At 49.4% G+C, this 57,671-nt stretch carries 48 protein-coding genes, 8 tRNA genes and 1 pseudogene (1 of these 57 only partly in view); 29 read left to right on the forward strand and 28 right to left on the reverse strand.

Annotation, left to right across the window (positions count from 1 at the left end; translation table 11 throughout):
• The first annotated feature begins 64 nt into the window (after nucleotides 1-64).
• Nucleotides 65-649: a DUF924 family protein gene (locus tag V5J35_RS21325; protein ID WP_354009075.1), complete on the forward strand. Its 585-nt coding sequence runs from the start codon at nucleotides 65-67 to the stop codon at nucleotides 647-649.
• 3 nt (nucleotides 650-652) lie between these two features.
• Here the strand turns inward: V5J35_RS21325 and V5J35_RS21330 are convergent, their stop codons facing one another.
• Nucleotides 653-1,003, reverse strand: a complete 351-nt coding sequence (locus V5J35_RS21330; RefSeq protein WP_354009076.1) for a hypothetical protein — start codon at nucleotides 1,001-1,003, stop codon at nucleotides 653-655.
• Nucleotides 1,004-1,245: 242 nt separating this feature from the next.
• Here V5J35_RS21330 and V5J35_RS21335 point away from each other — a divergent pair.
• Together V5J35_RS21335 and V5J35_RS21340 are read left to right on the forward strand one after the other, a co-directional pair.
• Nucleotides 1,246-1,335, forward strand: a tRNA-Ser gene (locus tag V5J35_RS21335).
• 23 nt (nucleotides 1,336-1,358) lie between these two features.
• Nucleotides 1,359-1,435 (forward strand) — tRNA-Arg (locus V5J35_RS21340).
• Between the two features lie 15 nt (nucleotides 1,436-1,450).
• On the opposite strand, the gene V5J35_RS21345 is transcribed toward V5J35_RS21340, so the two are convergent.
• Nucleotides 1,451-2,149 carry a hypothetical protein gene (locus V5J35_RS21345; protein ID WP_354009077.1) on the reverse strand — a complete coding sequence of 233 codons (699 nt, stop codon included), beginning with the start codon at nucleotides 2,147-2,149 and terminating at the stop codon, nucleotides 1,451-1,453.
• A 465-nt stretch (nucleotides 2,150-2,614) separates the two neighbouring features.
• Between V5J35_RS21345 and V5J35_RS21350 the strand changes: the two genes are divergently transcribed.
• The 8 genes from V5J35_RS21350 to V5J35_RS21385 all read left to right on the forward strand — a co-directional run bounded on the left by V5J35_RS21350 (nucleotide 2,615) and on the right by V5J35_RS21385 (nucleotide 11,153).
• Nucleotides 2,615-7,054, forward strand: a complete 4,440-nt coding sequence (locus V5J35_RS21350; protein ID WP_354009078.1) for an autotransporter domain-containing protein — start codon at nucleotides 2,615-2,617, stop codon at nucleotides 7,052-7,054.
• Nucleotides 7,055-7,283: 229 nt separating this feature from the next.
• Nucleotides 7,284-7,360 (forward strand) — tRNA-Arg (locus V5J35_RS21355).
• Between the two features lie 38 nt (nucleotides 7,361-7,398).
• A tRNA-Arg gene (locus tag V5J35_RS21360) sits at nucleotides 7,399-7,475 on the forward strand.
• Nucleotides 7,476-7,547: 72 nt separating this feature from the next.
• A tRNA-Ser gene (locus V5J35_RS21365) sits at nucleotides 7,548-7,640 on the forward strand.
• Between the two features lie 23 nt (nucleotides 7,641-7,663).
• Nucleotides 7,664-7,740, forward strand: a tRNA-Arg gene (locus V5J35_RS21370).
• A gap of 24 nt (nucleotides 7,741-7,764) precedes the next feature.
• Nucleotides 7,765-7,857: transfer RNA gene (locus tag V5J35_RS21375), tRNA-Ser, on the forward strand.
• Between the two features lie 23 nt (nucleotides 7,858-7,880).
• Nucleotides 7,881-7,957 (forward strand) — tRNA-Arg (locus V5J35_RS21380).
• 268 nt (nucleotides 7,958-8,225) lie between these two features.
• Nucleotides 8,226-11,153, forward strand: a complete 2,928-nt coding sequence (locus V5J35_RS21385; RefSeq protein WP_354009079.1) for a hypothetical protein — start codon at nucleotides 8,226-8,228, stop codon at nucleotides 11,151-11,153.
• Nucleotides 11,154-11,173: 20 nt separating this feature from the next.
• Here the strand turns inward: V5J35_RS21385 and V5J35_RS21390 are convergent, their stop codons facing one another.
• From V5J35_RS21390 to recD2, 3 genes are all read right to left on the reverse strand, one after another.
• Nucleotides 11,174-11,575 (reverse strand): hypothetical protein, encoded by a 402-nt coding sequence (locus tag V5J35_RS21390; protein ID WP_354009080.1) that lies wholly within the window; start codon nucleotides 11,573-11,575, stop codon nucleotides 11,174-11,176.
• A gap of 577 nt (nucleotides 11,576-12,152) precedes the next feature.
• Nucleotides 12,153-13,712 (reverse strand): F-box/WD repeat-containing protein, encoded by a 1,560-nt coding sequence (locus V5J35_RS21395; protein ID WP_354009081.1) that lies wholly within the window; start codon nucleotides 13,710-13,712, stop codon nucleotides 12,153-12,155.
• A gap of 260 nt (nucleotides 13,713-13,972) precedes the next feature.
• A complete protein-coding gene (gene recD2, locus V5J35_RS21400) occupies nucleotides 13,973-16,204 on the reverse strand; it encodes an SF1B family DNA helicase RecD2 (protein WP_354009082.1) in 2,232 nt (743 codons plus the stop codon).
• A gap of 104 nt (nucleotides 16,205-16,308) precedes the next feature.
• Here recD2 and V5J35_RS21405 point away from each other — a divergent pair, with 104 nt between their 5' ends.
• On the forward strand, nucleotides 16,309-16,848 hold the full coding sequence (locus tag V5J35_RS21405; protein WP_354009083.1) for a hypothetical protein: 540 nt from the start codon (nucleotides 16,309-16,311) through the stop codon (nucleotides 16,846-16,848).
• Between the two features lie 89 nt (nucleotides 16,849-16,937).
• On the opposite strand, the gene V5J35_RS21410 is transcribed toward V5J35_RS21405, so the two are convergent.
• Both V5J35_RS21410 and V5J35_RS21415 read right to left on the reverse strand, forming a co-directional pair.
• Entirely contained in the window at nucleotides 16,938-17,084 is a 147-nt protein-coding gene (locus tag V5J35_RS21410; protein WP_472924772.1) for a hypothetical protein, read from the reverse strand.
• Nucleotides 17,084-17,869, reverse strand: coding sequence for a type IV toxin-antitoxin system AbiEi family antitoxin domain-containing protein (locus tag V5J35_RS21415; protein WP_354009084.1), 786 nt, complete (start codon nucleotides 17,867-17,869; stop codon nucleotides 17,084-17,086). Before V5J35_RS21415 ends, V5J35_RS21410 begins: the two co-directional genes overlap by 1 nt.
• Before the next feature lie 495 nt (nucleotides 17,870-18,364).
• Between V5J35_RS21415 and tnpA (V5J35_RS21420) the strand changes: the two genes are divergently transcribed.
• From tnpA (V5J35_RS21420) to V5J35_RS21435, 4 genes are all read left to right on the forward strand, one after another.
• The gene (gene tnpA / locus V5J35_RS21420; protein ID WP_354009085.1) at nucleotides 18,365-18,664 is read left to right on the forward strand and encodes an IS66 family insertion sequence element accessory protein TnpA; all 300 of its coding nucleotides are present in this window, start codon (nucleotides 18,365-18,367) and stop codon (nucleotides 18,662-18,664) included.
• Nucleotides 18,661-19,011, forward strand: coding sequence for an IS66 family insertion sequence element accessory protein TnpB (gene tnpB, locus V5J35_RS21425; protein ID WP_354009086.1), 351 nt, complete (start codon nucleotides 18,661-18,663; stop codon nucleotides 19,009-19,011). The genes tnpA (V5J35_RS21420) and tnpB (V5J35_RS21425) overlap by 4 nt, the downstream gene beginning before the upstream one ends.
• Nucleotides 19,012-19,039: 28 nt before the next feature.
• A complete protein-coding gene (locus V5J35_RS21430) occupies nucleotides 19,040-19,939 on the forward strand; it encodes a DMT family transporter (RefSeq protein ID WP_354009087.1) in 900 nt (299 codons plus the stop codon).
• 87 nt (nucleotides 19,940-20,026) lie between these two features.
• Nucleotides 20,027-21,532, forward strand: coding sequence for an AAA family ATPase (locus V5J35_RS21435; RefSeq protein WP_354009088.1), 1,506 nt, complete (start codon nucleotides 20,027-20,029; stop codon nucleotides 21,530-21,532).
• 91 nt (nucleotides 21,533-21,623) lie between these two features.
• On the opposite strand, the gene V5J35_RS21440 is transcribed toward V5J35_RS21435, so the two are convergent.
• From V5J35_RS21440 to V5J35_RS21505, 14 genes are all read right to left on the reverse strand, one after another.
• Nucleotides 21,624-22,151 (reverse strand): phosphorylase family protein, encoded by a 528-nt coding sequence (locus V5J35_RS21440; RefSeq protein ID WP_354009089.1) that lies wholly within the window; start codon nucleotides 22,149-22,151, stop codon nucleotides 21,624-21,626.
• Nucleotides 22,152-22,157: 6 nt separating this feature from the next.
• The gene (gene tnpC / locus V5J35_RS21445; protein WP_354008744.1) at nucleotides 22,158-23,672 is read right to left on the reverse strand and encodes an IS66 family transposase; all 1,515 of its coding nucleotides are present in this window, start codon (nucleotides 23,670-23,672) and stop codon (nucleotides 22,158-22,160) included.
• A gap of 41 nt (nucleotides 23,673-23,713) precedes the next feature.
• The gene (gene tnpB / locus V5J35_RS21450) at nucleotides 23,714-24,064 is read right to left on the reverse strand and encodes an IS66 family insertion sequence element accessory protein TnpB (protein ID WP_354008743.1); all 351 of its coding nucleotides are present in this window, start codon (nucleotides 24,062-24,064) and stop codon (nucleotides 23,714-23,716) included.
• Nucleotides 24,061-24,360 carry an IS66 family insertion sequence element accessory protein TnpA gene (gene tnpA, locus V5J35_RS21455; RefSeq protein ID WP_354007878.1) on the reverse strand — a complete coding sequence of 100 codons (300 nt, stop codon included), beginning with the start codon at nucleotides 24,358-24,360 and terminating at the stop codon, nucleotides 24,061-24,063. The genes tnpB (V5J35_RS21450) and tnpA (V5J35_RS21455) overlap by 4 nt, the downstream gene beginning before the upstream one ends.
• Before the next feature lie 347 nt (nucleotides 24,361-24,707).
• Complete coding sequence (gene cydX / locus V5J35_RS21460; RefSeq protein WP_354009090.1) at nucleotides 24,708-24,830, reverse strand: cytochrome bd-I oxidase subunit CydX; 123 nt, start codon at nucleotides 24,828-24,830, stop codon at nucleotides 24,708-24,710.
• Between the two features lie 12 nt (nucleotides 24,831-24,842).
• On the reverse strand, nucleotides 24,843-25,979 hold the full coding sequence (cydB, locus tag V5J35_RS21465; RefSeq protein WP_354009091.1) for a cytochrome d ubiquinol oxidase subunit II: 1,137 nt from the start codon (nucleotides 25,977-25,979) through the stop codon (nucleotides 24,843-24,845).
• A gap of 11 nt (nucleotides 25,980-25,990) precedes the next feature.
• The gene (locus V5J35_RS21470; protein ID WP_354009092.1) at nucleotides 25,991-27,580 is read right to left on the reverse strand and encodes a cytochrome ubiquinol oxidase subunit I; all 1,590 of its coding nucleotides are present in this window, start codon (nucleotides 27,578-27,580) and stop codon (nucleotides 25,991-25,993) included.
• Nucleotides 27,581-28,090: 510 nt separating this feature from the next.
• Nucleotides 28,091-30,127 carry a GGDEF domain-containing protein gene (locus tag V5J35_RS21475; RefSeq protein ID WP_354009093.1) on the reverse strand — a complete coding sequence of 679 codons (2,037 nt, stop codon included), beginning with the start codon at nucleotides 30,125-30,127 and terminating at the stop codon, nucleotides 28,091-28,093.
• Nucleotides 30,128-30,300: 173 nt separating this feature from the next.
• Nucleotides 30,301-31,272: an alpha-L-glutamate ligase-like protein gene (locus V5J35_RS21480; protein WP_354009094.1), complete on the reverse strand. Its 972-nt coding sequence runs from the start codon at nucleotides 31,270-31,272 to the stop codon at nucleotides 30,301-30,303.
• A gap of 6 nt (nucleotides 31,273-31,278) precedes the next feature.
• A complete protein-coding gene (locus V5J35_RS21485) occupies nucleotides 31,279-32,814 on the reverse strand; it encodes an inactive transglutaminase family protein (RefSeq protein ID WP_354009095.1) in 1,536 nt (511 codons plus the stop codon).
• A complete protein-coding gene (locus V5J35_RS21490) occupies nucleotides 32,811-33,968 on the reverse strand; it encodes an ATP-dependent zinc protease family protein (protein ID WP_354009096.1) in 1,158 nt (385 codons plus the stop codon). Before V5J35_RS21490 ends, V5J35_RS21485 begins: the two co-directional genes overlap by 4 nt.
• A 317-nt stretch (nucleotides 33,969-34,285) precedes the next feature.
• Entirely contained in the window at nucleotides 34,286-34,480 is a 195-nt protein-coding gene (locus tag V5J35_RS21495; RefSeq protein WP_354009097.1) for a hypothetical protein, read from the reverse strand.
• 176 nt (nucleotides 34,481-34,656) lie between these two features.
• Entirely contained in the window at nucleotides 34,657-35,991 is a 1,335-nt protein-coding gene (brnQ, locus tag V5J35_RS21500; RefSeq protein ID WP_354009098.1) for a branched-chain amino acid transport system II carrier protein, read from the reverse strand.
• A gap of 300 nt (nucleotides 35,992-36,291) precedes the next feature.
• On the reverse strand, nucleotides 36,292-36,798 hold the full coding sequence (locus V5J35_RS21505; RefSeq protein WP_354009099.1) for an aminoacyl-tRNA deacylase: 507 nt from the start codon (nucleotides 36,796-36,798) through the stop codon (nucleotides 36,292-36,294).
• A 255-nt stretch (nucleotides 36,799-37,053) separates the two neighbouring features.
• Here V5J35_RS21505 and V5J35_RS21510 point away from each other — a divergent pair, with 255 nt between their 5' ends.
• The gene (locus V5J35_RS21510) at nucleotides 37,054-38,079 is read left to right on the forward strand and encodes a hypothetical protein (RefSeq protein WP_354009100.1); all 1,026 of its coding nucleotides are present in this window, start codon (nucleotides 37,054-37,056) and stop codon (nucleotides 38,077-38,079) included.
• 85 nt (nucleotides 38,080-38,164) lie between these two features.
• Here the strand turns inward: V5J35_RS21510 and V5J35_RS21515 are convergent, their stop codons facing one another.
• Nucleotides 38,165-38,704 (reverse strand): thioredoxin domain-containing protein, encoded by a 540-nt coding sequence (locus V5J35_RS21515; RefSeq protein ID WP_354009101.1) that lies wholly within the window; start codon nucleotides 38,702-38,704, stop codon nucleotides 38,165-38,167.
• Nucleotides 38,705-38,809: 105 nt separating this feature from the next.
• Between V5J35_RS21515 and nfo the strand changes: the two genes are divergently transcribed.
• Together nfo and V5J35_RS21525 are read left to right on the forward strand one after the other, a co-directional pair.
• The gene (gene nfo, locus V5J35_RS21520; RefSeq protein WP_354009102.1) at nucleotides 38,810-39,652 is read left to right on the forward strand and encodes a deoxyribonuclease IV; all 843 of its coding nucleotides are present in this window, start codon (nucleotides 38,810-38,812) and stop codon (nucleotides 39,650-39,652) included.
• 265 nt (nucleotides 39,653-39,917) lie between these two features.
• Nucleotides 39,918-41,744 (forward strand): hypothetical protein, encoded by a 1,827-nt coding sequence (locus V5J35_RS21525; RefSeq protein ID WP_354009103.1) that lies wholly within the window; start codon nucleotides 39,918-39,920, stop codon nucleotides 41,742-41,744.
• A gap of 219 nt (nucleotides 41,745-41,963) precedes the next feature.
• Here the strand turns inward: V5J35_RS21525 and V5J35_RS21530 are convergent, their stop codons facing one another.
• The 5 genes from V5J35_RS21530 to map form a co-directional block, all read right to left on the reverse strand.
• Complete coding sequence (locus V5J35_RS21530) at nucleotides 41,964-42,245, reverse strand: hypothetical protein (RefSeq protein WP_354009104.1); 282 nt, start codon at nucleotides 42,243-42,245, stop codon at nucleotides 41,964-41,966.
• Nucleotides 42,246-42,504: 259 nt separating this feature from the next.
• Nucleotides 42,505-43,329 carry a DUF5718 family protein gene (locus V5J35_RS21535; protein ID WP_354009105.1) on the reverse strand — a complete coding sequence of 275 codons (825 nt, stop codon included), beginning with the start codon at nucleotides 43,327-43,329 and terminating at the stop codon, nucleotides 42,505-42,507.
• Nucleotides 43,330-43,564: 235 nt separating this feature from the next.
• Nucleotides 43,565-43,945, reverse strand: coding sequence for a hypothetical protein (locus tag V5J35_RS21540; RefSeq protein ID WP_354009106.1), 381 nt, complete (start codon nucleotides 43,943-43,945; stop codon nucleotides 43,565-43,567).
• 73 nt (nucleotides 43,946-44,018) lie between these two features.
• Nucleotides 44,019-46,736 carry a [protein-PII] uridylyltransferase gene (gene glnD, locus V5J35_RS21545; RefSeq protein ID WP_354009107.1) on the reverse strand — a complete coding sequence of 906 codons (2,718 nt, stop codon included), beginning with the start codon at nucleotides 46,734-46,736 and terminating at the stop codon, nucleotides 44,019-44,021.
• A gap of 130 nt (nucleotides 46,737-46,866) precedes the next feature.
• Complete coding sequence (map, locus tag V5J35_RS21550; protein ID WP_354011333.1) at nucleotides 46,867-47,664, reverse strand: type I methionyl aminopeptidase; 798 nt, start codon at nucleotides 47,662-47,664, stop codon at nucleotides 46,867-46,869.
• 359 nt (nucleotides 47,665-48,023) lie between these two features.
• On the opposite strand from map, the pseudogene V5J35_RS21555 reads away from it, so the two are divergent.
• Nucleotides 48,024-48,957 (forward strand): annotated as a pseudogene (locus tag V5J35_RS21555) (aldehyde dehydrogenase family protein); the annotation flags it as partial.
• Between the two features lie 21 nt (nucleotides 48,958-48,978).
• Here the strand turns inward: V5J35_RS21555 and V5J35_RS21560 are convergent.
• Nucleotides 48,979-50,478, reverse strand: coding sequence for a hypothetical protein (locus V5J35_RS21560; protein WP_354009108.1), 1,500 nt, complete (start codon nucleotides 50,476-50,478; stop codon nucleotides 48,979-48,981).
• A 349-nt stretch (nucleotides 50,479-50,827) separates the two neighbouring features.
• Here V5J35_RS21560 and rpsB point away from each other — a divergent pair, with 349 nt between their 5' ends.
• The 9 genes from rpsB to rseP all read left to right on the forward strand — a co-directional run.
• Nucleotides 50,828-51,604: a 30S ribosomal protein S2 gene (gene rpsB, locus V5J35_RS21565; protein ID WP_354009109.1), complete on the forward strand. Its 777-nt coding sequence runs from the start codon at nucleotides 50,828-50,830 to the stop codon at nucleotides 51,602-51,604.
• Between the two features lie 157 nt (nucleotides 51,605-51,761).
• Nucleotides 51,762-52,625 (forward strand): translation elongation factor Ts, encoded by an 864-nt coding sequence (gene tsf / locus V5J35_RS21570; protein ID WP_354009110.1) that lies wholly within the window; start codon nucleotides 51,762-51,764, stop codon nucleotides 52,623-52,625.
• A gap of 130 nt (nucleotides 52,626-52,755) precedes the next feature.
• On the forward strand, nucleotides 52,756-52,923 hold the full coding sequence (locus tag V5J35_RS21575) for a hypothetical protein (protein WP_354016494.1): 168 nt from the start codon (nucleotides 52,756-52,758) through the stop codon (nucleotides 52,921-52,923).
• Nucleotides 52,910-53,647: a UMP kinase gene (gene pyrH, locus V5J35_RS21580; RefSeq protein ID WP_354009111.1), complete on the forward strand. Its 738-nt coding sequence runs from the start codon at nucleotides 52,910-52,912 to the stop codon at nucleotides 53,645-53,647. The genes V5J35_RS21575 and pyrH overlap by 14 nt, the downstream gene beginning before the upstream one ends.
• Nucleotides 53,644-54,201: a ribosome recycling factor gene (gene frr / locus V5J35_RS21585; protein WP_354009112.1), complete on the forward strand. Its 558-nt coding sequence runs from the start codon at nucleotides 53,644-53,646 to the stop codon at nucleotides 54,199-54,201. The genes pyrH and frr overlap by 4 nt, the downstream gene beginning before the upstream one ends.
• 104 nt (nucleotides 54,202-54,305) lie before the next feature.
• Nucleotides 54,306-55,085, forward strand: a complete 780-nt coding sequence (locus tag V5J35_RS21590; protein WP_354009113.1) for an isoprenyl transferase — start codon at nucleotides 54,306-54,308, stop codon at nucleotides 55,083-55,085.
• Nucleotides 55,079-55,879 carry a phosphatidate cytidylyltransferase gene (locus tag V5J35_RS21595; RefSeq protein WP_354009114.1) on the forward strand — a complete coding sequence of 267 codons (801 nt, stop codon included), beginning with the start codon at nucleotides 55,079-55,081 and terminating at the stop codon, nucleotides 55,877-55,879. Before V5J35_RS21590 ends, V5J35_RS21595 begins: the two co-directional genes overlap by 7 nt.
• Before the next feature lie 3 nt (nucleotides 55,880-55,882).
• Entirely contained in the window at nucleotides 55,883-57,124 is a 1,242-nt protein-coding gene (ispC, locus tag V5J35_RS21600; protein WP_419095769.1) for a 1-deoxy-D-xylulose-5-phosphate reductoisomerase, read from the forward strand.
• Between the two features lie 106 nt (nucleotides 57,125-57,230).
• Nucleotides 57,231-57,671, forward strand: the start of a protein-coding gene (gene rseP, locus V5J35_RS21605) for a sigma E protease regulator RseP (RefSeq protein WP_354009115.1). It continues 945 nt past the right edge of the window; 441 of the gene's 1,386 nt are visible here — the first part of the coding sequence; its start codon is at nucleotides 57,231-57,233; its stop codon lies off the right edge, out of view.

Consider the following 57,671-nt stretch of genomic DNA (forward strand, 5'->3'; position numbering starts at 1 on the left):
TTAAGTATGGTTTACTGAATCGTGCTTGCCATCGATAAATGTCATGCCTGAGGGAGGCAAAATAATGAACAGTCAGCAGGTTCTGGATTTCTGGTTTGGCGGCGAGGCTCTAGGAAAGGCGCAGCTTAAACGCTGGTGGCATAAAGACAGTGATGTGGATGCAGAAATAACATCCCGGTTCCGGGAACTGGTTAATGATGTACATCAGGGGCTTGGCGATAAGTGGTCGGAAAGGGCTGAAGGTCGGTTAGCCGCGATCATCTGCCTTGATCAGTTTCCCCGCAATATGTTTCGTGACCAACCACAGGCTTTTCAGTATGACCAGAAAGCGCTTGAATTGTGCAGGCAAGGTTTAGAAAGCGGTGCTTATCAGGAGCTGCCGTTACTCTGGCAATCTTTCTTTTTTATGCCACTGATGCACAGCGAAGATCTGGCGGATCAGAATGACTGTGTTAAACAGTTTACCCGGCTGACCGACCAGGCTGACGGGTCACTGAAAGAGTATTTGTCCGGTTCTCTGGACTTTGCCAGACAGCATCGGGATATAGTGCAAAAGTTTGGTCGCTATCCTCACCGGAATGCCATTCTGGGCAGAGAGAGTTCTGAGGAAGAACTGGCATTTCTTCAGCAACCCGGCTCATCGTTTTAAGGCTCATGTTTTGATGGGATAACGACGGGTCATTGTTGGGCTGATACCCTGGAGTTCGACTCTGTCTGCCTGACAGGCACGAAACGCCAGTGCCTCCTGAAGGCTGCTAAAACTGAACTCGGTATAACGGCTGGCGCGGCTGGCGTCCCGGTATTCAATAAATAAAATGGAATAGATGGCAACGGTGCCTCTGCCAGTTTTTATTCTGGCTTGCGACAGCCAGGTATGCAGTGGGCAGTCATACAAACAGTGCCAGAGCTGAAGATCGTATTGATCCAGAGTCTCGTGAGCAAACTCCGGCATCGCAGGCGTCGAGTCAGAGTGGGCAACGGGAATACTGGGTAAGGCATTCATTGAGCAGCAGGCAGAAACCTTTCAGAAAATGAACGCCCATTAAATCAGTGTTGTTACCGTTGTACAAGACGGGCTTTCCATAGACTGAAGAGTTAAAAACGGACGTTTTTTCTAACGATATCAGCTGGTTGTCAGAAAAATGACTTTCTAGTTATTTTCCGAATTTCAACGATTTGCGGTTGCGAACTGATCGGCGTTTCTATACATTACGCCTCGTTCGCTGCAGAGGCGAACCACAAAATGGTGAGGTGTCCGAGTGGCTGAAGGAGCACGCCTGGAAAGCGTGTATACGTTAACGCGTATCGAGGGTTCGAATCCCTCCCTCACCGCCATACAGTTTGATAAAAAAATTTGCGCGCTCGTAGCTCAGCTGGATAGAGTACCTGGCTACGAACCAGGCGGTCGGAGGTTCGAATCCTCCCGAGCGCGCCATAATCTAAGCCCACATCAATCGATGTGGGCTTTTTGTGTTTTACACTGCGCTTCTTTTGTTAATAATCCTGCCCATTTCTCTGCCCATCCATCGTGATGGCTGGCCTTTTCAACAACCTCTGTTTGTATGCAGGTTGAATGGGCAAAAAAATTTAAATAGTGATCGCTGATTTCTCTGGGGATAATTGGGTCGTTTTGACCATAGAAATGAATCTGTGGCACCTGTTTCAGGCTGCTGGCAAAGCTGACTGGATTAAGGGCGGTTGGCATGGGGCTGACTTTGTGAAAACTGTTGGTGAATTCAGGGTCAAGGTTTCCTGCAATAGTGCGAACACTGATGACATCGTTTCGTTTGGCTGTAATGATTAGTGCGATAGTAGCACCGCCAGAGTAACCAACCAGTTCAAGTTGTTTAAAGTCGTATTGTTGCTTGAGTGTTGTAATTGCTTCGTTCATTGAATCAATAACTTTCTGGTCGTACCTTCCAAAAGTCCAGATATATGGAGAGCATTCTGGCTGCATAATAAACTGGCATGGCCGGGCCAGATACGCAATATCTCGTTTTTTATCTTCAATCATGATTTTGTGAACCAGTCTGTTGACTGGTGTTGGGTTTGAAGACGGGCGCCCACTACGCATCCAGGCTTTACCATCCCCTTCGATATAAATTCTCAGTATGTCCGATGACTTGCCGAAACCTGGCTGCATACCCATGATAGGAAAGCCTGTGGTTTGAATTATCCGGATGTTAAGATGCTTTTGTCTGGTAAGTTGCGTGGTGGTTTTCAGTGAATCGGTTGTCTGGCAGCCAGAAAAAAGAAATAAAATCAGTATTAAGAATAAATAAAAATGACGCATTTTATTTTTGGTTATCAATGTTTTTATTGGAACAATATTACCATTGATTATTTATTTTGTTTGAATTTTTTAAGGTTTATTTAAATAAACTTCTCAAAATAGTTTTTCTAGTCGGCCTTGTAAAGTTTCTTTTCTTACAAAAAGCTAACGGATTTACAGATCTTTTTTTAATTCGAAAATATTATTTAAGTTTACTGGCTGCCAACTGTAGGATACCGAGCCTTCAGGCTGTGTGCCTGGCACTTTTTTTCATTTGAGAGAGCTCAAAATCGAAATAATTCAACGAGCATAAAATCCAGACTAGAAGTTGGAGTTGGAATAATGAAACAAGTTCAGGTGTTTAAAAAAACACTGCTTTCTTTAGCCGTAGTTTCGGCATTTGGTGGTTATGGGACAGTTACACAAGCTAAACCTACTACAGGAGGGGGGACAACGGTAAATCCGTCACCGTCCACTTCCTCAACGTCCGCTACGTCGTCAGCGTCCTCATCAACGCCGTCGTTGAACGCGTCGTCTATCCCTACGCAGTCCACGGTCAGTCCGTCACAGTCTACGGTCAGTCCGTCACAGTCTACGGTCAGTCCGACACAGTCCACGGCTACCCCGACACAGTCTACGGCTACCCCGTCACAGTCCACGGCTACCCCGTCGCAGTCCACGGCTACCCCGACACAGTCTACGGCTACCCCGTCACAGTCCACGGCTACCCCGTCACAGTCCACGGCTACCCCGTCACAGTCCACGGCCACTCCGACACAGTCTACGGTTCCCCCGACGCAGTCAACCACTGGTCAGACAGCCACTGGTCAGACAGCCACTGGTCAGACAGCCACTGGTCAGACAGCCGCTGGTCAGACAGCCGCTGGTCAGACAGCCGCTGGTCAGACAGCCGCTGGTCAGACAGCCACTGGGCAGACAGCCACTGGGCAGACAACTACTGGTCAGACAACCACTGGTCAGACAACTACTGGGCAGACAACTACTGGGCAGCAACAACCTAAGTCGTTCAACCCAATTACCTTTGAGCAGGGTAACGATCAGGAAATCAAAGAGCATCTTGTACTGCTAGAAGATAAATTCAACGCATTAACGGGTAATGATTTCAAAACAAAATCGATCAGGTACTCATCCAGAGCCTTGTTTGATCATCTGCAACAGGCAGATAATGACGTTGCTGACTTAAATAAAAAGCTACAAAGTGCTAAGGCCGCATCAGCAGATCCTAAAGTAGTTGCAGACTTAGAAAATAAGATCAAAAAAGCTGAGGAATATGCGAAAAAAGCCAGACAGGATCTGGTGGCCTTTGCAAAGGCTAATCAAGACAGGTTAGGACTTAAAGATAACTTTTTGCTGGCTGCCACTCAGAGTGTTGCAGGTAATAAACCAGGAGTTGTTCGTCAGGAAAAAAATGCTGAGCCTGCAGAAAAAGTCGACTTTGCTGCTCTGCGTAGAACCTCTGAAGGTGTGACAGCTGATGCTTCAAAAGTGGGTCTTGATGCTTCACCAGTGCAAGCTAAAGGAGAAGATACTGCTAAATTCCAGACAAGAGTTGCAGAAGCCCGGAAAAAACTGGACGCTCTGTCTCAGGACGATTTCAGGAAGATCTTCCTGATAAAAGACCCCAAAGCTCCGGATCCAAGTCAGGCAAAAGATGTTGCTCCTGAGGTGATCAGACTTAAAGGCTATGATCTGCGTGTTCCTGAGCTTTACAATGCCTTTATGGATCGCGTCCAGAAAGATGTTCCTGAGCTGTTTGATTCTTCTGCCAATGCTGCTGCTTCAGCGGACGTGGTATTTACCGGAGGAACGGTGGAACTTGATGGTTTTAAAACCAGTCCACAATCTCCACTGCCAGGTGCGCACTTTGTTACTCCCAAGGGTGCTAAAGCCGCAGACCCTTATGGTACCTATACTGTCGCTGAAGGCTCCGATGTTTACCAGGCATCAATTGGTAAAGATAAGCCGGTAGATACCTTTGTTGTCGAAAATTCTAAATTTCACGCAGAAGATGGCGTGTATGCGTCCAAGGTTTCGATTAAGGACACAGAGAATGTTGCAGGTTATGCCGTTGACGCTGCTGGCAATGTGACAGAAGGCTATTTGCCTATCGTCGCAAAGTCTTATGAAGACACTGCTGTAAAGGGTAAGCCAGCGGCTAATGGAGTAACACCAGTCATCGCACGTAAGCGCACAGTTGCCAGTTTTCAGGGTGTTAAGAATGGGATGGTGACGGTTAAAGGTCATGAGGATGTTAGTATTACCTCCTCTAACCTTAAGTCTGATGGTCTTGGTGTAGCAGTTACTAAAGGAGGTGCTGGTACCGAAAATATGACCATTAAGGACTCTACCATCAATATGGCTTCTGGCACAGAAATTGTGGCACAGAATCTGGTTGTTGAGGGTTCATCGAAGATTAACTCTACAGTTGACGTCGTTCAACAGACCACTCAACAGACCGCTCAGCAGAGCAGTCAACAAGGTGCCACTCAGGCTGCTTCGTCTGGTAGTTCGAATCAAGCTCCGAAAACTCAGCCACAGCCTGCCAAGAGTCAACAAGTGGTTGGCCTGACGACTGTTCGTGGCGCAAATCTGAAGAAAACCTTTGTTGAAACAACGACTCAGAATGGGCAACAGACTACAAAAGATGTGGAAGTGGACGCAGTAGATACCTTCAAAATAGGCAAGGGATCTGAAGTCCTGGCTAACATTGAGGGCTACGAAGAAGGAACCGTTGCAGGTACTTTGATTTCTGATCATATTGGTTCTGATAACAGTCGGATCAATAAACTGGTTTTAGAACAAGGTGCTGTTCTGCGCAGATATTCTTCTGACGGTAACACTATCTACGGTAGTGAAAAGCTTGATGTAACTGTTGGTAACGGAATGACCGTTATCCATGATGTTAATGGCTTTCATACCATTGTTCTCGATGGTGGTTTGCTGGAAGGTAGTCTGACGGGTTTGAACCCCATTGCCCAGCCTGCTCAAGGTCAAGAAGCCTTTGAAGGCTCTACTGTAGAAATGAAGTCAGGTACTTATCAGGGTGGTGATGTCACAAATGTGAAATCATTTACCATTTCTGGTCCAGTTCATTTAATGCCTGGTAGTACCAAACTGAATAAAGTGAATGCCGATGGCAGTGTTCAGGCTACAGAAACTAAGCCAATTAATATTCGAGGGGATGTTCCTGTTACAAGTGGATCTGTTTTTGTTATCTCAAAAGCTCCTGATTTAGCAAAAGGTCAGTCGCCTGTAAATGTAAATGGTAGTGTGGATTTCAAGAAAGGTAGTGGTTTGGCTGTCGTCGTTGACGATTTTACAACTTCAGCTGACCTGAATGTTGCCTACTTGAATATTGAAGATGGTACCCCTGATTATGGTGCAGGCGTGCTGAAACTTGAAGGTGGCAACAAGGTTCATATACGACCTCAGAATCTGACTGATGAGGCGTCTTATGATAAAACGAAAGCGTTGTACGAAAAGGCTAAAGAGGATCCAAAAGCTTTTGCTGATATGACGATTGTCAACTATCAATCTGTTCAAGGAAGTTTTGAGGCACCTGTCAGCGAATACCCACTGCTGAATGTGGCCTCTGCTCCTGAAGCTTCTCCTCTACCGTCTCCTGGCTCGTACAAAGTCAGGTTGACATTTAACACTGATCCACGAAATGCTTTCCGTTCTGTATGGAATATGAACAGCAATGATGCTGATGTAGCGTCTGCAGCCTTATTGTCTTCTCTGGAAGCCGGTGGAGAAACCGGTAGAGCAATGTTTAATGCTATTCAGAAAGATGGCTACCAGAGAGCTGCTTCAGAGAACCAGTGGGATCCACATGTAGGTATGGGCATGGCTGCGGTAACGGTTACTCAGAAGGCTAATCAGTCCATCAGTCGTCATCTGAACCGACATCGTACCGGAATCGCAACTGGTGATATGTTTGAATCAAAAGGCGTCTGGGGTGAGTACTTTTACAGTGACGGTGAAATGGATGACAAGAGTGGTGTCCGTGGATTCGAGAACAAAGTGAATGGTATTAACCTTGGCCTTGATGCGCTGCTTAATGACCAGTTGACAGTTGGTTTTGCCTTTACATACGGTGATGTGAAAACAGAAACCAATAAATCCGGCCGTGACGCCAGCGGTGATACCTTTATGGGTACTCTTTATACTGGCTGGACCATGGAAAATTACTTCTTCGATACCATGTGGAGTTACGGACGCGGCAGTATCGACATGAAGCGGAAGACGAGTCAGGGTACTTATAAATCTGATACCAAGAGTGACACCCTGGGTGCTCGTCTGGTCGGTGGATACAACTACCAGCTCAACCAGTGGCTGATTCAGCCTCAAATCGAATTTAACTATGTGAAAGTTAAATTCGATGACTTCAAGGAAAAGCAGCAACATGGTGTGTTTGCGCAATCAGTGAAGCTGGATGACTTTGAAGTTATGGAGCTGGGAGCAGGTTTGAAGTTAATGGCTGATTATGACGTTGCTAACGGCATGCTGAAGCCTGAGTTTACTCTGATGGGTTACCACGACTTTAAAGATAAGAAGCCTGAAGTGCAGGGTACATTCCTGAATGGTGGCAGAACTTATCATGTTAGTGGTAGAGATCGTGAGGAGAACCGTGTTCTGGCAGGTGTTGGTCTGAAGTATGAAATGAACAACAACCTGTCTCTGGGTCTGAACTACGATTACAACTGGCAGGGTGACTACACTGCTCACGGCATTGTAGCCAGCGTTCGTTACGACTTCTGATTTAGAGTTGGTCCGTTTATGGCCAGACATGATTTTAACCACCAGTGTCTGTAACAAGACCTGAACTTCTTGCCCTGCTTTTGCAGGGCTTTTTTTTATGGTGTTAATAATAGGTGGGAAGGCCGGATATTCTGAGGGATCAATATTTTCGATAAAAATCAGATGATTAGAACAATAATCGTTGACTCGTTCCGGTGGAATCTCTATAGTTCGCCTCCGTTGACGCAGGGCGCTCGTAGCTCAGCTGGATAGAGTACCTGGCTACGAACCAGGCGGTCGGAGGTTCGAATCCTCCCGAGCGCGCCAAGTTAACACAATATGAGATGCTCTCATACGCAAACACTGCGTCCGTAGCTCAGCTGGATAGAGTACCTGGCTACGAACCAGGCGGTCGGAGGTTCGAATCCTCCCGGACGCGCCATTTTATTAATTAAATGGTTAAACAAGTGTTTGAAAGTCAACGACAATTGTTGTTAGTATTCAGTTGCCGACTGGTGAGGTGGCCGAGAGGCTGAAGGCGCTCCCCTGCTAAGGGAGTATACGGTTTGTAGCCGTATCGAGGGTTCGAATCCCTCCCTCACCGCCATACAGTTTGATAGAAAGTTTTGCGCGCTCGTAGCTCAGCTGGATAGAGTACCTGGCTACGAACCAGGCGGTCGGAGGTTCGAATCCTCCCGAGCGCGCCATATTTGACCAGAGAAGGTCTTGACGGTGAGGTGGCCGAGAGGCTGAAGGCGCTCCCCTGCTAAGGGAGTATACGGTTTGTAGCCGTATCGAGGGTTCGAATCCCTCCCTCACCGCCATACAATTTGATAAAAAGTTTTGCGCGCTCGTAGCTCAGCTGGATAGAGTACCTGGCTACGAACCAGGCGGTCGGAGGTTCGAATCCTCCCGAGCGCGCCATATTAAAAGCCCTGCTAAGCCATTAGCAGGGCTTTTGTCGTTTGTGTAGGTGAAAGTCTTCTGTCGAACCCGCAATACGACAGAAAAGAGGGCGGTAAAAAAAGAAAACGGCACAGCTCTTGATATGCTCTAAACTTTTCCGGGTTCCAGAAAAATCCTTATTAAAAATAAAAAGTCTTTCGGGAGTCCTTCGCCAATGCTTCGTTTTTGGAAAGGTCGAGCGCTTGTATTTTGTTTTCTCGTTTTAATGGTCTGGGCCAGGTATTCCATGGGTGGAACAGGCCATGATGTAGGGTTATACGGCTCGAATTTGGGACTGCCGTCAGCAGAAACCACTCAAAACTCAGAGAGTTCGCTGGTCGCTTTCTTTAAGGTCGATGCCCGTGATGCCAATGGTTTTGATCTGGCCACCATAACCCAGTTCAGCAATGACGATTATTTAGCGATTTATTATCAGGAAGGTAAGGAGGTCTGTCGCGCCTTTTATCAGTCTGTTGACCAGAAAGTCGCTGTCGGTGTACACGATACCAGTGCTGGCGAAATCCAGTTAGGGTATGTCCAGTATGACCCGCTGAATGCGTCTGTTAATGTGGCAAGGATGGTCAGTGCTGAATTTACCGGGCATGTTCAGCAGGCGGTTCTTTGTTTAGCCCAACCCTCCGGGCATTGTGAATCAGGCTTCATTAACGTTAATGAAGATCACAAGAGTTATCAGCCCTATACATCGCACAGCGTTTATTTTCCCCCGGTTCTCGAAGAGTCCAGTGGGGCTACCCGAATCATAATGGATGGGGAGCTGGTCACTATTGCCAGAGATGGAAAGGCGACTTATCACAGGACTCATGCACCGGGAAAGCAGGGTGAAAGTAGCAAAAAGACTTCCAGTGAAGGCAATTCACAACCATCAACTGCTTCGGGTGCGTCCGGTACCAGTACCAGAGTTTTCTCTGTTACGCCTGTCCCTACAGGTCAGGCATCTTCATCCGGGGGAAGTGGCGACGATGATGATCCGGAAAAACAGAACAACAGAAAGGTGCCTGATGACTATCAGGAGCCTGCCCGGAGTGAGTCGCCCCGGCTGACCCAGACACAAATAGCCTATTACCGGCAGTTGATTAATGCAGTCCTGAATTTTGGTATCAATGACCGGGTTTCTGTGGACTCCGTCATTGTGGATTATTTGCTCCGTTTCAGCAGTCACCCCCGAAGGCTTTACCAGGCCTTACGACAAGATATGATCGAAAGATTTGGTATCAATGAAGGAGACCTGATTAACTTTGACGATAGAGCAGAGCTTGCCATCAGTCATGCATCGAGGACGCCCGACTTCTCGGGCAGAGGGCGTCAGGACAGTTATTTTACGGTGTTATTAAATACTTATCTGGCTGAAATTGAACGACACCCCAATAGGCTTTCAGACACTGACCTGGCCACCGTTTCCGATTTACTGTCACTCTATTACGGGCACATTTTAGCGGCCCGTTACACGCCCGCAATTTTCAGGGAAATAGGTGAGGGGGAATTTTGTCTGCCACCCGGGCTTAAAGAGATTAAAGACGACGGTGGTTGTATGGGTGCAAACTGTTTTTTGCCTGCTTTTTGTGCGCCGCGTAATCTCGCTCACGGGGTCAGGACTGTATTTGGAACGCACACCGCCATCACGTCTTTCAGCTTTTTATTGATCTCTTACTTTTATTTTAACGCCGATAACCTGTTCGGACCCGATGTGGAAGCGGATGAGGTTCTCGGATTACTATTTTCCGTACTCAGTAACGGAGCCAGTCTCATCGCTTCAGTTCTAAACTCTGCTTCCTCGTATGGGGTGTTGAGTATGGCGCCCAATATCCACTGGCAGGAAATAGCTTTACTGGTCCTGTTGAATTCAATGAAGGACACTTTCTCAATGGCGGGGCTGTTCTTTGGAATGCTCAAGCCTGAAGAACCGGAATACCTGCGCCTGTGCCAGATCTTTAATGGTGTTTTTGGTGCTGCCTTTGCCTCGTACTTGCTTCGTACTACCGGAAGGGTGCTCAGTGCAGGTGCCGACAGTGGTCAGGACAGAGGTCAGGATAGTACCACTTTGAATAACGATAGCCTGACAGGACAGCCACCCCTTCTGCGGTGGACTGATATTAAACTATTCATTCTGTTTACAGGTGGCTTAGAAGCTACTTTTCGCCTGTTGGGACATTTTTCTGACTTTCAGCCAAACCAAAACAACTTGCTGTCTACTGCCGCTTCCTCCGGTGCCTATAATCTGGCTTTTCCGAGGGCAGACTACCTTGATGCACTTCGAATGGGTGCCTGGGCTGCTAACGTTTTTGTTGGCCTGCTTCTTTACCGGCAGCATCAGGCCGTCAATCACATTGTCACGCAAGAAAGTCCAGCCACTGCTGAAACACGCCAGGCCGTTGAAGATATCCGGCGTCCCCTTTATGTACGAGCGGGTGTCGGTATTTTTACGACGTTAATGTCATTTATGGATCGCTATGGCAACAACCCGTTAAGTTATCTGGTTATTCCGGCTGCTGATACGGCTAAATCGATGTATTTTGAGTCGGCTGTTGCTTTGCTGCGCGAACAGGTGATAGCCGAACATATATTTCGAGGGGAAACCCACCGACTGGAGCAGAGTTTTAATGACGCTGTCAGTAACGTTGAGTACCAGGATGGAATGACTGTAGAGAGCTTCATGCAGGCACTTCTGGACAAGCTGGAAGAGGCAGGTATCAGCACCCAGTGGGGGCGTGCTCTCTGGCTTCAGGGTGTCATAGGCAGAGACTATGAACAGCTGGAGTCGATTCTGAACCGGGCGCGGCTGAATGCTAACAGGGACGGAACGGCGACTCATTTCGTATCGGGTGGTGATGGGGCGCGAATGCCTGTCAGGGATGACCTGTTTACACCTCAGCAACCTGAAGATGAAGACAGTCCGGAAGCTGCCTGTTCCTCTGAGCAGGGAGCCTGTGGTTATACTCCGGCCCCCCCGGAGGAACAGGGGAATTTGCAGGGTATACCGTTAACACCCGTTGGCGAGGCAAAGAAAACGACACAGGAAGGACAAAGTCATCAACCAAAAGCCTTTATAGTGACCGCTGTTGAAGAAAAACCGGAATCATCGCCAAAACCAGAGCCAGATGACGATGACACGAAAGAGGGTGAACCGCTGATATCAAAAGAAGAGCCTGATGATTGAACCGTTCTTGTAGCAAGCCGTTATTCTATGGCTTTAAAGTCTTCATACACAAAACCTCTGATCATAGCATCGGTCTGAAAATCAACTTGAATACTTTTCAGCTTTTCAAGGGATAAGGCTAACAAACCATCAAGTAATTCAGTGGCTGGATTATCTTTTTCGAGGATGTCCAGGTATTTTCTCATTGTTGCTAACAAAGAACGCAGTTGATTTTCAGGCATAGGTTCGAGCAAAGCCAGATAGATTCGGTTCTCAACATCCTGGTAAGGATGTGTTGCCAACCATTCCAGAATGCTTCCCTCAACTAAACCGTCACAAAGGCATTGCTCGCTATTACAATTGGGGCAATACCCATAAACAGGCAAAGTGCAAAATACGCTGATAAGCAGAATGAAAGTATGTACTTGAATGAGTCTGATCATTTTCAACTCCTTTGTGAGAGAAAAAGAGTATAAGCCCAATGACAGGCTCATGGCAGATCCGGGCCAGCGGACTGCCTGTTTAATGGCAGCACTGCCGGATCTCTCAAGCGGTTATTGCTTTAAAGTACATAGCTCATTGCAATAGATACGAATCAGAATTTGGCAAAAGCATATCAAATTTAACGGAAGTCCCTATTGGTAACGCTAAGAGGCTGTTTTAAAACTAAACAAGCCTCTCAGATATTGGTCTCTCGTCATTATCAGAAATCTTCCTGATCACTGATCGGTAGCCAGCTGTCAGTAGAGAACCGAACTGAAGCATATAATCACCAAAATTCATTACATGTCGGTAAAGTTTGAATGAACCTGTCATATTGTCGGGTATCGGTTGGGCTGTACTTTCAGCTTGCAGATGGGTGGCCTGAGATTGAGCCGTCGCATTATTGAGTGGTGTCATTACCTCACCCCCATTAGGGTTTAGACGTTTAATAGCTAAGATTATTGCCTCAGTAAAAAGTTCCTGATTTCGGCTTGCAAAGCCAACGGTTAATGCCTGCTCAATGCCCGGGCAACCTCATCATCTGTTTCTGACCACCCAGATTTTAGCGGTTCCATCAGCAGAGGCTGTCACAAGGTGATGTCCCTCGTTGCTGAAGCTGGCATCATACACCCACTCATTATGCTGGATGGTGGCTTTTTCCTGCCATGTGTCATCAACAAGCCCCCAGAGTTTGTTGGTTTTATCATTAGAGGCTGTCACAAGATGACGTCCATCGGGGCTGAAGCTGGCACTGTGCACCAGGTCATTATGCTGGATTGTGGCTTTTTCCTGCCATTGGCCACCAACAAAACTACAGATTTTGGCGGTGTGATCATCAGAGGCTGTCACAAGGTGACGTCCATTGGGGCTGAAGCTGGCATTGTTCACATTTTTATTATGCTGGATGGTGGTTATTTCCTGCCATTTGCCGTCAACAAACTCCCGGATTCTGGCGGTGTTATCCCGGGAGCTTGTCACAAGGTGGCGTCCATCGGGGCTGAAGCAGGCATGGTTCACCTCGGAATCATGCTGGATGATGACTTCTTCCTGCCATTGGCCGTTAACAAGTCCCCAGATTTTGACGGTGTGATCATCAGAGGCAGTCACAATGTGGCGTCCATCGGGGCTGAAACTGGCATAGCTCACTCGCTTTTCATGGGGGATTGTGGCTGTTTCCTGCCACTGGTCGTCAACAAGCTCCCAGATTTTAGCGGTGTTATCATCAGAGGCCGTCACAAGGTAGCGTCCATCGGGGCTGAAGCAGGCACTGTTCACTTCTTCATTGTGCAGGATTATGGTTTTTTCCTGCCATTGGTCATCAACAAGCCCCCAGATTCTGGCGGTGTGATCATCAGAGGTTGTCACAAGGTGGCGTCCATCGGGGCTGAAGCAGGCACTGTTCACCTCTGAACCGTGCTCGATTGTGGCTTTTTCCTGCCATTGACTGTCAATACGCTCCCAGATTTTGGCGGTAGTATCATCAGAGGCTGTCACAAGGTGATTGCCATCGAGGCTGAGGCTGGCACTCATTACAGAATCATCATGCCGGGCGGTGAATACATTTTCACAGGTGAAAAGCTCTGTCTTGGCTAATACTTCGGCAATGGCAAAAAATAACATCTCAGGAAAGTGTTTAGCCCCTGAAAGCCTGTCTAACTCTTCCGCTAATTGTTTTCCTCTACTGCCAAAGTCTCTTAACCAGCCTCTGGTGAATGAACGGTAGGCATCAGCTGTTTGCGCAACAAGGTCATAATTGAGATGCTCACTGAAAGGGGAATCCGATAAGTGATGTTTAGCAATCAGATCGTTCCATCTTTTATTGACATACTTGCAAGCATTGATAGTGCTTATGTTCGAGCCGGAAAAAATTTTTAAAAGCAGTTCATCTGGCAGGTTTGTTATACCCGTATCAAAAGTTCTTTCAACAGGTCTTTCGAGACGCCCGGAGGAACCTCTCAGCCACTTTCTTTCTGGAGTGCAGGGTTGCCATCTGGCTTTTTTTCTGTTTTTTTCTGTTTTTTCTGAAACAGGAACGGCTGTAGAGCTGGTGGATGGCCTGTCACTGGGTGATACGCCCGGGTGTTGTCCTTCAATCATTGAATCATCCTTGAAATGTCTTGAATGTTTGCACTTTTGACCTTCCGGGAACTGTTTAGTTTCAGACAGGGTATGAAACCCCCTGATACCCGATGACAAACCGGTAAGAACACATAACAAAGCATGGGTAACAGGTTGAGGGCCTCGTGCAATGGGTTCAGCTGGCTAACCGTTCTTCTGCTATCGCTGGCTAATCACTGACGGGGAGGGTTTTTCAACCTCTTTTGCACTATTGCATAGGCCAGTTCTTCTCTCGTTCGTTATTCTTCATTTTTTTCTTTAGAAGTTCTAAGGCGAGCCTGAAGATTGGTCACCCGGCGTGTCGATTTTACAGCCCGGGCCGCCATGCTCACTGCTTTGGGTTGTCCCAGTAGCACCACGAGCTGCTTGCCACGGGTAACGCCAGTATAGAGCAAGTTTCTTTCCAGCAGTGTGTAATGTTGCATCGCCATGGGAATCACGACACAGGGGTATTCCGAACCCTGGCTTTTATGGATGGTGGTGGCGTAGGCGAGAGAGACTTCATCCAGCTCATTGACCTGGTACAGCACTTCCCGCCCGTCAAAACGGATCATCAGCTCGCCTTCTTCTATGTCGATACTGATGACCCGACCAATGTCGCCATTAAACACCTCTTTGTCGTAGTTATTGACGGTCTGAATGACTTTGTCGCCGGGGGCGTAGGTCCAGCCGTAGCGGGTGACTTTCGGGTGGGCATCGGGATTCAGGGCTTCCTGCAGGGCAACGTTCAGGCTGCGGGCTCCGAGACCGCCACGGTTCATGGGCGCTAATACCTGAATATCATTGACCGGATCAAAACCGAACTTCTGTGGCAGACGACGGGTGACCACCGCCATAAGCTTCTGGAACAGTTCTTCAGGTTCATTGCCAGTCAGATAATAGAAGTCAGTGTCTTCATCATTTTTAGCTGGCTTTGGAGGCTGGCCTCTGTTGATGGCATGGGCGCCGGTAGTGATTTTTGACGTAGCGGCCTGACGGAAGATTTCGGTCAGCCTCGCCACAGGCACTTTGCCGGATTCAATCAGGTCACGCAGTACCGAGCCGGGTCCTACAGAGGGTAACTGATCCACGTCACCTACCAATAACACGGCACTGTTATCCGGCACTGCACGCAACAGCTGGTTCATCAACACCACGTCTACCATGGAGCATTCATCGACGATCAGCAGATCGGTTTCCAGCGGGTTATCGGCGTTACGCTTGAAATCAAAGGCAGATGGGTCAAAGTCCAGCAGACGATGAATGGTGGTGGCTTCCTGTCCTGTGGATTCTGATAGACGCTTGGCCGCCCTTCCGGTCGGGGCGCACAGTGTTACACGGGCGCGCTTTGCCTGAATGATTTTCAGGATGCTGTTGACGGTGGTGGTTTTACCCACGCCCGGGCCACCGGTGATAATACAGACTTTGCTGCGAACCGCCTGCTCCACGGCCGCCTTTTGTGAACCGGACAGCCCAATATCGTTTTTGGCCTCTACCCGGGGAATGGCTTTTTCCAGATCAATATCAACCCAGAACGATTTGCCGCCCAGCAAGCGGTTTATGTGGTTGGCAACCCCCTGTTCAGCCCGATGCAGTGGTGTCAGGAACAGGCAGGGCTGCTCGTGGATGGTTTCAGGGGTTAATCGCTCTTCGTTGATTTCACACTGAATGGCTTCACGAATCGTATTCTCAGGGATTTCCAACAGTTCTACTGCATCTGAGATCAGCGCCTGATAAGGCCAGGCGCAATGACCATCGCCGGACAGTTCCTGCAACACGTGCCGTACACCAGCCTGCGCCCGGATCAGAGAGTCTCTGGCAATACCTAACTGTTGCGCCAGCTGGTCTGCGGTTTTAAAGCCAATGCCATGAATATCCAGTGCCAGCCGGTAAGGATTCTCCCGCACTTTTTCTACGGACTGGTCGCCATAAGTTTTGTAGATACGAACTGCTCTTGCTGTTCCGACACCGTGGGATTGCAGAAATACCATGATTTCCCGGATGATTTTCTGTTCCGACCAGGCGGAGGTGATTTTCTCCCGCCGTTTTTTACCGATGCCTTCCAGCTCCATCAGGCGTTCAGGGTTTTCCTCGATAATATCAAACACCTGTTCGCCAAAGGCTTTCACCAGCCGTTTGGCAAAGTGGGGACCAATGCCCTTCACCATGCCCGAGCCCAGATACTTCTCAATTCCTTCCAGCGTATTCGGCGTGACGGTTTTAATCTGTTTGACCTTGAACTGCACGCCGTGTTTGTGGTCGTTAAACCAGATGCCGGAGGCATCCACAAACTCCCCGGGGGTAACAGAGGGTGTATTGCCGGTCATGGTCACCAGCTCCCGCTGGCCTTTGCACTTCACCCGGATCACAAAAAAGCCGGAGGCTTCGCTGTGAAAGGTCACTCGTTCTACCGAACCCTGTAGATGGACAATTGGCTGATGGTCAGTCTGGGGATGGTGGCGGGTGGCAGAAGAGTATTCAGGGGCTTGCATATCATTTGAGTAAAAAGGGTTTGCTATAGTATCCGGGATTCTAATATCGGATACTAACAAACCTTTTATATTCAAACGACACTTGCCTGCTGTAAGGGGTAATAATGAATTATCGGGATGTTCTTGAAACGTTAAAAAAGGCATCTGCCTTTGACCTGTACCGACTGTCCTGTGCCATCGACCGGGAGATGGAGCGACCAGAGCATATCGTGGCTGTTCAGCGGCAGGTCAGGACAGGGCAGGTGATTCGATACTTCGATGGGACAGAAAACCGCGAATATGAAGCCAGAGTAACCAAGTTCGGTCGCTCTCTTCTTCATGTTGAGCGAATTGACGATGGTCGGAGGTGGCGTATTCCTTATTATATGGTCAACCTTGGCGAGGTTGATGTCTCAGTGAGCCAGCCGGGTAACAACAAGCCGATTACCGCTAATGACCTTTCCATCGGACAGCAGATTGGTTTTTATGACAAGGAAAATCAAGAGCGATCCGGAGTGGTTGAACGTATCAACCAGAAGTCCGTATCGATCAGAACGGAAACAGGACGCTGGCGTGTAGCTTACTGTTACCTGTTTCCGGTGATTGAAGGTGATACCTTTGACGGTGCAGACCTTATCTCTGTGGCGGATAATGAAACGGCATAACCACAAGGCAGAGTATTCAAAGTGACAGAAGCTACAGTAAGGTATCAATCTGTTTGTTGCACGACCTTTTTTTAGCAGCGGGTTTCTGTTCACTCTTCGCTTTTGTCATGATCGTTCTCCAATCGGTGTCTTGTTTGTAGTCCGCCTTTCAGGGCGAAGGCGGGTTCAGTAGCCACAACAGGCAACATTCTGATTAACAGGGAAACCTGCTGGTAATAAATGGATGTTTTATCCATCAATCGGATCTTCTTTCTTTCGTTATCAGGGACTCAGGAACAGTGATCTGGTAACGCTCGTCAAATCGGCCATTAGCAACCACCTGACGTTTACCAGAGCCAAGCTCTATTTGTGACTCATCGAGTCGCTTAAACCACGGGTGATTAAAGTGGTGGCTCAAAAATAGAAAAATGCGATTGGTTTGAACTGCACTGCTGCGGTTAAGAAGTGACTGCACTTTTCTTGGACTCAGGTTGACCAACCCCTGAAACAGTTCTGCGGCATGTTCGAAGCGGATTGTTTTGTCGATAGCATCTACTACTTCATACGCAGCCAGCTCAGGGCGACTGGCTATGAGCTCCCTTCCTTTCACTGTTACTGTAGTGAAATCTTTTTCAGATAGTTCCTTGAGTTTGTGGTTGCCACTGTATAGCCAGGGCTGCCCGGAAAATTCACGAAACCACTTTGGCAGGGTTTGCCTGCTTTTGACTCCTACCCAGACCTGTTCTGAATGAAGTTGCAGATAATGGCTGAGTCCTTGATGGGTCAAACTACTGAGTCCTGCAAGGTGTACGGGCAGTTGCAGTTGCTGAGTGAGAGCCTGTAGGGCGTCTGCCCAGTCAGGTTGAAGCTGACCGCTGGGTTCAGGCCGGTAATAGACACCAGAGCTGAGCCTTTTAAGCCATCCGCTCTGGGTATACTTCTGTGCCAAAGAATAGCGAATACCGTGTTTCGTTAGCCACTGCTGAAGCACCAGAGAGCCAGGAGAGGTATGGTTAATTAGCCAGTTTAACTTGGATGACATATTAATACCTGTGGTGTTAATTTGTAGTTTATGTCAAACAAGGTGGTTTGTCTAAATCTCAATAGTAATACTTAAAGTGTTAATATATATCATTTGTTAAACTTAGTTACTTTGTTTGGTGTACTCCTGACTTTCTATTAAATCTCACAGCAGTTTGATGCTAACTCGATGTTCAGTCAGTTGCACTTGCTGTATTAATCCAGCGGGAACCAGCATCATAAGCACTAACGTAAAAGATATTTTTTCCATATTACCTCTATGATTCAGAGGTAAATGGCAATGGCTGAATATCACATGCTTACCGACAGGCTCTCTACCCTTGAAGGCCATCGTACTCATGATGCTGCCGTCCTGATGCGGTCAGTCAGGGATAGAAGTGGTTGGACTGGGCACTAATGTCTATAAGGTGGAGCAGCTGTGTAAGCGGTAAATTAACCCCACATTCCAAAGAAAGCCACGCCCCTTAATACTTCAGGTTTTAAAACGGAGAAACTCATGAAACCTGAAGAGCGCAAACAAAACCAGGCACTCTGGCAAGAGCGGATGAACGACTGGCAGCAGTCCGGACTCTCGGCCTCAGGCTGGTGTCAAAAGCACGACATCAAGCAGCACCTGTTTTTTTACTGGAAGCACAAACTGCTCACCAGACCGGATAATAAATTGATCCCTCTGGGCGTTGTTCAGCCAGAACCTTCTGCGCCTTCCCTGGTGATCCTCTATATGGATTCCATACGAATCGAAGCGGCTCCTGAACACGCTGCTGCCCTGATCAAAGCATTGCAGGCTGCCTCGTGATCCGCCCGGAAGATGAGGTGGCTGTCTATCTCTACGCTGAGTACGTTGATATGCGCAAATCCATCGACGGGCTGGCGACTTTAGTCGAACAACAAGCCGGACAATCACCATTTAATCAGACGGTCTACGTCTTCTGTAATCGCAAGCGGGACAAGATCAAGCTGTTGTGTTGGGAGCGTAATGGCTTTGTGCTCTGGTATAAGCGACTGGAGAAATTCCGCTTTAAATGGCCGGGGAATGAAGCACCCGAAGCGATCGATGGAGGCCTGCTCAACCAGCTTCTGGATGGTTATGACATTCGCCCCAAAGCACCTCACCCAACACTGGAATATACGACTTTACTCTAACATGCTTGTCTTCAGTGGAAAAATCAGAATGATAACGGATATCGCGGTCAGGCAGAGACTGTTGGCTGCTCTCGGGTTAGCCCTTGCGACACTGTGCTGGGGAGGTAATAGCGTTGCGGCTCGCCTGAGTATTGGAGAAATTCCCCCGTTAACCCTTTCTTTCTGGCGTTGGGCTCTTGTCTTCTGTCTTCTGATTCCGTTCACTGCAAGACAGGTGTCGAAGGAAAGAGACATCATTTTTAAGCATAAAGGCAAGCTGGTGGTACTGGCGATAACCAGTGTTTCCGCCTTTAACACCCTGTTGTATCTCGCTGCGCAGAGTATTCAGGCCGTTAACGTGGCTTTGATTCAGGTCGGGCTGCCGTTTATCTGCATTGTTCTGAGTATTCCGCTTCTCGGGGTCTATCCGAAAAAAGCGCAGAGTGCAGGTCTGCTGGTAGCCGCCGTTGGGCTTTTAGCTATTTTTTCCAAAGGCGACGTCAATGTTCTGCTGGCTCTGGATTTTGGCCGGGGCGATATGATCATGTTGCTGGCAGTGGTCATCTGGGCATTGTATACCGTCTTGCTCAGGCGATTTGCGATTCCTCTGAGTGGTCACGTTCTTTTAACGGTTTGTGTCGGTATTGGGATTTTATTTATTGCGCCGTTTTATCTGTGGGAGTTCCTGACACAGGGTGGCTTTGAAATGAAGGCTTCTACGGTCTGTCTTCTGGCCTATGTTACTGTATTTGCGTCGATTGTCGCTTTTCTGTCGTGGAATTACGGGGTAAGCATTTTAGGTGCTAATCAGGCGTCCATGTTCAACTTCCTGATTCCTGTATTTTCTGCACTTATTGCCATACCTGTTCTGGGAGAAGGTTTGCAAACCTATCATTTTTTGGGTGCCGGATTTATTTTTGCAGGGCTGTGGTTATCCGGCAAACGCTGAAATTAACAGGGTGCCCCATGGGTTCGGAGGCAGTTTTAGAAAACCTTGCTACATTCTAATCTCACTGATCTGAAGCGGGGGATTACAATGTCTTTATTTTATCGACTATCTGGTTCGCCTTTTGTATTGATAGTCGCCCTTATAACAACATCAATGCTGGGAATGTACTCAGCATCTGCCAGATCATCCGGGATGTTGTTTACCGATTTGGAAACGGAAACGCAATACATTCGGCAATACATGGCAAGGGAGCATTTTTTTGATCGTATTTCTGTTGCCCCATCGACCAGTGGGCTGACTGTAAAGGAGCAGGTCGACTATTACAGGCAGCAAACCCGTCAGCAGCTGAAAGATATTTGTCAGGAATATCCCATGAACGAGGCCATTACTTATGGTAAACCAACCGCTGCAGCGGCTCTGATTGCTGCTTTATTCATTCGTGCAAGTAAGCATTTCAATCAGGCCGATGAGGTTACTCTTTTCACTTCGGCACTGGCACTTGGTTGGGGAGCTGGGTATTACGGTTTAATTTGTTTAAAAGATCTGGCTATTCAGGGCTATTATTTTCTCCATCCCCCTCAGTTACATGAAGCAGACCTGATCATTCAATATGGCAGCAAAAAAAATCTACTGCCCGGTAGTATGCAGGCTTACATAGAAAATGAACTGTTTTATGCCTACTGGCAACACCCCAGCTCCGAGGGTTATCAGCGATTACGAAAGATGCTGGATAAAGTCTTGCGTCTGCCGCTTGTCAAAACAGAACAGCAATACTCCAAAGAAACCGCTGAAGCAGCTTTAAAGAATTTTCCTGAGCCAGTAGCGGAACGTCTTGACCGTTTTGCCCGGTCAGCGATCATGAAGCAAAAAATGCCCTCCAGGCCGGATAAGCGTTACGTTATCTATTTTCAGGGTCGCCCGGGTACGGGTAAAACATTTGCCTCACACAAGCTCGCAGAGGTATTGGGAGCAAAATGTATACGAGTCAATCTCGAAGGTGCCAGCATAAAAGATATCATCGGAACCCCGTTTGAAGATTCTGATGGCAGGGCGGGTCGTTTACTGGATGCCATTGTCAGCAGTACAACGTCAAGCAATGATATTAATGACAAGAATCAAATATTGCTGATTGATGAGTTTGATCGCCTCTTGACTGCTGATGACACGCGATCAAAAGAGGTGCTTATTTTTATGTTGAACCTGCTCGATCCGACCACCACGCACTTTTCTTCTCCTTACCTGAAGGCTGATATTGATCTCCCTGAAACCATCATTCTTGCCGGTAATACAGACATGAAACGACTGGCTGAAAAAAAACCGGAGCTGGAAGCACTGATTTCCCGCATTAGAATCCTTCAGTTCCCGGGTTTTGATAGCAAGGCTAAAATCAGAATTGCCCGTGACTCCATAGTTCCAAAACTGGAAAAAGCTTATAGCTCCGCGGGAGGTAGTATGTCAGGATTTAAGCTCTCTTCGGACGACTTGAAAAAAATAGATGATTTTATCTATGAGAATAATCGTGATAAAGGCCTTCGTTCTCTGGAGAAGTTTATTGACCAGCTGTTTGAGATGAAACTCGTTGATCGTCGTTGACCAGAGCGTGATGGTTAATTGTCATTTTCTGTCTTCGGGTGCTCATGCCCGAAGACGAAAAGTTTTCTTCTCAGTGTTTTTGTGACATCTGCTATCGAATACCGATCTCGGATTGTGCTTCGTTGCTTAACAGGTCCAGTAGCCTGAAAACATTTTGTTGCAGTAGGTCGGAAGCCCTGGTCAGGTTTGCCAGAAACTGTTCCGCCGTTGTATCTTTCTCGTCCATCAGGTCGGTCACAGATTTCATCGCAAGCAGCGGTGTTTTATAGAGTCTGGCAATGGCTGCAATAGCTGCCGCTTCCATCTCTTTTGCGACCACTGGTTCTCCACGCAGAATGGCCTCATCGGTCGGGCTCATGTCCAGTGAATTGCCTGTACAGACAACCGCTGTCTTTAAGCCCAGTTGCTGTGCATATTCACTCGCCCGTTCTGATACATAGCTGCCGTCGCCATAGGCAAAGTAATCTTCACCCAGTGGAATGCGACGGTCGAAGTAACGGATTTTCTCACCCATATACACCTCGCCAATGGCACTGCCCTTATCCTGAAAGGCACCGCAGATGCCTGCGTTGATCAGCAGGTCTGGTTTGAACTGACGTAAGCGGTAATTCCACCACACCTTGATTCAAACTGGCTTCTGATTCCAGGGCAGCAACTGCTCGATATCGGCAATTGACTCTGCCCTTGGCAAGTCGTTGAAGACGGTCTTCAGATAATGGCAGGGTTCCAACCCGCAGGCTTTCGCTGTTTCTACCAGGCTATAAAGATTGGCGCTGGCTTTAGCTCCGTCAGTACTGTTGCTGAACAGCCACGCCTTGCGACCCACCACGAACGGACGAATCGCATTTTCGGCCAGATTATTGTCCATACGCAGGTAACCCTCGTCGCAATAACGGATGAGCTTTTCCCACTGGTTATTCAGGTAATAAAGGGCCTTGCCCAACAAGGTTTTTGGCGGCACCTGGGGCAACGATTTATCCAGCCATTGTCGTAATTTCTGCAGAACCGGCAGACTTTGTTCCTGCCGTACCCTTTTTCGTTCATCCGGAGGGCTCTCTTTTATCCCATGTTCTATTTGATAGAGCTTACGGATATAAGACAGCCCCATATGGCTTTTGCCGGTTTTGTTTTTATCTTTCTGCCCCTTGATGGCTTCATCGAACTTTCGACGAGCGTGAGCCCAACAGCCTTGACTGATTACCCCGCTTTTGCGACCTATGGCAGCATAGCCTTCGTAACCATCGGTTTGCAGATAGCCCCGGAAGCCATCCAGCAGCTTCATGGGTACTGAACCGCTGCGGCTGGGCGCGTAATCGAACAGAATGATCTTTTGATTTTTCACCGGTTCAGCCACCTGAACCCACATGTACGAATGACTTCGGGCAGCCTTGCCTTCCTCGTTGAGCACCTGGGTGACCGTTTCGTCACAGTGAATCAGTGGCGCTTCCAGCAGCTTGTCCCGCATCAGGTTGATTAACGGTTGCACCAGATCACCACAGCGCACCATCCACAGTGAGGTGGTGGCACGGGCAATATCAACACCCAGACGAGCCAGGATAAATTTCTCCTGACGGTATAAAGGCAATCCGTCAACGTATTTACTGGTGGCAATGAAGGCTAACAGCCCCGGAGTAGCTATGCTGCCCGGTATCGGTTGGGCGGGCAGTTTGGCTGTTTTAATGCCTTCTTCACAGCATCTGCAGCCGTACTTGAACCGCACATTCTGGATAACCCGGATTTTGGCCGGAATGATATCCAGCTGTTCGGTCACTTCTTCGCCTATACGATGAAGTTGATTACCGCAGCCGCTGCAGTTTTTTTCATCGTCACGGATGTCGTGCTCTTCCCGGACTCTTGGCAGATCTTTGGGTAGCGGTTTTCGACCTTTCTTCTGGCGAGTATGTTCTGCAACCGTGACGCTTTCTTCGGGGTCTGGCTCAGGCTGTTCCGGTTGATCTTGCTCGGCTTCGTTGAACAGTTCCTGCTGATCCGGTGATGTCTTTTCGCTGGAGGCACCAAACTGTTTATGCAGAAGAAGGCGAAGGCGTTCTTCCAGCAATGCATTTTTCGCAAGGATGGACTGAACCCAGGCAATCAGCTCGGGGTTATTATCGGGTAAAGGGACAGGGCAGGCTTCCATGCCGATTCAGAATAGACGGTGGCGCAGTCATTGCCACCTTGTTAGAGTAAAGTCGTATATTCCAGTGTTGGGTGAGGTGCTTTGGGGCGAATGTCATAACCATCCAGAAGCTGGTTGAGCAGGCCTCCATCGATCGCTTCGGGTGCTTCATTCCCCGGCCATTTAAAGCGGAATTTCTCCAGTCGCTTATACCAGAGCACAAAGCCATTACGCTCCCAGCACAACAGCTTGATCTTGTCCCGCTTGCGATTACAGAAGACGTAGACCGTCTGATTAAATGGTGATTGTCCGGCTTGTTGTTCGACTAAAGCCGCCAGCCCGTCGATGGATTTGCGCATATCAACGTGCTCAGCGTAGAGATAGACAGCCACCTCATCTTCCGGGCGGATCACGAGGCAGCCTGCAATGCTTTGATCAGGGCTGCTGCCTGTTCAGGAGCCGCTTCGATTCGTATGGAATCCATATAGAGGATCACCAGGGAAGGCGCAGAAGGTTCTGGCTGAACAACGCCCAGAGGGATCAATTTATTATCCGGTCTGGTGAGCAGTTTGTGCTTCCAGTAAAAAAACAGGTGCTGCTTGATGTCGTGCTTTTTACACCAGCCTGAGGCCGAGAGTCCGGACTGCTGCCAGTCGTTCATCCGCTCTTGCCAGAGTGCCTGGTTTTGTTTGCGCTCTTCAGGTTTCATGAGTTTCTCCGTTTTAAAACCTGAAGTATTAAGGGGCGTGGCTTTCTTTGGAATGTGGGGTTAATTTACCGCTTACAAAACGATGGTTCGTGAATGTTGTACCAAAGTATGGTTTTTCAGGGCAGTCAGGACGCAGTTGAGCGGGTTGTTTTTTGAATGATACGTCTGTTTGATTCGAGGGTGGAAACGTCGCCAAGGGCGTTGTGTGGGCGTTTAGGGCGGGGAAAGGCCAGGGGAGGCGATGCTCCCCTGTGATGTTGTTACATCATTATGCACTAACGTTTTCTACACGATTGCACACCATTTCTGGCGGCAGTATGCAATGAAATTGTATACTAAATGGTTAATTAGTCTTGTAACTCATTGATATCGTTATCAAAACCGCCTTCTTGAAATTCATACCACATCACATTAATAATTCCAAAAGCACAGGCCAGAAGTACTCCGAGAATCCAGGCAAAATACCACATAGTCAAACTCCTTTAGTACAGTGAGTGGTTGTTTTCAGTAACATGCTCGGCGGTAATTCGGCCCCAAAGGTGGTAGAAGCACCATGTCGTGTAGCCCAGTATCAGTGGGACAAAGACGGCAGCAACACCAGTCATAATACTCAGTGTCAGATGACTGGAAGTAGCATCCCACAGAGTCAGGCTGGCATCAGGCATGGTGCTGGATGGCAGGATAAATGGGAACAGGGAGAAGCCTGCCGTCAGAATAACACCTGCCAGAGTCATGCCTGAGCAGACGAAGGTCAAACCTGCAAAGTGACTTTTTGCCAGAAGGAAGACGCCAATGCTTCCCAGGTAAGCTAAAACCGGGGCAATCAGTGTAACTGGGTACAGACTGTAGTTAGCCATCCAGCGCCCGGACTCTACGATAACAACCGTTTTGTTCAGAGGATTGGAAACCGCTGCAGGGTCCAGTTGGCTGGTCACTTCATAGCCAGGGATGGAGGCAACCCAGAAACCACCAATGGTAAATAGTGCCAGTGTTATTAATGCGCCATAGCGAGCAACAGTTGCCGCTCTTTCCTGAATCGGCTCACCCGCACGTAGTTTTTGCCAGGTCGCTCCGTGAGTGGTCAGCATGCTGACACTGACCAGGCCGCAGAGAATGGCAAACGGATTTAACAGGTGGAAAAAGTTTTCTGAGAAAGTGGAGCGCATGGTGCTGTCCAGTTCAAATCCAAAGCCCTGGAACAGGTTGCCGAAGGCAACACCGAAGACCAGAGTTGGAACTGCACCGCTGGCGAACAGTCCCCAGTCGCAGGCATCTCGCCATTTCGGATCGTCTATTTTTGAACGATAGTCAAATGCCATAGGGCGGACAAGCAGTGCAAACAGTACCAGCACCATTGCCCAGTAAAAGCCGGAAAATGTGGTTGCGTAGACGATAGGCCAGGCGGCAAACAGTGCGCCGCCGGCTGTAATTAACCATACCTGGTTGCCATCCCAGTGCGGGGCAACAGCGTTAATCATAATTCGACGTTCGGTGTCGTTTCTGGCCATGAATCGTAACAGGTTTGCTGAACCCATGTTGTAGCCATCCATGATAGAGAAACCGATCAACAGTACGCCGATCAAAACCCACCAGATAAACTTTAAAACTTCATATTCCATGGTGTGGCACCTTATCCCTGTTGCGTGGACAGTTCATTGACGGTCGGTTGTGGACGTTCAAAATGATAGCGTCCGGTGTGTAGGCAGCTGGGACCTTGTTTAGCATATTTCAGCATCAGCCAGACTTCGATGATAGCGAATACGCTGTAAAACAGAGTGAAGCCTGCAATACTGAGATACAAGTCAGTAACCGTACGACTGGATGCTGACATATAGGTAGGCAGAATACCGGAAATAGACCATGGCTGGCGTCCATATTCTGCTACAAACCAGCCCATTTCACTGGCAATGAATGGCAGTGGCAGAGACCACAGGCACAGCTTGAGGAAGAGTTTGCTTTTATGCTCTGTTCTGCGCGCGGTTTTATAGAAGGCGGTTAAGAGCAGCATCAGCATCAGTACACCACAGCCAACCATAATTCGGAATGAGAAAAACAGTGGCCAAACCGTTGGAATTGCGTCCTGTGCGGCCTGTTTAACCATAGCTGGCGAGGCATTAGGGATGTCGTCAGTGTAACGGGTGAGTAGCAGACCGTAGCCAAGGTCATCAACAACATTCGAGAATGCTGCCCGGTTTGCAGGTGTGTTGCCGCCTTCGGACTTCAATTCGTCGAGAAGGGCAACAGCCTTCTTGCCGTTTTCGACACGAACTTCTTTAGCTGCAATCAGGTCTTTGATGCCGGGAACCTCTTCATCAAAAGAGCGGGTGGCAATCAGTCCCATCATGTACGGTATCTTGATGGCGTAGTCCGTTTCCATTTTCTCCTGATTAGGAAGGCCGATCACGGTAAAACTGGCTGGCGCGGGCTGGGTGTCCCACTCTGCCTCAATGGTGGCCAGTTTAACCTGTTGTACATCGCCCAGCGCATAGCCGGATTCATCGCCCAGCAGCAGGGTGGAAAGAATGGCGGCGGTACCAAAGCCTGCGGCAATGGCAAAGGAGCGGCGGGCAAACCCAGTGTCACGGTTTTTCAGCAGATACCAGGCACTGATGGACAGGACGAAAATAGCACCGGTGGTATAACCTGCTGCTACGGTATGAACAAACTTAACCTGGGCAACGGGGTTAAAGAACAGTTCAGCAAAGCTGGTCATTTCCATGCGCATGGTTTCGAAGTTGAATTCAGCGCCTACAGGGTTTTGCATCCAGGCATTGGCTACCAGAATCCATAATGCGGACAGGTTGGTACCGATGGCCATGAGCCAGGTGCAGGCAAGATGCTTGACTTTACTGAGGCGATCCCAGCCAAAGAAAAACATGCCGACAAACGTGGACTCCAGGAAAAACGCCATAAGGGCTTCAATCGCCAGTGGAGCGCCAAAAATATCGCCAACATAATAAGAATAAAAGGACCAGTTGGTACCAAACTGGAATTCCATGGTAAGACCGGTCGCAACGCCCAGTGCAAAGTTGATACCAAACAACTTGCCCCAGAACTTGGTCATATCCTTGTAAACCTGTTTGCCGGTCATGACATAGACCGACTCCATGATTGCAAGGATAAACGTCATACCCAGGGTGAGTGGGACGAATAAAAAGTGATAAAGCGCTGTTATGGCAAACTGAAAGCGCGACAGGTCAATGATTTCTGCGGGGATCATAACGTTCCTCGTGACATCTTCTGGGAAACATACTCCGGTTTCCACGAGACCCGGGAAGAGTTGGCTTCCTGCCAGCAACCACTAAACTAATCGTTGCATCATGACGCAGTATAGGCAGTGCATGTTGCCTGCAACTATACGGACGGTGGTGCATTCTGGATCAGGATAATGCATTACGGTGCATTCAGCCTGGGGACACATACAGCGTTCCCCGCTTTAACTTCCCCTGGCGGTAATCCCTCGATCCATTGTTCCTGGTTATTATTCTATGCGTCCACCGATTGTTTAAAAATTAAACAAAATCGATACTGCAGGTTGATATTGAATAGGGGGATGTACCGTCATCTGCGGACATCCTTTGAGATAGTGCGAATACTACAACGTTTTAATACGTATCTGAACTTCGGCAAAGCCTTTGGATTGATATAAATCAATAAAGATGTAAATCATTTGAATTAATAGAGGATTATCATCTTTATTTTGCAATCTAAGGAATAAAATTCTGCGTGTTCACCCTTCTGGCCAGCTCAATCGAAGGTCTGAGCAGGAGGGACCAGCTTCCAGCCGGTTCTTGCCGTGTTTCTTGGCTGTGTACATGGCGTTGTCAGCTTCATTGATCAGCTGATTGAGGCTGTCTGCTTCCCCTGTCGTTACCGCCAGCCCCAGGCTGAGGGTTACAGGCATCGGGCTGGCAGTATATCGCTCAACACGGGTGCGAACCCTTTCCGCAATCCGGGTTCCCTGCCATGCAGAGGTGACGGGCAGCAGAATGACAAATTCCTCTCCGCCGTAGCGGGCAATCAGATCCTGCTGGCGCAGGCTGTCCCTTATTTGATGGGCAATCTCGACCAGAATCCTGTCACCGGCCGGGTGGCCGAACTGGTCGTTGATTCGTTTGAAATCATCAATATCGACGAATAAAAGGCTGCAGGGCAACTGCTGTTGTTTGCAGGCTTCAATCTGTTGTTCTGCTTCCTGAAAGAAGCGGTTGCGGTTTAGCAGACCTGTCAGTGGGTCCAGGCTGGCCTGTAATTGCCAGAAGCGGGTTTGCTGATTTGCTTTTAAAATGGTTTTAATGTGGCTGCACAGATCAAGCGCCTGTTGTCGGGTAATGGTTTCCCGCTGGTATTTGCCTGGAAACAGTACCAGAAAAAGCTGACGTTCAGCGTCGTCGTTTAAGTGGAAGCCCCAGAAGCTGTTGCCCTGTTTATCCTGAAAATGGATCTGGTCATCAGAGTCGTGATCGGGTAACTGTGTCAGTGGCGAAACAAAATGCTCCAGCTCCCTGTCAATCTGCTGCTTTGCTTTCGTTGAATGGCTGCTGAGTTGCCATTCGTTGTTTTCATACTGAAGTAAAACAGCTGGCGTTTTGTGTAATGTGCCATCAATGATGTCAAGAATATGTTCGGTCAGTTCATTGTTGTCATCTTGCTGGTTTAGCTGAAGCAGACTTTCCCTGAAGTGCTGGCTGAATACTCTGCGTTTACTCTCTGCGCCTTTAATCAGATTGACCGTGAATGGCTGTTTCTTCTGTCCTGGCTGAAGCAGGTAGTGCAAAAGAGTCAGGGAGATTGACTGAAGGCAGAGTAATAGCACCAGTGGAAGAGATGGAACGGTATTGTCAACCGCAAATACAAAGCCAAACATGAGGCCGCTGGCCACCAGTGTTGCGCCGGAAAGGGTCATTATGGTTTTTGGGGTCAGCCGGGTGACGCGGAACAGGTTCAGGTAGCAGGCGAGAGCAGACAACATGGTCAGCACGGTCACAGTGGAGACCAGCTGACCAGGGTCAATATTGTAGGGAATCAGCCGGAACAGGCTCCCGTTCAGGGCAACCAGAAGCAGGCTTATGGCACTGAGATGTGCGCCAAGGGGAAGGTACAGGTAGGTCTTTTTAATCAATGCGGTCGCCAGAACTGCGCCCAGCATCGCCAGCATAATGGTTTGCAGGGAGGCTGAAAGCGCGTGATAACGATATTCACTCAGGGAATACAGTGAAGCCGGCCACAGTTCGGGAGCCAGATTCCGGGAAGACTGTTTGCTGACTTTAATCAGCAGTTTGTGTGTCTGGCCACTGGTCAGGGGAAGCCGGATGGTTCTTACGTCCGGGTTAGAGGCTGACAGGCTATCCACTCCCATCCTTTTTATCTGGTATTGCCTGTTCAGCGAAAGCTCGTTTGTAGAAAGCTTGTTTTCAGGAAGATAGATGTCAAGCACAGGGTGAGGTATGCGGCTGAAAACCAGGAGCCAGTCGGTTGAAAAGTCAGGGCTTAACACGAGGTTGAGTTGATACCATAAATAACGTTCAGGCTCTGACTCTGTTTGTAAGAGTGAGTCTGAAGGTGACGTAATGGGTACAAGGTAGGGGCTCAGGCTGACGGGATGGTTAATGGTTCCTGTTGCTACGGGAGGTGTCGCTATTGTTTTGTTTGCAGCTGCGCCCCATGCCATTAAAGAGAGCTGTAAGAGCAGTAAAAAACAAATAGCTGATAACGCTGGTTGCAGATAGCGCCCAGATAAATAGCGCCGGGGTAAAAATACCATCATTGCAGCTGCCCTCCGGTGGTGGCTGTATGAGGTGAGCTTGTTATCAGGTTGTATCGAATAATTTATCTAACAATTGTGACATAGCTGTTTTTATTCTGCTAGCAGGTGTGATATGGCAACCTTTTGCCCTGAAAGGCACAAAGCCCGGACAGGTGCGGGCTTTGTCGGTGGGGCTACTGGCTGGTGAAGTACTGCTTGGAAAAAGTGACTTTTTCCGATATTGGAATGTTCCAGTCGGGCATGGCTTCGATTTTCTGCAATCTTGGATGAATGCCACAGCCGTTGGCAATCTGAATAGCCAGTCCTGGTCGTGCATTCAGTTCCAGGATCAGTGGTCCCAGATGTTTGTCGAGAACCATATCGACACCCAGGTAACCCAGTCCGGTCATACCGTAACAGGCTGCGGTCAGTTCCAGCAGGCGGTCCCAGTGGGGTACCTGAAGGCTTTCAAAGCTGTGCTGAGTATCGGGATGAAGCTTGATAGGCGTATCAAACTGCACCGCCCGGAGGCTTTTGCCAGTGGCTATATCCAACCCAACACCCACTGCGCCCTGGTGCAGGTTCGCTTTACCATCGGAGGCCCGGGTGGCGAGCCGCAGCATGGCCATGACCGGGAAGCCGCGGAAAACAATCATGCGGATATCGGGTACGCCTTCAAAGCTATAGTCGTTAAAAACCGGGTCTGCCTGAATTAAACCTTCGATCATGGCAACATCGGATTTGCCGCCAAGGGAATACAGGCCGCCCAGAATATTCGACACATGTCGATTGATATCCTCGAACTCAAGGGTGTCGCCACTGGCTTTGACATAGCGATCACCGTCTCTGCCGGTGATCACCAGAATACCCTTGCCTCCGCTGCCCTGAGCAGGTTTGATGACAAAGTGTTCGTGGGCTGCCAGCAACTGACTGAGATTTTTGATCTCGGACTGGTAGGAAACCACGCCCAGCAACTCAGGAACAGCAACGCCCGCCTGCTGCGCCATCTGCTTGGTGGTGAGTTTGTTGTCCACCTGCGGCAGCAGCTTTCTGGGGTTGTACTTGATGACGTAGTCGAGGTTACGACTGTTCATGCTCAGAATGCCAGCTTCCCGAAGCTGGCGGGGTTTGGCAAAGCTGTCAATAAAACGACGAATGACTTCCATAGCCCGTTACCCCTGAACCAGAGGTCTGAAACGTCGCAATTCCAGCAGACGGTAGCCAGTGTACTGACCAAGCATCAGGGTAACACCCAGAACCGCAAACAGAAGTTCCGGGAAATTGAACGTCAGGTGCTCAACGGTCGGGTTGGACATCAGCAGGTAGCTGATGGTCGCCACTAGCAGGCTGCCAAAGCCTTCTATAACCACATCCCTCGGACCTTCTTCTTCCCACAGAATAGACATTCTTTCGATGGTCCATGCCAGAATAATCATCGGGAAGAAGGTGACGGTCAGTGCCTGGGTGATACCCAGTTTCCAGCTCAGGATACTCATGGCACCCATAATGCCAATGACAACAATCATAACGGCGGCTAGCCTGGCCACCAGAAGCATATTCAACTGACTGAGTATCGATCGCATCCACAGGCCGATGGAGACAATGGTAATAAAGATGGTCAGACCCGGTAGCAGCTGGGTTTCCAGGAAGGCCACCGAGATCAGTACTGGCATAAAGGTACCTGATGTACGCAGACCTACAATAATCCGCATAAACAGTACGACCAGCGTTCCGATAGGGATCAGCAGAATACTCTTGAAAGCGTTCTGAACTTCCAGAGGCAATGCATAGATTGAGAAATCAATCAGCGCCACTTCGTCTGCCTGAGAGTTCTGGATTGCGAGTTCCCGGGCTGGAACCGCCTGAGAGATCATGGAGAAGCTGACTCTTGAGTTGGTGCCGCCCATCACGTCCAGCATGGATTTGCCACCCCGTTGCCACAGGAAGAAATTGGCAGGGTTGCCGGATTCGCCAGTGACCGGGTCGAACATCAGCCAGCCATCGTTGGTGTAGACTTCCAGCATGTCCAGCATCGGTTGGCGACGGCGACCGTCTTCCAGATACAAGCCTCTGACCATGCGAACCGGAATATCGGCCATGGTTAACAGGTCAATCAGCAGACGTGTACGGCTTTCACGATTATCGATCATACCCAGCAGCATGTTGGTGTTCTGGCCGGGGCTTGAATCCAGAAATTCGTTGATCAGTGTTCCGGTAAAACTGCGGGCATCAGCAGAGCGTTCGGTTACGGATTCGAGCAGACTGTCGGCTGCTGTCTGATAGGGTTCCGGCAGTCTTGGTTTTACGGTCAGAGTGTCGTTTTCTACCGGAGGCTCACGATCCGGGTCGCTGACAGAATCAGGATACAGGTTGACCTTATAGTACAGTGTCTGGCGGCCTTTGGCTTCACGGATACTCCATTCCGCCCGTCGCTGACCATTGTCGTCAAACTGGTTGATGCCATACCCCGGAGAAGCGAAAGATTCATCAAGGATGCGCACGTCAGACTGATGGTCTGGCAACGTCAGGGTTGCCTTTGCCGGGCCTCCGTCGGCCATAAACTCAACTTCGGCTTCAATGCTCCAAATCGTATTGGTTTCTCCCCGAAGCAGTGGAAAGCCTAAAGCAAAATGCTTGTAAAGAGTGAGACCCAGCCCGAGTGCGACAAGCAGCACTACAGCCAGACTGAGTTGAAAACGACCTTTCATTGATTACCTCTTGGCAGTTTGTCTGCAATATACTCCTCGCTGACGTCTACCAGGGCGGTGTTGGCCAGGAATTGTTCTGCAAGCAGGACAGGAAACTCGTAACTGCTGCGGTCTCGCAGTGTGAATTCGGTGACTTTGTCAATGTTGCCGACCCTGGTTTTTATGCTGACGACAGGGCGTCTCTGGGATTCAAGACCACCATGGCGCTTGATCTCGGCAATACGGCTTACCGGCAGTTCAAGATTGAAGGATTGTTCATTGGAAATCAGCTTGAACCGTACCCAGGGCTGACCATTTTTTTCAAACTCTTCAAGGTCACGGGCATCCAGGGAGGATGTTTCTGCACCCGTGTCTACCCGGGCTTGTAAGGGTTCATCCACACCGTTGAGGTGAATCCGCTCCAGAGCTCCAAGAACGGGCAGACCGGCGACGCTGACTTTCTGGTAGATGGTCTGGTCGACGGCGTGTGCAAAAGCCTTGGGTACAGTACGACGTACCGTTTTCAGTGGTTTTTCAGTCGCAATGTATGTTTTGCCAACGTCGGCGATGGCCAGGTCCTTAAGGAAGTCACGACCGACCAGCATTGGGAATTCAAAGTTGCTGCGGTCATTCAGGGAAACGGCGAGTGTCTGGGTAAGGCTGCCTATCTGGATCGTCAGATTGACCACAGGACGGCGCTGTGATTCTTCATCGGGGCGCTTTATTGAGATGAAATCCTGGATTGGCAGCTCCAGTTTCCGAACGCCTTTGCTGGTGCGTGGCAACTCAAAGCGAACCCAGGGGCGACCGTCGCGTTCAAACTGTTGTATGTTTTGTGCGTCCAGAGACGTGCGACCAGCCCCTGTATCAATTTTTGCGGGCATGGTCAGGTCAAGGTCTGGCAGCTTACCTTCTTCGGAAAAGCCCAACACCAGTTTGCCGTCAATATGAGTCGGCGTCTGTATATACGTCTGTGTAATGGTGACTTCCGGTACGGGTGCAGGTTGTTCGACAGCGGATTTTTCCTGAGGCCTGGACACCGGTTTTTCAGCCTTGGGTCGATCCTCTCTGGTTTTTGTTGTGCCTGCGGGGGGCTCCGTGGGGGGAAGCGACTGGCAGCCAGTCAGTGCCGCTGCGGTAAGGATCAAAGCGGTAATTGCCGGGAAACGGATCATGGGGAACACTTGTTGATTTAGATAAATGAACCTATAGATGATTGGCAAACAATCAAATGCTGCGCAGCTTACTGCAAGTCCTGACGCTTGCCAATGGCGAACAGCCGCAATCCCGCTGGATTTTTGAAGGTAGATTGATATAGGAGGGTAAAATGTAGACTGGCCAAATAACTGAGTGGTTCAGGTTGAAGCCCAAAATCCAACTTTATGGTAAATGGTGTGAAGTCCACAGAAAAGGACAATGGTCAGTCACTTCATTGATAAACAGAGCCTGGTTTGACGATGCTGATCAGTTTAGCTGCCAGCGAGACAGGGAGTTAATTGTGATAATATCCAAACCTCTTTCGTTCTTTCTGGATTTGCTCCACCCTGATTTGGGACAGTTGGTCGATAATTGTATCCCATGTTGGGCGCTTACGGGCAGAAGAAAGAATTCTGGCATCCAGCTCCAGCAATTCTTTTGGAATATTGTCCTGATTGAAAGGTGGACGAAAGTTTTGTTTTAATAACATGACTTTGTATGCTGCAGTTAGAGCTGAGAAGTGATGAAAAAATAATCAAGCATGAGGAGCGCAACCACCTCCCATAGCGTTAGTCGCGCAGTTTCAAATCGAACTTTTCAACAGGCAAAGATCTCTAATTTTTCCAGCACTTCCCAGCGGTACCGCTTTTGCAAATGAAAACCTCACTAAGCCTGATCTTCCTGCAGGGGTTCCTGAGGCATTATTCTGCCCAGAACCCCCGTCAATAAAACACAGATAATGCATGGAAGAACCCAGCTGAGACTGGACTCATACCCAGGCAGTCGCTGGAAAGGGGACGTTAACATCATAACCAGCGGATGATGAATCTCTTTTATGGCATCAACAATACTGAAAATCAGGGCGGTTGAAAGCGTATAGCGATAGACCAGCGTGGGATTGGCAAATAGATCCCTTACCACTCCCAGCAATATCAGGACAATACAGACAGGGTAGAGAATCAGCAGAACAGGAATAAATAACTCAATGATCTGGTTCAGACCGAGGTTGGCGAAAGCAATACAGCAGGCAGTGATGGCAATAACCAGTGGCCGGTAGCTGAGCGGTTTGAATACATCATCAAAATACTCTGCAGCGGCCGTGATACACCCGATAGCTGTCGTCAGGCAGGCCAGCGCCACAACAGCTGCCAGCAGGATTTTGCCGAGGGAGCCGTACAGGACATCAACATAGAGAGAAAGAATCTGGCCGCCGTTATCCGGGTTGGGGGCGATTTCCCGACTCGTGGCTCCCAGATAAAACAGTGAAACATAGACCAGGGCCAGCCCGATTGCGGCTATAAAACCCGTCACTACGCTGTGGCGGAACAGGGCCTGGGTGGAGCTTATGCCATGTGAGCGCAGGTTGGTGACAATGACGATGCCAAACATCAGGGCAGCCATGGCATCCATGGTCATGTAGCCTTCAAAGAAGCCGGTCAGGAAGGGGTTAGCAGCATAATTGCCTGTTGCCTCGGACGGGGTTCCCTGAGGCATTAGAACTGGAGACAGGCCTAGTATAATGAGCAGGGCAATCAGGGCCGGGGTAATCAGCTTGCCGACAGATTCCAGCAGGCGTCCCGGGTTCAGACAGAGATATCCGCAGATAATGAAAAACACCAGGCTGAATATCAGGCGAGACAGGGCGTCAGGCGAATTTAGAAATGGCACAATTCCCACTTCGTAGGCAACCATTGCAGTGCGGGGAACAGCATAGAGAGGACCGATCACCAGGAAAATAAAGCTGCCCATCAAAATGATCAGCCACTTTGGCAGTTCCCGGGTGATTTCGTTGAAGCCGCCGCCGACTCTGGCGATGACTACCACTCCCAGAAGTGGTAGTCCGACTCCGGTGACCAGAAATCCGGCCGCTGCCTGCCAGACACTGGTTCCTGCCAGCTGACCCGCCAGGGGCGGAAAAATCAGGTTGCCAGCACCTAGAAACATGGCAAACACCATGAATCCCATTCCAATAATATTTTGCAGACTTAATCTTTGTTTCATCGCAGTTGCCGTCGTCAGGCGTTTATGTTAGAGGCTAATCGGGGCAGGCTCACTCTCTGGTTCGCTCAGGTGCCACCTTAATAGCTTAGCTTCCATGGTAGCTCTCAAGTATGGACGCAATTTTTAAAAGTGGTAGCAACGTTAGTCCTGTTGCCTGAAATATTGGACTGACTGAAAGAAAAAACGTTCCGAATTTCTGGCAAATTGAAACTGTTACCCTGGTTGAATGGTTCTGTTCGTCGCTGAGTGCCGTGGCAACTCAGCTGTATATATGGAGGCGTATGCCGGTTATTCGAGCGGTTATGACTCATAAGGGTCAGGTCTGGATTCATGCCTCGGCTGGCTGCACAGGTTGCTGTGAGGGGTGTCCTGTATCAGTTGCTGAAAGCCTTCCTGGTCAATATGAAGCAGGGTTTCATGGTCACCGGACTCCAGGTAGATATCGGGAACCTGGCTGAGCCTGTCGTCCCAGATCATGGGCATCTCATAAGCCCGGGCAATCGGTGGAATGGCACCGAACTGACAGTCTGAAAACGGCTTTTGGGCATCGGTTTCACTGGCCAGTTTTACAGGGCGGTCAAGAAAGTTTCGTACCTGACGTATTTGCAGGCGATTGGATGACGGAATAACAGCCATCAGATAGTCGTTCAGGTCGTCTTTCAGTATCACTGCCTTGGCCAGTGAGTGCAGTGGTATTTGTGCGGCAATGGCGGTCTGGACAGAACTGTGGCTGGTGGTGTGTCGCAGGGTTTCATAAGGGATATGCTCTTCTTCGAGCAGGCGGTGAACACGGTCAGCAATACTCATGGGCGTCGCCCTCAGTCAGGTCAGGGCTTCCATGCTGGTTAGGCAGAAGAAGGCTTGCAGTCGTCCTCCTTCGTTCCATCAGGGTCAGTTGGCAGGAAAGTATAGTCTGGCAAGCAAATGTAATCAGTTTTTACGGCATAGGTAGCGATGGTTCAGCCAGCACCTGCCTTTTACAGGGGGAACGTGGAACTTTAACAACCCGGTCGAATCTTACCTGTCAGCATTATATATTATTACGGTTTCTGAGGTGGGAGAATGTCTGGAAAAATAAAAATTGCCTTGATGATGTGTTGTGTAACGTTTTCTCATTCATTGCTGGCTGTGGATTATGTCACCGGATTGTTGCTGAGAGAGCCGCTGGTGATGAGGATTGACGATGTGCCAGTAGAAATAACGCATCACGACAGGGTAACAACCCTTGTCATTCCAGCAGCTGATAGTGGTCGTGCAATGAGCAGGAGTGGCAGCTCGACATCTCAGGCCAGTATTAAGGGGCATTGCGACAGTCACCCATGCCCTGATGTGAGACAGTTGCACTCAATACAGCAGTGGCTTGCCGAAAACGGTATTCCGGAACTGGAGCTGAGACTTAATCCATTTTCCCGTACCTCTTCTGCTGCGTGTTATTCTGATGATGCCGCCTGTGAAGTCAGAACATCTGTCAGTCACTTCAGTTCAGCCAGTTTTGTACTGAGCCTCTCGTTTATCTCCAATGGCCGAAGAATCCTGACTGATTTGCCTTATGCTGTCAGAAGAAGTCGTCCCTCGATGCGCTGGCTCTGGGGTGAGTCTTTCTTTCATGCTCACTACGCAGGGAGGTCACAGCAAACCCTGTATTTTGATCCTCTGCAGGAAGGTGTTTTAACGGATATTTTGAATACACTGAATGAGCTTCGGGTAATAAATTTTTCCCAGCACCTGGGTGTGTTTTCACCAGGTCAAACCGTGAGCTATGGACACACTTTGTTTGACAGAGATGAAGTGCGGGAGGTCGGGACTGAATGGCTCCGGCCGCTGGGCAGTATACGAACCGATCAGCGCGACAGTGACGGTCAGTTTCGGAGGGTCAGTACTTATACATCAGGGTATCTGAGCTACTCTGTCAGCTTACCATCGTTCGATAACCTGCCATCTTTCTCTCCGTCGATTGGTGTCACCCTGCTACCAACAGTGTCTCAGCAGTTTGTTAAGTATTCCCGGGGGATTGCTGTGACGGTCGTCACTGCCCTGGTCGTCATTGCGGGGGCTGTGTATCAGTCATCTGGCCATCGGTTCTGGTAAAGCAGACGGGCGTTATTCCCCGGGTTGTCGGCAGGCATGCCCTCCGGCAACCTGTTCCGGAAGAGTATTTACATCACAAATACCGTTAAATGTACTTATTGTTGACGATAAGGCTCGGTACGCTGCGCACGCTGCTCTCCAGCTGCGACCAGCGTTTCATGCGCTCACGAACCACCGGGTCATTCACGCCAAATGCCCACTCACGCTTACTCAACCCTGCATCAGCCAGCACTTTGAAAAAGTCATCGTCATTTTTCCAGTCACCAATACGATCTTCCTGCAAAGCCTTAAAAATGGCTTTCTTCACAGGCGTGTACTTTTCAGTACCTTTGGTAACCGCCAGAGCCTGACTGACTTTATCGGCGTAGTTACCCATAAAAGCGACATGGGACTGATTAAATGGAATATCCTTCGACTCCAGGCGCTTTTGCAGATCACCAACAATCCCCTGATCCCACTGGTAGCAGGCAGGGCAATAAACCGAAAAGGCTTCACGTACTTCCTGTGTTTCTGATTTTTCGAAGTCAGGGAGTACATTGTAGTGCGTGCCTTGAGAAAATGAAGCCGCCATCACCGACAGAGGCATGGCCAACATCAAGCAAAATGCAGAGAGTATTTTTTTCACTAATATCGCCTTGTTATCATGAGCTATAAATTGATCGTATTTACGATTTTCTTATGATTGCCTCTGCACGTTTTTGGACCCAGATCAAACAATAAAGGATTGTTTATGAAGTATATCGGCGCCCATGTCAGCGCTGCAGGAGGGGTCGAAAATGCCCCGGTCAACGCCCACAAGCTTGGGGCTACTGCGTTTGCTCTCTTCACAAAAAACCAGCGTCAGTGGAAAGCCAAACCACTTTCAGATAAGAACATTGAACTGTTCAAACAACGGTGTGATGAATACGGTTACAAGCCTGAGCAGATCCTTCCGCACGATAGTTATCTTATAAACCTTGGTCATCCTGAACAAGAAGGTTTGCAAAAATCCAGAGAAGCCTTTGTGGACGAAATGCAGCGCTGCACCCAGCTGGGACTGGACAGACTGAATTTTCACCCGGGCAGTCATTTACGAAAAATTGAGATTCCAGCCTGTCTGAGCCGTATCGCTGAGTCCATCAACCTGGCACTGGATCAGACAGAAGGTGTCATAGCCGTTATCGAAAATACTGCCGGACAGGGCAGCAACCTTGGCTGGCGTTTTGAAGAACTGGCAGAGATTATTGACCAGGTGGAAGACAAAAGCCGTATAGGTGTTTGTCTGGATACCTGTCATACCTTTTCTGCCGGATATGACCTGAGAACACCTGAAACCTGTGACGCTACCTTTGCTGAATTTGACAAAGTGGTCGGCTTTCAATACCTGAAAGGTATGCACCTGAATGACTCTAAAACTGAACTGAACTCAAGGAAAGATCGTCATCACAGCTTAGGGCAGGGTGAAATTGGCTGGGATGTATTTCGGTACATCATGCAGGATAGCCGCTTTGACCGGGTTCCCATGGTTCTGGAAACCATTGATGACACTCTCTGGGCAGACGAGATTGAAGCCCTGAAGAGGATGGCAGGCTGATAGCAGAGCCAAGATCAAGCCGTACTCAGCCCTGTTAATCAGATTGTCTGACTTAGTCGGGTTGAGTACTTACCAGTTAATTAGTTATGCCGTATTTATTCAAAAAAAGAAAAAAAACTTCCTTACTTCTGATTAGACTGATAGTGACCGAATGACGTTATTCTGATTTTATTTCATACCATCTTTGAAATTGTTCGGTTCAGCACAAAACTGACACGCTAATACAATCCAAACCATTCAAACTATTTGTGTGATAGGTTAATTCATGATTTCGTCACCAAAGAGCTTATATTTAAAATCATCGGTAAAAAGCATTCGGGCTGTGTTAATGGGTATTCTATTATCTGTTTTCACAATCAGCAGCCATGCGGTCGATCCCAAAAAAATCAGTCCAAATGATGATGTAACATTACAGTTATTCATAGGTAGCCTGACTGCATTTTATTACGCTGCAAAATTTCTGAATCTACAAATTGCAGCTGGCAACCTGGTGGATGCATTATGGAACAATCACCCCTCTGGTGAATCTGGTGAAGAAGACCAGGCAACCGCTCAAGACCCACAAGAGAGAGAAGGTGCTGTGAACTGGCTGGCTGCTTATTTTAATTCAGACCCGGAAAATTCCGACACTCTCCCGGACATGCCCGAAGCACTCTATGAAAGACTTAACATCGATCAGTATCAGTTGGCCACTGCCTTCATTCAGGCTAATTCAAACTATCGCACGCCTTTGGAACAACTGGCTGACGAAATTTCAGCTCTCCCATTAGTTGACTCAGTGGATGAGGTCGATGGCAGACCAGAACTACAAGGCACTGAAAGCTCTGATGAGGCCTTATTCCTCAGAACTACAGCGGCCAACGGTATAGAGCTGAGTCAACTGACCGGGAACCCCGGAGCCACTTTGCGGGATATGTTAAGCAGTCAAAACCTGCATCCTGCCCAAAATACTCTGATCACCTTACATGCGTTCCTTTTGCAACATTACCTCAGACTCAGAAACAACGGTGCGCTGTCAGAACACCAGATAACCAACTATCGACGCTCCATCTCGTACCTCGTTATGGTTATTCACTTAATGAGTCAGTACTCGAGAACAGCTGTCAACTCTCAAGCTGATCAACCTGCCTCTACCAACTGGCCCGGAAATGAATACATCAGCGAAGTTTTTGATGATGTCTTCAGGTCCACTGACGGGCCTGAAACCGCCTTTACTGTCAGTGATCTTGATAATGGTATGCGAATGGCTTTTGGCATCATTCAAAACTACCGGGCTCTTATCATCTCTCAACGGGAAAGAAGGCATGACGATCCTGTTGAGTCCGAACGTGAAAGTGCACTCGACCATGATGCCAATACCGTTGACACCATCGCACGACTTGATTCGTTAGCCAACCATTTAGTACAGGACAGTGATACACCGCTTTCCAGCCTTGCTTACGCAAGAAACAATCTACAGCTTCATACCAATGCCATAATGAGAAGAGCTTTTTGGGTCAGGACTAACACGCTGGCTTATGAGGAACTCGATAACTTCCAAATCTGGCACATACTCGCCGAGATGAATGTAGCATTACAGCTTGTGGTATTAGGCCAATATGATTTAGCGCGGTCAGCTATTCAGGACATCACTCACACTTATACGCCGCTGCAGAGTGGCGACATAGCCTCTCTGCCTGAAGCCAATGAAGATATCATTCAATGGGTTTTCAATACCGTTGATACGGTACTGGAGAGCGCCTCAGAGGAAGGAAGGGAGGTTTACAGCCACCTGAGGCGTCACTTCTTCACCTCTGTGTATGCACTTGTCGTGTACACAGAAGCTTCTGATCATGGCCAGGGATTCTCTGATCACCAAATAACGAGAATCAATGTCAGTGTATTGAACCATCTGTATGAGCTCTTGCTGAAAGAGAAGGATTCTTCGGGCTCAGAGGATGCTTCGGAAGAGTCATCAAGGTCCAGCATTTATCTGGATGCACGGTATGCACAATTCCTGAGGAACAGGCATGAACGGCACCAAGCGGTTCTTGAGGGAAATATAATACCCGGTGCGAAGAAAAGACTCACTGGCAAGAAAGATAAACAATAAGTCCGGAATGTAACCGGGCTATGGTCTTTTACAGACAAACAACGCTATTTGGATGTAGCTGTAGATTCAGATGTAACGATGGATTTTGGTGAAGCTATGCATTTGAATCTATCATGCAGCGGACAGTTGTACTAACTACACCTCTGCCCAAAAAGTCCAGCTGCAATAATATAATTCACTCTTTTACCGAAGCACATTAGCTGAATGCAAGAATTTTTATCAGGAGGCTGCAGCCGATAAAACAGAACTGGGTGTCACACCATGCTCAAACGCTATTTTGTGGACCAGTTTAAGTTGATCTTTTGTCAACAGAGCCTGACGCTCAGAAGTTTCTGTTCCATAATGCCAGTTACAATTATTCAAGTCTCTCCAGCGGAGTTCATGGCAGGCAGCCCTGAGATTTTTGCCAGCAACACCCGACGTAATTTCTTTGAGAACACGACGGCTGTTGGAATCAATCATGGACAAAATGTTGGTGCGTTTTCTTCTTGTAAACCACATACATACCCCGGCAAGTTATATAATAATTTCTGACTCAGTTATTTATTTTTAGTTAAGTTCTCTATTCAATGTGAGAGTAAGTATATACAAGTCATTATGCACAGAGAAGGCTGTCACTGGCTTTGCGCGTTGGTAAACGTTTACAGCCACCAAAACTGGCTCAAACTTTATCAATCAGACTGAATTGATCCGGCAGTTTGGTCAAAGTGCTTGCCAATACAGCAGGCACTTTGACCACTAATACTATTTATGCATCGTTTTATGCAACATTCTGAATCAGGACAGACATACCTTTATCTGAAAACAGCTCATCCTGCGCCATTTCTGTAATCGTTTCCTGAGAATACTGCTCACCGTCGTATACCACGACAATACTGGTATCACCGGATTGCAGAAAATGGGTTTCGCCGTATTCGGTATAGCGGGTCGCACCAATACTGATCAGTGCCTGATTAGGATAACCTGCATCCGCCAGGTAAGCGGAAATATCTTCAGCAGGGCCTTCGTCTTTCTGGTGATTCATTCGATCAATAATCCAGCTCAACAGCTTCTTATGAAAATAGCTGTACCCAATTACCGGGCTGTCTTCACCATAACGGGTCATTTGATCGCCACGCTTATGAAAGCTGGCAATACGGAAACGATCAAGAACGCCACCCGGTTCCAGATGATCCAGTGCAATCATGCCACCGGAAATCCCTTTGGTCTGTTGCCCCCAGTTTTTCTTTTCACTGATTTTCCTGGCACTGGGTTTGCGGATAGAGCAGTCGTTATACGCTGCAAACTTTACCGGGGTTAATGCCGTTACCTTGCCTTTGTCGTATTGAATATCACACAACAGGGCGACTTCAGGCTCAATCTGCAGATTATCTGCATCATTCGGCGGAACAATGGTGTTGTTACACAGCGGATAAGTCGACAGAAAACCAGCTTCCTGAGACGGAACATAGAACGGAAAGATGGCCTTGGGGGCAATCGCTTCTTCCGTTTTCACTGCGACAAAGTCTGCTGCTTCACCCGCCTGCTCCAGATGTCCGGCAAAGTTACCGGCAACGCCCAGTCCGATTACGTGTTTGAACGGCATAATCAATGAGTCACTTTTGATCTTAATTTGATGGGAACGGGAGTTTACAGGTACGAAAGGAAGAGTTCGAGTTCCCGGAGCAAGGAGAGACAAGGGGTGAAGCAGAACTGCAAAAGCCAGCTCTAACCATTGTGGCAGGTCAGGCACCTCCCGGTGCCAGGCATGATGATAAATAGATAGCCATTAATGGTATAAGCTCCGCCTGCACTTTGAAAGATTCCCAGATAACTGATCTCTATGATCTTGCGCCAGTGCTGGCTAAGTTCTCCCCAGGGGTAGATATCAATCTTGCTGCCCCCGGCGGGTTGGCATAGTCGTCCTCAAAGCGGATGTCTACCGACTCATTATGCGCCGCGGCGATAAAGTCCCTGATGGTGCGAATATGGCGGTAGAACTGTTGATTGCTGTCAATGACATAGACATAGTGGCGACTGTCGACAACAAGGTTGTAGGCATGGTCTTCCGTCTCGGCAGTGTAGACCTGGTTGATACCCTGACCGGTGAGATAGGCCAGCAATATTGTGGGGCGATTCCATGCCCGTCTGAATTGCACAGTGTACGCCGTTGCCGTGGATATTGAGCCCACCATAGGGGTTGATGCAGGCCAGACTTTCACTGAGGTCTCTCAAACTCATGATGCAGCGCTCTCAGTTAAAAAGAAAACTCAGAAAAAAAAGAACCGTTAGCGGTCAGCGAGACCGGATCAGATCGACCTGAGTGGCCCTCTGCAGGGTTTCTTCCAGGGTTTTACAAATGGTTCTTGCAAACTCGGGATCATTAACGGGTTGTTTCTGGCTGTCGGTAATGTAAAAGCGGTCTTCAACCTTTTCTCCGAAGGTGGCAATTTTGGCATTATGCACCTGCAGGTTAAGCGACATGAAGGTACGGCCTATTTTGGCCAGCAGTCCTGGACGGTCGGTCGCTTTTATTTCCAGCAGGGTGCGGCGGATGCCGGGAATGTTGCTGATCAGTACTTCCGGCTTTCGGGCAAAGTGGCGCAGTTTTCTGGGCGTCCGGCGGCTGATCAGGTCCGGGAAATCATCAGTATTCTCCAGAATTAATTGCAGGTGACGTTTGATTTGCCGGATGCGTTTCGGGTTGTGTCCAATGGCACGCCCGTCGTCTTCCAGTACCGTAAAGGTATCCATGCTGTAGTTATCCGACGAGGTGATGATTCTGGCGTCCTGAATGCTCAGGTGCAGCTGGTCCAGTGCCGCAACGGCAGCCGCAAACAGGTTGGGCTGATCCGGTGTATAGATAAACACCCGTGACCCGCCAAGGTCCTGCTGGTCAGTATCAGTCTCCTGAACAATCACCAGAGGTTTGTTGTTGTCATGGTTCAGAATGTTTTCTGTGTGCCATGCAATTTCCCGGGAGTTATGCCGGGTAAAGTACTCAATGCCCAGTGCTGACCAGAGCCGGGTGATAGTTTGCTGATCCAGCGCTTTATCAGCCAGTCTTTTCAGTGCGCGTTCCTTAACACCTGCAACCCGGTCGTGTACATCCGTCAGGCTGCTCATGTCGCCTTCCAGCATGCGCCGTGTGCGACGATAAAGCTGTTGCAGGAGTGAAGAGCGCCAGCCGTTCCAGAGCTCCGAATTGGTGGCGTTGATATCGGCTACGGTTAACAGGTAAAGAAAGTTCAGGTAGTTAACGGAACCCATTTTTCGGGCAAAGTCCTGAATGACCTGAGGGTCGGACAGATCCTGCTTTTGTGCCGTGGTAGACAGTGTCAGGTGCTCTTTGACCAGCCAGACAACAAGTCGGGTGTCGTTAGATTTCAGACCGTGGCGACGACAGAACAGCTCGGCATCAACAGCACCCAGCTGTGAATGGTCGCCACCACGGCCTTTGCCGATATCATGGTAAATGGCGGCAATGTAGAGCAGTTCAGGATTTTTGATGGCCCGGATCAGCTGAGAGGCAACGGGATAACGCTGCTCGTTTTCCTTGTAGGTGAAACTGCGCAGATGTTTGACCAGCAGCAGTGTATGTGCATCAACGGTATAGGAGTGAAACAGGTCAAACTGCATCTGTCCGACAATGCGGCCAAATTCCGGCAGGTAGCGCCCGAGAATGCCATACCTTGCCATGCGCCGAAGGTTGGCAGTAAGGGCATAGGGAGCCTGTAGCAGTTTGATAAACTGTTTGGCGCAGCGCGGGTCTTTACGAAACTCGTTGTCAACCAGATGCCGGTGTTCCCTGAGCAGGCGGATGGTTTCTGCGGTGGGGCCAAGTATGTTGGCATCCCTGGTCATCAGGACAAACATTTCCAGCATGGCGGGCGGGTGTTCGCTGAATACCGCCGGGCTGGTGGTTTCGATGTACTGATTACGAACCTGAAACCGCTCGTTGATGGGTGTAATGACCTGCGGCAGGTCGGCGTTCAGGATAGCGTCGTCAAAATGTTGCAGCAACAGGTCTTTCAGCTGTCCAACAATCAATACGGTGCGGAAGTAACTCTGCATAAACTGTTCGACAGCCAGAGAGTCGTTATGGTCATGATAACCGAACAGGTTAGCGAGGGTGCGTTGATGGTCGAACAGCAGGCGATCTTCGCAGCGACCAGAGATAAAATGCAGTCCCCAGCGCACTCTCCACAGGAAGGCTTTGCAGCGCTGCAACTGCTGGTGTTCGTTGTGGCTGAGAAAACCGATCTCCACCAGTTCTTTCAGGTCGTGTGTGCCAAAGTGACGCCGGGTAACCCAGCCCAGCATGTGGATATCGCGGATGCCTCCGGGGGAGCTTTTGATATTGGGTTCCAGTTTGTATTCAGAGTCATCGTATTTGCGGTGTCGATCCCGCTGTTCTTCAAACTTTGCCTGCAGGTACTCTTTGCTGGGCCACATGTGTTCAGGGCTGATGCGCTCGTGCAATCTTTCTGACAGTGCCTCGGGGCCTGACAGCAGCCGGGCTTCCAGCAGATTGGTCACAATCGTCAGGTCGTTCACGGCCTGCAGGGCGCACTCATCAACAGAGCGAACACTGGAGCCTACTTTCAGGCCGATATCCCACAGCAGGGTGAGAAAACGCTCGATATTATCCTTGTGAGTGCTGTAGGTGTTATCTGACAGAAGCAGCAGAATGTCGATATCTGAAGCCGGGTGCAGCTCTCCCCGCCCATACCCGCCTACAGCCAGCAGGGCAATGTCGCAGCCATTGTTCCAGCCCAGATGTTCCCAGGCGACCGTTAGGATTTCATCCATAAACCAGGTCTGGGCGTCGACCAGTGTTTCAATACTTATCTCTTCTCTGAACCACTGGTCAAGCCGTTCACGGGCTGTCCTGATGGCTTTTTTGTAGGCAGGGATGGCGCTGTTGGAGAGCGTGATGTCGGCACGAAACTGGCTGCGATTGAACAGCTCGGTTCTGAGTGACTGGGGAACCTGTAGGCTGGTCGTTATCATGTTGAAACCTGATGGCTGGTCGCTGTTGTTGTACTATTTCCTTTTCGCCGGAGTTGCCCTTTTAGCAAGAGCTGCCCTTTTCGCAAGAGCTGCAAAGGAGCCTGCTCGCCGTCAGGCTCCTTGCTGGCAGTCAGAAGTTCTCTTCTGAACGTCGGGTCAGTACTTCAACGCCGTCGGCAGTGACCAGCAGGGTATGTTCCCACTGGGCAGAAGGACGATGATCTTTGGTGACTGCTGTCCAGCCGTCTCCCAGCAGTTTGGTATTTTTCTTGCCGGCGTTGATCATTGGCTCGATGGTGAAGGTCATGCCTTCGCGCAGAATACAGTCGTTATTTTCGTTGTAGCCGTTGTAATGCAGCACCTGCGGGTCTTCGTGGAAGCCTTTGCCAATACCGTGACCACAGTACTCTTCTACCACAGTAAAGTGGTTGGCGTGGGCATGCTCCTGGATAATACGACCAATGTCGCTCAGGCGTACGCCCGGGCGTACCTGGGCAATGGCCTTGTAGAGGCACTCCTGGGTGACTTGCACAAGGCGCTCATTGAACGGCTGGGTATTGCCAATAATGAACATCTTACTGGTGTCGCCATGATAGCCGTCTTTGATAACGGTAACGTCGATGTTCATGACATCGCCTTTCTTCAGCTTTTTCTCGCCGGGAATGCCGTGGCAGACGACATGGTTGATGGATGTGCAGATAGACTTTGGAAAGCCCGGTCGCCCCGGTGCTGCGCCATAGTTCAGGGGAGCCGGAATGGCGTTTTGTTCATTGACGATGTAGTCATGGCACAGGCGGTCCAGCTCTTCGGTGGTGATGCCTGCCCTGACGTGCGGGGTAATCATTTCCAGCACTTGTGCTGCCAGGCGTCCGGCAATGCGCATGCCTTCGATATCTTCAGGGGTTTTAATAATTACGTTCATAGAAATAAACTGGTTGTCAGCCGTCGGGTCGGGTGATTGGGTAGTAATAGGGCGATTCTAACAGAAGTTGTGTGTGATATTCATGCAGAGTTGGGCTACTTTTCTAATTGGCGTTGTCATCACTTTTCAAACTACACCTGTCAAGTCTCTCCTGGTGTTTCGCCCAGTATTTCGAAAGTACCGTAGTGTTTCAAATTCTGTTGTAAAAAACTCACCCAGACCTGTCAGCCAGATCAATGCGTAAAATCAGAGTGGTAGTGTGAATGAGAATGTGAGACCCGGCTGTGTCGACACACCTCAGAGGCTGAACTGGGTCAGATGTTGTTGTGACAGTAGGGATGGTTAGTAACGGGCGGTTTGACTTCATGGAAATGCTGGCAGTGGCTGAAACCTGGGATAATGGTAAGGCTGTGAGAGAAACGCTGGCAGCCGATGTACCACTGATGGCGGATCATTTTTGCTATTTTGCGGGTTGTATCCGGGCTCAGGAAGGTGCTACAGCAGAAATAGACCACAATACCATCGCTTACCATTTCCATGAGCCACTTGGTGTGGTTGGGCAGATTATTACCTGGAATTTTCCGTTACTGATGGCTGGCTGGAAGCTGGCGCCCGCACTGGCTGCGGGAAACTGCGTGGTGATGAAATCCGCTGAGCAGACGCCTGCCTCGATTCTGGTGTTAATGGAGTTGATCAGAGACTTACTGCCGCCAGGTGTTATCAATATTGTTAATGGTTATGGTGCCGAGGCGGGTCAGGCACTGGCAACCAGCAAGCGGATTGCCAAGGTTGCTTTTACCGGTTCAACGCCGGTTGGTTCTCATATTCTTAAATGCACGGCGGAAAATATTATCCCCTCAACAGTGGAGCTGGGTGGCAAGTCTCCGAATATTTATTTTGCCGATGTGATTCAGCACGAGGATGAGTATCTGAGCAAGTGTGTTGAAGGCACTGTGCTGGGTTTCTTCAACCAGGGCGAGGTATGCAGCTGTCCGGCCCGGGTGCTGATACGGGAATCTATATACGACGAATTCATTTCAATGGTCGTCAGGAGGATTGAGGCGATCACCCGTAGTAATCCCCTTGATACAGAAACCCAGGTTGGGGCGCAGGCGTCAGGGGCTAGAGGCTGGTCGGGTCTGGATGAGCTGTTACCATCAGTATCCGGCCCATGCAGTCTTTGGCGGTTATAAACAATCAGGTATAGGGCGCGAGACCCACAATTATGCTCTGGGACATTGTCAGCAAATCAAGAATCTGCTGGTGAGTTATGACATCAACCCGTTAGGTTTCTTCTGAGAACATTTCTGAAATGAATGATCAGATTCTGAGCCATTTTCGAGCCTGTTCAACATGTTCTGTCGTCCATCCTTTCAGGTTGTTCAGGTACTCGGTTTCTTTGTCAGCCAGGTTCCAGAGTTTCGGCAGGTCAGCAAAGGATTCGGCTTCGCTGCTGGCCTCTATCTGTTCCTGAATGTTGGCCATATCTTCGTGCAGGCGAGCTTTCTGCCCAACGAAAATTTCCAGCAGTGCCAGTTTTCGCGTTTTGTCATTCGCAGAAGTAATCAGCGATGAAAGGGCCAGGAGATTGCCGTGTCCGGATTTTAGCACTGTCAGTTGCTGGCCCCAGCTGTCCGGATCGTCTCCGGTATGCTGTGCGGTTGTGCGACGGGCTTTCTCAAACTGTGGCATAAGCTGGTCATGGGGCAGGGATGTGTTCTGAAGCAGTTTCTCAAACTGATCCCTCAGATTGAGCTGGGATTCAGATTCGTTTTTCAGCGATATCTGCTGCTCAAACAGCTCTGCGGCAGTCGCTAGCAGCTTTTTCTCAAGGTTGGTGCGGATGGCGGGGTCTTCGACAATGCTGTTCGTCCAGGTCTGGAAATCTAGCAGCAGAAACAGGTTTAAATCATCTGGGTTGCAGCTTTTCGCTTTTTTACGGCAGCGGTCCAGAAAATTGGAGGCTTCCCGGCTGAAGGGCTGAGGATAGGCCTGCTCTTTGAGACTGTCCAGCTCGTGCGAAAACGGATAGGTCTGAACATGCTCCATCTGAATCTTGTTCCAGCTGTAGACTGTTTCAGGTTTTTTGGTTTCAGCCGTTTCCTGCTTTTCTTCAGGCTCGGGGGAATCTGTTTTTTCCAGTTGTTCCTGGAGCAGCCGGTACACTACATCATCTTCTGCTTCAGGCTCTGTAGTTATCTGGTCAAGGTAGCTGGCAATCTTCGGGTGAGAAGTTCTCAGCGATGGGTGCTCAAGCAGGGTTTCCAGTAACACCTGCAGATCCGCCTGCTGTTCCGGGTCAGAGTTGTCTGCAACAAGCTTGTCCCACTGTTTTTCGATTTTTTCAGAGAATAGCGCCTGGATGAGCCGCCTCCTTGCCCTGGGGCTGGGAGTGTGGGAAGCAATGGTGTCTGACAGCTTAAGAAGCTCAGAAGGTGTGCTGGCCTTTTGCGTTTCGGCCTGGATTAGTTGCTCCATTCTGGAACTGTAGGTTTTGGTCAGTTTTTCCTGTTTTTCTGGCTTCAGGCTGGTGATGCTGCTTCTGAGGTTGACGAGTTCTTCAATGCTTCCGGCGCTGTTAAGCTGCTTTGAGAGGCTTCTGGTGGTGACCTGTCTGCTGGATAGTGTGTTTTTCTGCGGTTTGGGGTTGCCCTCCCTTAACCCTTTCGTTGCTTCTGAGTTTGAAGGACTGACCTTGCGATGCTGGTGGGTACCGGCTGGCACTTTTTTAGCCGCGTCGGGTTTGGCCGCGTCAGGTTGTGCAGAAATAAGATGCTCGCTGGCTGCTATTCCCTGCAGGTTGCTGAGATCTCTGGCCATTATCCTTTATCTCCGTGAGCACATAGTTTAAGACTAGCCATTGCGCAGCAGGGCAGGCAGGTCAGGAAATGTCCTGACTCTGGCGGTGAAAGGTGGGTGAAAGGTTTTCGTTCGTTTTTTTTTGTGGTATAAATCGCCGTCTTCGTTAAATGGGGTCTGTCTGCAAGCCATTCTGGCCTGTTATCAGCCTCCCTGAATCGAAGCTTTTTAAACTATTTACAGAACTCACATGCACCGTCACATGACTCAGGGTGCCCAAAGGTTTGATGGTTCTTTGAAAGGTCAAGCCTGCCAGGGGTCGAACTCATGGGGTGCGTGGAGGCATAACCCTGTTTCAGGAGAGATAAAAATGGCGCAAGCCCATAACGTTACCATGCGTGACATGCTCAAGGCGGGCGTACACTTCGGTCACCAGACTCGTTTCTGGAACCCAAAGATGAACAAATTCATCTTCGGTGCTCGCAACAAGATTCATATCATCAACCTTGAGCACACCATGCCTGCGTTCACCGAAGCTATGGAGTTCATCCGTAAGCTGGCTGAAGGCAAGAACAAGGTTATGTTTGTAGGTACCAAGCGTGCTGCGGGCAAAATCATCCGCGAAGAAGCTGCCCGAGCTGGTCAGCCATTCGTTGCTCACCGCTGGCTGGGCGGTATGCTGACTAACTACAAGACTATCCGTCAGTCTGTACGTCGTCTGCGTGATCTGGAAGCTCAGTCTCAGGATGGTACCTTCGAGAAGCTGACCAAGAAAGAAGCTCTGATGCGTCGTCGCGACCTGGAGAAGCTGGATCGCTCCCTGGGTGGTATCAAGGAAATGGGCGGCCTGCCAGACGCGCTGTTCGTTATCGACGTTGAGCACGAGCGCATCGCTATTCAGGAAGCCAATAAGCTGGGTATTCCTGTTATCGGTATCGTAGATACCAACTCCAGCCCGGAAGGCGTAGACTTCGTTATCCCGGGTAACGATGACGCTATCCGCGCTATCCAGTTGTACGTTAAAGCAGCTGCTGACGTCATCATGGATGCTCGCTCTGCTGCCAGCACTGGCGCTGAAAGCGAATTTGTAGAAGTTGAAGTTGAAGCGGAAGCTGAAACCAAGGCTGACGACGCCGCGGAAGCTTAATCTTCCAGGTGTTAGAAAAAGGGGGCCAGATGCCCCCTTTTTCAGATTACAAGTAACCATTATCTATCCTGGAGTGCCGAAATAAGAGGTATTGCAAGCACGATACTTCATCAGCATTCTCAGGGGTGACATTGAACATTTGCGAGAGGAATCCACCATGGCAGCAATTTCTGCAGCACTGGTTAAGGAACTGCGTGAGCGCACTGGCCTGGGCATGATGGAGTGCAAGCGCGCTCTGAAAGAAGCTGGTGGCGACATCGAGAAAGCCATCGAAGAGATGCGTAAGTCTGGTCAGGCTAAAGCGGCTAAGAAAGCTGGTCGTACCGCTGCTGAAGGCATCGTGATGACTAAAGTGGCTGATGACGCTTCTTACGGCATCATCGTTGAAGTGAACAGCGAAACTGACTTCGTTGCCCGTGACGAAGGCTTTGTTGCATTCGTTCAGAAGGTAACTGACGTTGCGTTTGAACGTAAGGAAACTGACGTTGCTGCACTGATGGAAGGTGAACTGGAAGCGGCTCGTCTGGCCCTGGTTCAGAAAATCGGTGAAAACATCAGCGTTCGTCGTGCCGTTGTCGTAGAAGGCGGTGTTGTGGGTTCTTATGTTCACGGTAACAGCCGTATCGCTGTACTGGTTAGCCAGGAAGGTGGTGACGCAGAGCTGGCTCGTGACGTAGCTATGCACGTTGCTGCTGTTAACCCTCAGGTGGTTAACAAAGAAGACATGCCGGCTGAGCTGGTAGAGAAAGAGAAGGAAATCTTCAAGGCCCAGGCTGAACAGTCTGGCAAGCCAGCTGAAATCATCGAGAAGATGATTGTTGGTCGTATCAACAAGTTCCTGTCCGAGAGCAGTCTGGTTGAACAGCCTTTCGTTAAAGATCCTGACATGAAAGTAGGCGCTCTGGCTAAGAAAGCTGGCGCGACTATCTCCAGCTTCGTTCGTTTCGAAGTGGGTGAAGGTATCGAGAAAGAAGAAGTGGATTTCGCTGCTGAAGTGGCTGCAGCGGCTGCGGGCGCTTAATTTCTCTGCAGTAAGCCGGATCGGTTGCATTGCGTTGCAGCCGGTTCCGGCCTTGCCAGGCTGGAAGCTGATGGCTATCAACGGTACTGAGTTGTATTTATTGTGACACTGGCCGGAGATAGTCAGGTGCTTGAAGGCTTCAGGCGACAAGGCTGAAAGCTTCCAGCCGGAAGCCCACAAACGGTGGGTTTCTGATCCAGCATCCGGTATTTCTGAGCGCAGACTATCTGACAGCAGGGATGCCGGATGTTATTATCCGCCTATCTTTGATACGGAAGCTGAACATGCCGGTAAATGATCGACAACCGAAATACAAACGCATTCTTCTCAAACTCAGCGGTGAGGCACTGCAGGGTTCCAATGATTTCGGCATAGATCCTGGTGTACTGGATCGCATGGCTCTGGAAATTGGTCAACTGGTTGGTATCGGTGTACAGGTTGGTATCGTTATTGGTGGCGGTAACCTGTTCCGGGGTGCAGAACTCAGTGCTGCGGGGCTGGATCGCGTCACTGGCGACCACATGGGTATGCTGGCTACGGTAATGAATGCTCTGGCCATGCGTGATGCCCTTGAGCGTTCCAATATCAATACCCGGGTTATGTCTTCTATCCCGATGAGTGGTGTCGTTGAACACTACGATCATCGTCGTGCAATGCGTCACCTCAGTGAAGGTGATGTCGTTATTTTCTCCGCCGGTACCGGCAATCCTTTCTTTACCACTGATTCTGCTGCCTGCCTGCGCGGCATTGAAGTCGATGTTGATGCTGTTCTGAAAGCCACCAAGGTGGACGGCGTATACGACAAAGACCCTGTTAAGCATGCCGATGCGGTTAAGTTTGAACACCTGTCTTACGATGAAGTGCTGGATCGAAAACTCGGCGTTATGGATCTGACAGCCATCTGCCTGGTACGTGACCAGAATATGCCTTTGCGTGTATTCAACATGAACAAGCCCGGTGCATTGCTGAGTGTTGTAGTAGGTAGTAATGAAGGAACACTTGTTTCAGGGGGTCAACAATGATTAATGAAATTAAAGACGACGCTAAAGAGCGTATGGGGAAATCTCTGGATTCCCTGACGATTGCGTTTAACAAAATCCGCACGGGTCGTGCGCACCCAAGCCTGCTTGATGGCATCAAGGTATCCTATTACGGTTCCGAGACACCTCTGGGTCAGATGGCGAATATCTCTGCTGAAGATGCCCGCACCCTGGCGGTGCGTGTCTGGGAGAAGTCCATGGTGCCAGACATTGAAAAAGCCATTATCAAGTCTGACCTGGGGCTGAACCCTTCAACGGCTGGTGAGGTGATTCGTATTCCTCTGCCACCGCTGACTGAAGAGACCCGTAAGGGTTATGTGCGTCAGGCGCGCTCTGAAGCTGAAAATGCCAAGATCGCCATTCGTAACATCCGCCGTGATGCTCTGTCCGACTTCAAAGAGCTGGAGAAGGAAAAGGAGATCAGCGAAGACGAGGAACGTCGTGCAGCTGACGATGTGCAGAAGATCACTGACAGCTTTGTGGCTGAAGTTGACAAAGCACTGGCTGCCAAAGAAAGCGATCTGATGGAAGTCTGATCACATCCGTTGCCTTTGTGGGAGCTTGCTTTTTTGGGCTGGCTCCTGCAAGGTTTTCTTAAGCCTGTTGTTTCTCTTCAACTTTTCAGATCAGCAAAGACTTCATGGCAATGACACCGCAAATGGAAACCGGCAGTGTAGAGGGAATTCCCAAAGATAAGCTGCCACGACATATTGCCATTATTCTGGATGGCAACAACCGCTGGGCAAAAAAACGACTACTGCCCGGTCTGGCGGGACATCGTGCCGGAGTGTCAGCAGTACGTAATATTGTTGAAGCCTGTGGTGAATATGGGGTAAAAGTACTCACGCTGTTTGCGTTCAGCAGTGAAAACTGGAATCGCCCCCGCACAGAAGTCAATGGTCTTATGGAGCTTTTTCTCAGCGCCCTGAGACGGGAAACCCGCCGCCTGAAACGCAATAATATCCGCCTTAAAGTCATCGGAGATGTATCAGGCTTCAGTGCTGATATACAGCAGCACATTCGCGAGGCTGAAGCCCTGACAGCGAATGAGCATAAAGTCACGCTGGTCATCGCTGCGAACTATGGCGGTATGTGGGATATCACCCAGGCCACTCAGAAGGTGGCGAAGAGGGTTGAGCAGGGTGAGTTGAGTGCTGATGAAGTGACTCAGGAGATGATTGAATCGAACCTGAGTACGGCAGGCTTGCCGGCTCCGGATTTAATGATTCGCACCAGTGGAGAACAGCGAATCAGTAACTTTATGCTATGGCAGTGTGCCTACAGCGAGTTTTATTTTACCGATACTCTGTGGCCGGATTTCAACCGGGCAGAGTTTCATCGTGCGCTCCTGGATTATGTAGGCCGACAGCGTCGTTTCGGCAAGACCAGTGAGCAGGTGGAGGCTGAGGCTACGTGTTAAAACAAAGAATTCTGACTGCGCTGGTACTGGCCCCTCTGGCCCTTGCCGGTGTTATCTTTCTTTCCCCTGCAGTTTTTTCTGTTCTGACAGCACTTGTTATCATGCTGGCTGCCTGGGAATGGGCTAATCTGGCCGGGTTTGAGCAGCCGGTTCAAAGAGTGCTGTTTTCCCTGCTGACCGGGTTAATCTGTTGGCTGGTGGCACCGTTGCCGCATTGGCTGGTGCTGGGTGCCGGCGCGGCCTGGTGGGTGGTTGCACTGGTGCTGGTTAAAGGTTATCCGGAAACAGCGCAATACTGTGAAAGTAAAGTTCTTCGTCTGTTTATGGGCGTGTTGACTCTTGTACCGGCCTGGTATGCGCTGGTTCAGCTTAAGCATTACGACCAGGATGGTATGGCAATACTGTTTGTCTTCTTCCTGGTTTGGGCTGCTGATGTGGGAGCTTATTTTTCTGGTCGTGCGCTGGGCAAGCACAAACTGGCCGTCAATGTCAGCCCTAAGAAAACACTGGAAGGCCTGGTAGGCGGACTGTTGCTGGCGTTGCTGGTGGCTGCCTGTGTCGGGTTGTACTTTGAGTTTACTTTTGCCAGAGGTATGGGGTTGCTGCTTCTGACCGTTGTAGTCGGTGTTGTTTCGGTGCTGGGTGATCTGTTTGAAAGCCTGCTCAAGCGGGAGCGGGGCATAAAAGACAGTAGTAACCTGTTGCCGGGACATGGTGGCATACTTGACCGTATTGACAGTCTGACTGCTGCAGTGCCTGTTTTTACGCTTGCGCTGATGGGCAGTGGAGGTTAAGAAATGGTTACGGGACATGGTAATTTCAGTCGACCGGATTTGATGAGCCGCGAAGGTATTCAGCAGGTCTGTGTACTGGGATCGACGGGGTCGATTGGTAAAAGCACGCTGGATGTCGTTGCCCGCAATGCTGACCGTTATCAGGTACGTTCGCTGGTAGCGGGCAGAAACTATCGTGCCATGCTTGAGCAGGTTCGTCAGTTTGTGCCGGAATGTGCCGTTATGGCTGATCCACAGGCGGCAGAAGAGCTGCGAAAGCTGGTTAAGCAGGAACAGCTGACGACTGAGGTATTGTCCGGATCACTATCTGCTGCCCAGGTGGCAGCAGATAGTACAGTTGATGTGGTCATGGCTGCTATTGTCGGGGCTGCGGGATTGCTGCCTACTCTTGCCGCTGTAAAGGCCGGTAAAAAAGTATTGCTGGCTAACAAAGAGGCGCTGGTGATGACCGGTGCGCTATTTATGGATTCGGTCAGGGAATCAGGGGCTATCCTTTTGCCCATCGACAGTGAGCATAATGCTATCTTCCAGTGCATGCCGCGCAATTATCAGGACGGTCTGGAGCAGGCGGGTGTTGAGCGCATCCTGTTAACGGCTTCCGGTGGCCCGTTCAGGGACGCCCCGCTGGATACTTTTGCCGGTATTACGCCTGAACAGGCCTGTGCTCATCCGAACTGGAGCATGGGGCGGAAAATTTCAGTGGATTCCGCCACCATGATGAACAAGGGGCTGGAGTATATTGAGGCTTGCTGGCTGTTTGGCGCGACACCGGATCAGGTGAATGTTGTGATTCATCCGCAGAGTATTATCCACTCTCTGGTGGATTATAAAGACGGTTCCATGTTGGCACAGATGGGGAATCCGGACATGCGTACACCGATTGCCCATGCCCTGGCCTGGCCTGATCGCATTGTTTCCGGGGTCAGGCCGCTGTCTCTGGCAGACGTTGGGCGCCTTGATTTCTACGACCCCTGCATGCAGCGTTTTCGTTGCCTGAAACTGGCGCAGGAGGCGGCTTCTGCCGGTGGGACCGCGGCAGCTATGCTGAATGCTGCCAATGAAGAGGCAGTGGATGCGTTTCTGGGGTTGAATCTGCGATTTGACCGTATTCCGGAAGTGATTGATGCAACGTTGCAGTCATTGCAGGTGCATAATGCCGGTGATATTGAACAGGTTCTGGATGCTGACCGCCAGGCACGTAAACTGGCCCGGAAGCATATTATTCACTGGCAGGAAAGTGCCTGATTATTTAAAACCGTGAGAATAACTTCCAGTCCTCTGAAGGCTGGAATCATGATAATGATGATTACTATGATTTTGCAGGAAGCAGCCGGGAGGCAATAAGCGATCTATGATTTTTGGGTCTTTACAAACGCTGGCTGCTTTTGTCATTACACTGGGTATACTGGTCAGCATTCACGAATTTGGTCACTTCTGGGTGGCTCGCAAGTGCGGTGTCAGGGTGCTGCGTTTTTCGGTGGGTTTTGGTAAACCGCTCTGGACCTGGACGGATAAGCTGGGTACCGAATATGTGATTGCACTGATACCTCTCGGTGGCTACGTCAAGATGCTGGATGAGCGGGAAGGTCCTGTTGCCGAGCATGAACGACATGAGTCTTTTAATGCCAAGCCGGTGCTGGCGCGTATCGCTATTGTGGCAGCCGGGCCAATTGCGAATTTTATTCTGGCTATTTTTGCTCTTTGGCTCATGTATATGGCTGGCATTCGTACCATTGTTCCCCAGGTTGGGAAGGTGTTGCCAGACAGTCCGGCGGCTGTTGCCGGTGTTGTT

This window comes from Endozoicomonas sp. NE40, from assembly GCF_040549045.1.
Classification (GTDB): Bacteria; Pseudomonadota; Gammaproteobacteria; order Pseudomonadales; family Endozoicomonadaceae; genus Endozoicomonas_A; species Endozoicomonas_A lisbonensis.

Coding starts and splice junctions, on each gene's coding strand:
- frr (WP_354009112.1), top strand. CDS start 53,644: ATGATTAATGAAATTAAAGACGACGCTAAAGAGCGTATGGGGAAATCT.
- cydB (WP_354009091.1), bottom strand. CDS start 25,979: ATGGAATATGAAGTTTTAAAGTTTATCTGGTGGGTTTTGATCGGCGTA.
- V5J35_RS21560 (WP_354009108.1), bottom strand. CDS start 50,478: ATGGCCAGAGATCTCAGCAACCTGCAGGGAATAGCAGCCAGCGAGCAT.
- V5J35_RS21395 (WP_354009081.1), bottom strand. CDS start 13,712: ATGATTGAAGGACAACACCCGGGCGTATCACCCAGTGACAGGCCATCC.
- glnD (WP_354009107.1), bottom strand. CDS start 46,736: ATGATAACGACCAGCCTACAGGTTCCCCAGTCACTCAGAACCGAGCTG.
- tsf (WP_354009110.1), top strand. CDS start 51,762: ATGGCAGCAATTTCTGCAGCACTGGTTAAGGAACTGCGTGAGCGCACT.
- V5J35_RS21525 (WP_354009103.1), top strand. CDS start 39,918: ATGATTTCGTCACCAAAGAGCTTATATTTAAAATCATCGGTAAAAAGC.
- V5J35_RS21480 (WP_354009094.1), bottom strand. CDS start 31,272: ATGGAAGTCATTCGTCGTTTTATTGACAGCTTTGCCAAACCCCGCCAG.
- V5J35_RS21590 (WP_354009113.1), top strand. CDS start 54,306: ATGGCAATGACACCGCAAATGGAAACCGGCAGTGTAGAGGGAATTCCC.
- V5J35_RS21330 (WP_354009076.1), bottom strand. CDS start 1,003: ATGAATGCCTTACCCAGTATTCCCGTTGCCCACTCTGACTCGACGCCT.
- V5J35_RS21345 (WP_354009077.1), bottom strand. CDS start 2,149: ATGGGTATGCAGCCAGGTTTCGGCAAGTCATCGGACATACTGAGAATT.
- tnpA (WP_354007878.1), bottom strand. CDS start 24,360: ATGAAACCTGAAGAGCGCAAACAAAACCAGGCACTCTGGCAAGAGCGG.
- V5J35_RS21405 (WP_354009083.1), top strand. CDS start 16,309: ATGAATTATCGGGATGTTCTTGAAACGTTAAAAAAGGCATCTGCCTTT.
- V5J35_RS21490 (WP_354009096.1), bottom strand. CDS start 33,968: ATGATCCGTTTCCCGGCAATTACCGCTTTGATCCTTACCGCAGCGGCA.
- pyrH (WP_354009111.1), top strand. CDS start 52,910: ATGCCGGTAAATGATCGACAACCGAAATACAAACGCATTCTTCTCAAA.
- V5J35_RS21435 (WP_354009088.1), top strand. CDS start 20,027: ATGTCTTTATTTTATCGACTATCTGGTTCGCCTTTTGTATTGATAGTC.
- V5J35_RS21495 (WP_354009097.1), bottom strand. CDS start 34,480: ATGTTATTAAAACAAAACTTTCGTCCACCTTTCAATCAGGACAATATT.
- V5J35_RS21390 (WP_354009080.1), bottom strand. CDS start 11,575: ATGATCAGACTCATTCAAGTACATACTTTCATTCTGCTTATCAGCGTA.
- V5J35_RS21470 (WP_354009092.1), bottom strand. CDS start 27,580: ATGATCCCCGCAGAAATCATTGACCTGTCGCGCTTTCAGTTTGCCATA.
- V5J35_RS21505 (WP_354009099.1), bottom strand. CDS start 36,798: ATGAGTATTGCTGACCGTGTTCACCGCCTGCTCGAAGAAGAGCATATC.
- brnQ (WP_354009098.1), bottom strand. CDS start 35,991: ATGAAACAAAGATTAAGTCTGCAAAATATTATTGGAATGGGATTCATG.
- V5J35_RS21350 (WP_354009078.1), top strand. CDS start 2,615: ATGAAACAAGTTCAGGTGTTTAAAAAAACACTGCTTTCTTTAGCCGTA.
- V5J35_RS21385 (WP_354009079.1), top strand. CDS start 8,226: ATGGGTGGAACAGGCCATGATGTAGGGTTATACGGCTCGAATTTGGGA.
- V5J35_RS21475 (WP_354009093.1), bottom strand. CDS start 30,127: ATGATGGTATTTTTACCCCGGCGCTATTTATCTGGGCGCTATCTGCAA.
- cydX (WP_354009090.1), bottom strand. CDS start 24,830: ATGTGGTATTTTGCCTGGATTCTCGGAGTACTTCTGGCCTGTGCTTTT.
- V5J35_RS21510 (WP_354009100.1), top strand. CDS start 37,054: ATGTCTGGAAAAATAAAAATTGCCTTGATGATGTGTTGTGTAACGTTT.
- nfo (WP_354009102.1), top strand. CDS start 38,810: ATGAAGTATATCGGCGCCCATGTCAGCGCTGCAGGAGGGGTCGAAAAT.
- V5J35_RS21535 (WP_354009105.1), bottom strand. CDS start 43,329: ATGCCGTTCAAACACGTAATCGGACTGGGCGTTGCCGGTAACTTTGCC.
- ispC (WP_419095769.1), top strand. CDS start 55,883: ATGGTTACGGGACATGGTAATTTCAGTCGACCGGATTTGATGAGCCGC.
- tnpA (WP_354009085.1), top strand. CDS start 18,365: ATGAAACCTGAAGAGCGCAAACAAAACCAGGCACTCTGGCAAGAGCGG.
- V5J35_RS21325 (WP_354009075.1), top strand. CDS start 65: ATGAACAGTCAGCAGGTTCTGGATTTCTGGTTTGGCGGCGAGGCTCTA.
- V5J35_RS21410 (WP_472924772.1), bottom strand. CDS start 17,084: ATGGATAAAACATCCATTTATTACCAGCAGGTTTCCCTGTTAATCAGA.
- V5J35_RS21415 (WP_354009084.1), bottom strand. CDS start 17,869: ATGTCATCCAAGTTAAACTGGCTAATTAACCATACCTCTCCTGGCTCT.
- rpsB (WP_354009109.1), top strand. CDS start 50,828: ATGGCGCAAGCCCATAACGTTACCATGCGTGACATGCTCAAGGCGGGC.
- V5J35_RS21485 (WP_354009095.1), bottom strand. CDS start 32,814: ATGAAAGGTCGTTTTCAACTCAGTCTGGCTGTAGTGCTGCTTGTCGCA.
- recD2 (WP_354009082.1), bottom strand. CDS start 16,204: ATGCAAGCCCCTGAATACTCTTCTGCCACCCGCCACCATCCCCAGACT.
- tnpC (WP_354008744.1), bottom strand. CDS start 23,672: ATGGAAGCCTGCCCTGTCCCTTTACCCGATAATAACCCCGAGCTGATT.
- V5J35_RS21530 (WP_354009104.1), bottom strand. CDS start 42,245: ATGTGGTTTACAAGAAGAAAACGCACCAACATTTTGTCCATGATTGAT.
- V5J35_RS21430 (WP_354009087.1), top strand. CDS start 19,040: ATGATAACGGATATCGCGGTCAGGCAGAGACTGTTGGCTGCTCTCGGG.